Origin of the sequence: Terribacillus aidingensis (genome assembly GCF_040703035.1) — a bacterium.
Classification (GTDB): domain Bacteria; phylum Bacillota; class Bacilli; order Bacillales; family Amphibacillaceae; genus Terribacillus.
The window spans coordinates 746,424-803,111 of record NZ_CP159996.1; the positions used below are offsets into that span (position 1 = coordinate 746,424).

The window sequence follows — 56,688 nt, forward strand, 5'->3', positions numbered from 1 at the left end:
AGGAAGGTATCGCTAAGCAAAATGTCAAAATTAATGGAAAGTGGCAGGATCATCAAACTCTTGCTATCATTAACCCTCGGGACCTCATGTAAAGAGGAGGGGAAATAGGATGAACAAATGGCTGCTTATAGCTGGAGTATTGATGGAAATCGTCGGTATTCTATTGATTTTGTTCTGGCGAGTTGATGATATTCTTGCGATTAGTACTGGTATAGTAATCATCGTCATAGGAGTGGTTCTTTTCCAGATAGGATATTGGCGTATCATAAAAGCTCGTAAAAGAGGAATGAAAAGAAGATAAAGAAGCTGGCTGATGAGGAAGCTCATTCAGCTGGCTTTTTTGTGTAAATTTACACTAAGGCTGCCGATTGTTCTGCTATGCTAACGGTATCCGGCGTAAAGGGGTGTCATCAATGAAGGTCAAGTCTCTTTCTATTACGATATATCTTATATGTTGCTGTATCTTCCTCTCTTGGCATCCAGTTGAAGCCTCATCAGACTCTAATTCAACCGTTTCTATGAAAAAAAAGAACTTTGTTATTTTTATTTGCAGTTCGGATCCTGTGTATCAAGAAACAATTGGAAAGTATACTACAGAAGATTTCCGAAACGCAATACCAGCTGAGATGCCAATAGCAGAAGAATCTTGGCTGGAGAGTTTGCTGAATAATTTTTCAAATAAAGACATGCAAGAAATAATCTCTTCTAATACTGATCAAACAAGTCCACAAATGATTAAGCAAAAGCCAATAAACCTTTATACCCAAAACACCTACATTCATTGTTTGCTGTCTGCCAATATGAACACAGACCTGAATGCTGATCACCTCTTCTATTGAGATAGGCCATAAAGTCTATTAAACACTTAATTTTATCCATTTTATTACTTGCATAGTGAATAATGCCTTGTGGATATTTGGCTATCCATATACCATTTTTACCAATATACTTTACAAATCTGGAACATTGTCGATATATAGTAATAGAGTGAAATTTTATAAATAGGAGCATGATGTCATGAGTATGCAAGCACATGAGCAAACGGAACAGGCATTGCATCCAATGTTGGACGCCTTCGTGAAAATAGGGCCGTTCTTGCAGGATTTAATCAATGAAGATGTCACGATTGGTATATATAACACAGAGAAGCTGGTTATCAATTTCCCAGCTAAGACCTTTTCATTGAATGTTACACCCGGAGATCCATTGATGGATGGGGATATCGTAACAGCGGCAATCCGGCAGAATAAGAATCAATATGCAGTCGTTCCGGAAGAGCTTTTTGGCGTCAGTATCATCGCCCGGGCTATCCCGCTTCACGATGAAGCAGGGAATGTAATCGGCGGTGTTGGAGTCGGATTGAGTATTGAAAGTGCAAATCAACTGTCCTCGATTGCTTCAAACCTTTCTAACGTTATTGGCGATGTGACAGCAACAATTCAGGATATGGCGCAATCTATCTCTGGTTTGGCAGAAGGTATGAATTACATATCTAAAAAGGCTTCAGAGGTAACAGAAAGCGTGGATACAATCGAGGAAGTATCCAACGTCGTGAAGGGTATTGCGGATCAGAGCAACTTGCTTGGTCTCAATGCTGCTATTGAAGCTGCGCGAGCTGGAGAACAAGGACGCGGATTCAGTGTGGTTGCAGATGAAATACGCAAAATGGCAACTGGGTCCAAGGATCAGGTTACCGAGATCCATCAGATTACCGAGAAAATTAAAACTGTCATCGGCAAGTTGAGCAATTCCATTCAAGAAGCAAATGCAGAGTCAGATACACAATCAGCTGCTATTGAAGAGCTGACAGCAACGATGGAAGAAATCAATGCAAATGTGAAAACTCTGGCAAATCTAGCAAAAGAAAATATCTCAATCAAAGAATAATAGAGGTGACCCAACGTGGAAAATTTCAAGCATTTGAACAGTCAGTATATTGACGGAGACTGGCGTGAAGGCCAGAGCAGCGTGAAAATGGAGAACCGCAATCCATATAACGGTGAGCTTATCGCAACTTATCAAGCTGCCAGCTTGGATGATTTGAATGAGGCGTACGAAGCTTCTGCCCGGGTTCAGAAAGAATGGGCGAAAACGAACCCGGTAGCACAGCGTGCTGTCTTTGAAAAGGCAGTTGCTTATCTTGAAGCGAATCATGAGGCGTTTGTTGAGACTATCATTGAGGAAATTGGCGGTACAAGACTGAAAGCCGAATTCGAAATCGGCCTCGTTACAAATATCATCAAGGAAGCATCTACATTCCCATTCCGCATGAACGGCCAAATTCTTCCGTCACCGATTGATGGCAAGGAAAACCGTGTGTATCGTGTGCCGGTTGGAGTCGTGGGGGTAATCAGCCCATTCAACTTCCCATTCTTTCTATCAATGAAGTCTGTTGCAACTGCTTTGGCAGCAGGCAATGGTGTTGTGCTGAAGCCGCATGAACACACAGCCATCACTGGCGGTACGATGATTGCGAAGCTTTTCGAGGAAGCTGGTCTTCCGAAGGGCTTGCTGAATGTCATTGTGACAGAAATCAGTGAAATCGGTGATAACTTCGTAGAGCATCCGATTCCACGTGCTGTTTCCTTCACAGGCTCTACTAAAGTTGGTAAACATATCGGAATGGTAGCAGGTAAGAATTTGAAAGAGGCGCATTTGGAGCTTGGAGGTAACAGTGCATTGGTGGTTTTAGAGGATGCAGATATGGAACTTGCAGTCAGTGCAGCTGTATTCAGCCGTTTCACGCACCAGGGTCAAATCTGTATGTCTGCCAATCGCCTGATTGTGCATGAAGATGTGTATGATGAATTCGTTGAAAAGTATTTGGCGAAGGTTTCCACGCTTACTTGCGGTGATCCGAAAGATCCAAGCACAATCATCGGACCTCTTATCAACGAACAGCAAGTGAAAACGACGGTAGCATTGATTGAGAAGGGTATCGAAGAAGGTGCAACACCTTTAATCAAGGGTAAAGTAGAAGGAAACATTGTTGAGCCAGTAGTATTCGGCGATGTGACACCAGATATGACACTTGCAAACGAAGAACTGTTTGCCCCGGTCGTTAGCATCTTGAAAGTGAAAAGTGATGAAGAAGTGTTAGCTTATGCAAATAACAGTGACTATGGCTTGAGTGGTGCAATTCATACAAGAGATGTAGAGCGCGGCGCTGAGCTTGCGAAACAAATGGATACTGGTATGATCCACATCAATGACGGTACAATCAATGATGAACCGACAGTCGCATTTGGCGGCGTGAAGAACTCCGGACTTGGCCGCCTGAATGGCGAGTGGAGCCTCGATGCATTCACAACGACAAAATGGATCAGCATTCAGCACGATCGCAGACAATATCCGTATAGCTAATAAAAAAAGACCCACAGCTGTGGGTCTTTTTTAATGCTATTCTGCGGCCATGGCTTCCTGTTTGGTTCGGTGGATTGTGCCGTAGGGATGCTCAGGCGGAGCGTAAATTGAGTACAGCTTCAAAGGGGCTTGACTGGTATTTGTAACGTTGTGCCATGTGCCAGCTGGGACAAAGATGGCAAAATCATCTTCGACATATTGCCGATAGTTTAAGTTGTCTCTCCTAGGACCCATTTGGACTAGTCCTCGCCCAGATTCAATGCGAAGGAATTGATCAACATTCGGATGCCTCTCCAAGCCGATATCTTCTCCTGGACGGATACTCATCAATGTCACTTGAAGATGTTTTCCAGTCCAGATAGCTGTCCGGAAGAAGCGATTATGCTCTGCAGCTTGTTCGATGTCGACAACATATGGTGAATTTCCGTGATCATGTATCGGCTGCTGCCGCTGATAATTGCGCCAATCGTTTGGACTTGGGTACCCGTAAAAGTGGGACGGATTTCTATAATACATTTTTTCTTCTCCTTCGATGCATTTATATCTTATCCTATGCTGTTGCCTACTCCGTGTTCTTACCAGAAAAGGCAAATGAAAGAGTACAGGAGGTTTCCTGTACTCTAAACAGCAATCATTTAGCTTTTGTTACTTCAATTCTCGGCATCTCCGGCTGTTTCATATCATTTCCCAAGAAATAACTTGTGTGCGGCGGCTGGTTATAGGCAACATTCTGCCAAGCCACGCCTAAGCGGTAAACAGGGTCATGCATCAAGGTAGGGAGTTTTTCTTCGGTCATGTCTGTTGTCGTGTAAAGGACGAGAGCGCTGCTGTCCTCAGTACGCCAGATGGCCTCCTCACGCCAGTCACCGATTAAATCAGCCTGGAGCGCAGGGTTTCCTTTTGTTCCATTGTTGGAGTAAGTTCCTTCTGCATCAAGTAAAGTATCCAATTTTTCTGTTTCCGGGTTCCATTTTCCGATCAAGCCAGTGCCAGTTTGGATGCTTTCATCGAAAGTATGATCAAGAATCTCACGAGTCAAGTCGCCGTCCCACCAGATAGCAAAGTTGGCAGGAGGGATGTTCGTTGATATTTTCTCCCCTGAAGCAGCGTAAAGTCCTCCTGTCGGACTGTTCCATGCCCCGTTAATTGCCCACATTTCGGCTCCAGGATAGCGAGGGTCGATGTCAGATGCAAGCCCGCGACCAACATCTATGTTTGTCGGGATGCCCCAGATTAGTTCTCCTGTCCGAGCGTCGCGGAACTCTATACCTGCTTCATTCGGATACGATTCATGGACTTGGAATACTTCAAGCCCTGGTCGGCTTGGATCTAAATCGCTAAGATGCATGGCATCTCCGTGACCAAGACCGGTTGAATAGAGACCAGTTCCATCATCGTCCAGCGCCATTGCGCCATAGATGATTTCATCTTTTCCGTCTTCGTCCACGTCTCCGATACTCAAATTATGATTACCCTGCTGTGCATATGCTTCGTTTCCAGGCGTTTCACTATTGAACATCCATTGCTTTTTCAATTTGCCATCTTTATAGGTATATGCTGTAATGACTGTCTTTTCATAGTAGCCTCTGGCTTCAATGATACTTGGCGTTTTACCATCCAGATACGCGACTCCGGCAAGGAAGCGATCGCCTCGGTTTCCGTAGCAGTCACCCCAATCGCAAATATCACCGCGGGCTGGCTCGTAGTCGATTGTTTGTTTGATTTTGCCCGTGTTACCTTCGAAGACGGTCAAATATTCTGGTCCTTCGAGTATATAGCCTGATGCATTGCGATGATCAGCGTCAGGGTCTCCGATGACTTTACCCTGCGCATCTTTTGTACCGTCAGCTGTTTTGACGACGAGCTCGGATTTTCCGTTACCATCAAAATCATAGACGAGCATTTGTGTGTAATGAGCACCTGCACGTATATTCTTGCCAAGATCAATTCTCCATTTATGTGTTCCATCCATTTCATAAGCATCGATGAAGACATTGCCAGTGTAGCCAGAGCGGGAATTATCCTGCGCATTGGAAGGATCCCATTTCAAAATGATTTCCCATTCTCCGTCGCCATCCAGATCACCGACACTGGCATCATTGGCATTGTAAGTATAAGATTTTCCATCCGGTGTTTTGCCATCCGCTGGCTTCTGGAGGGGAATATGCAGCTGATTGTCTTGCCATACTTTGATATTATCCTGGTCCACACCTTTCCCGATTGCTTCTACACGATAGACGCTTTTCGCAGTGCCATCTTTGTCCAGGAAATTGGTGCTGTGTTTTACAGGTTTCCGAGTGATTTTCTTACCGTCACGATATACATGAAAAGAGGTTTTTTTCATGTCGTTCCCGAGAAATCTCCAGTTTAGGTAAACACCATCCTCTGTCTGGACAGCAACAGCTCCCCGTTCCAAATATTCCATTTGCCTTTTAGGCAGTTTCTTGGCATCGGCAGAGAAGGGGATTGCGAATGTCAGAAGCAGGACGAGCAGCAATAACAGACATTTTTTCAATATAACCATTCCTCTCCTTTTTATTAAAGCGCTTTCATTTTAATGCAGGAGATAGGTTAATTCTTATTAGACAAGGCAGTTGATTCTCAAATATGGTTGTAAATATTTTAAAAGCCATGCCTGAGCAGGCATGGCTTTATTGCTACTTAGAAGTCCCCAGTGTATGGATCACGTGAGCTGTACAATTGATGCCGCTCAGGAAATAATCCACATCTAGATTCTCGTTCGGCGAATGGTTATGCTGGTCAAAGTTCGCATATGGCACGATAATAGATGGCAGACCGAGAATCCCCGTCCACACATAATCCGGAAGGGAGCCGCCCATACTCGGCTGGATGAGCGGGTCAGTTTGGTAAGCATTCTCGACAGCGCTGATAACTTTTTGCACAATCGGCAGCTCTGCTCTTGTGCGAGATGGCTGCATGCTGCCCAAATATGTAACCTCTACATCAGGCGCATAGGTTTGAACATGTTTTTGAATCTTTTCAAAGATATCGTTTGGATCCTGATCCACTACAAGCCTGATGTCCATTTTGAGCCGGGCTGTAGAAGGGATGATCGTTTTCGTTCCTTCTCCTGTATAGCCGCTTTCCATACCGAAGATATTGAAAGTGGGCTCGCCAGTCATCTTCTGGTAGTAGGATGGACCGTCCATGGCCAGTTCGGGATAGCCGATTTTCTCACCTAAGGACTTTTTGTCATAAGGCAGCTTTGTGAGCAGCTGTTCCTCATAAGCAGTAAACGGGCGGATCGCATCATAGAAACCTTCAATTTTGACGTGACCGTCAGCATCACGCATGGTATGCATCAGTTCAATCAATTTCCAAGCAGGGTTGGGAACGATATTCCCGGTGTTGCCTGAATGATTATCACGATCTGCTCCTTTGGCATCGAATTGAATGGACAGCATCCCGCGTACCCCAAGCAGTACGAGCGGGGAAGAGCTGTTATGGGATGGACCATCAGAAGTGTAGACAAGATCCGCTTGCAGCAATTCCTTATGCTCTTCCACGAAGGCTGCTAGATTTGTACTACCTTTTTCTTCTTCTCCTTCAAAGACAAATTTAATATTGATGGGAAGCTCGCCGACTGTAGCCAAGTAGCTTTTGACACCGAACAGCTGGGCCATCAGCTGTCCCTTGTTATCGCCCACACCGCGGGCATAAATTTTGCCGTTGCGGATCTGGGGTTCGAATGGCGGGGAATCCCACGCATCGTAAGGTTCGGGTGGTTGAACATCGTAGTGGCCATAAATAAGCAAAGTGAAAGCTTCCGGATCCTTGATCAATTCTCCGTAGACGACAGGATGGCCGGCTGTAGGGATGATTCTGGTATGGATCCCGAGTTCCTCCATCATCCCTTTCAATAGTTCAGCGCATTCTTCGATTCCGTCATTCTGTGTACTGATGCTCCGCTGGCGCAGCAAGGTGAACAGCTGGTCCAAGAAGTCTTGTTTGTTTGTTTCTATATAATCTTTTAATGCAGATGCGTTCATATAATTCTCCTTTATTTCTTAGTTCAGAGTTCCGATCAAAACAGTGGCAATGAGGATTGAACAAGTTGTAACTGTCGTAAACCCACCCATAAGCATCGGCGTCACAATCTCGTTCATGATGGCTTCCCGTTCTTCTTCGGTGTCTCCGACTTCGCGGCTGATTTCTTCACAAAGGATGTAGTCCGCAGGGAATCCGAAAAGTGCTGTCAGTGCAACAGGCATGCCAAGATATTTACCTACTCCAAGCAGCTTGGAAGCTAATAATCCCCCAATCGTTACGCCAGTTGTACCGAGCACACAAATCAATAAGATTTCCGGAATATAGCTGGCCAATGCTGCTGGTGTCACATCATCCATGGAAGAAATAACGATGAAGATAACTGCAATCATAGCGATGCCGGTTGCGTTTGCTTTTTCCATCGTTTTTGCGGGATAGAAGCCGATATAGGCACCGATAACCCCGATGATCAGACAGAAGATGGTGTAGTTGACGCCTGTGACAGCTTCAAGGATAACAGCGATGCCACTTCCTAAATATAGCTGCAGGATGAAAATAAGGGATGTCTGGTACTTTTCCGGCAAAAGTAATTTGCGTTCGTTCTGTGCTTTGACTACTTTATTCGGCCGTTCTTCTGTCACTTCGCCTTTTTCCAAAGCTGCTCCGCTATGCAGGCGAGCCTGTACTTGCTGTTTCACAATGATTGCATGTCTTTTTAAGAAGAAGGAAGCAAGCGGGATACCGAATAGCTTATGAATGCTCAATACCAGTGCTGGGATGATAACAAGACTGGATAATCCTAATTCGGTCAGTTTTTCACTCGTAACAAGATATGCTACAATTCCGCCGACAACCGGACCTGCACCAGCTACTGCAGTTTCATAATCAAAGAACAATGGAACAATCGCCAAGACAAGTGCTACCGCAGTAAGAGAGCCAATGAGTGCGATCAGGATAGGCTTCAGCTGTCCTTTGATTAAGGAGAAAGGAACAAGTGTACCAAGGTGCACAATGAATGGTGCAACAATCAGGGATCCGAATGCGGTGATAACGGATTCCGACATAAGTCCATTTGGAATAATTCCAGCCCACAAGAGACCAACATAGAGCAGCAAAGCTGCCAGCAGCATTGGAATGCGTGCTTTCGTCCAGATGGAGATGAGTTCTCCTAAACCTAGTACAGCAATCAATAATAGGGTGATCATGACAGGGTTGCTACTGATCTCACTCCACATGTACATCTGCCTCCAATTTTATGTAAGAATATTAATAAAAACTAAACTAAATTCAGAAAATTGTCAACATACTAATTAATTAAGTTGAAAATCTGCTGGGTTAAAAGTCTTATTTTCTGTATAATAAGCTCATTCAATGGAGAAACGAGGAGAAGGATGGGTATAAAACATGCCTTTACACTGCCGTCTGTTCCTAAGGAAAACAAACAGAAGCTTAAGGAAACTGTCTTAGAGGAAAATTGGAAAAGGACGAAACTGTTCGCTATCATCATTTTAATCTTTGAAGCTATCTTGCTTGTGCGGCAGCTTCCAGGAGGAATTGATTTATATGTAGGGCTGTATCTTGGACTATTCAGTGCAGCAGCAATCTACTTGCTTTGTATATACATAATGGGGAAAAGAAGATCCCGACTGGCTACAGAATGATTATCGTACATTTCTTTGTATTTTTATTCCTGGCATGGGGGACGATGGTTACCCTGCTGGATCAGCTGCATTACGGTCATGTTATGGCATTTGTAGTCAATTATATGTGTGTATCGACGTTGTTTTTGGCAAACGGTAAGCATTATCTCTTGCTTGCTCTTCCGAACGTTATTTTCCTGTATGTTGGCTTACCTATTTACCAGCAGTCGGACAATATACTGTCTGGTCATTATACGAATCTTACAGTATTCATCTTTTTTTGCTGGATGGCGTCACAGCTGCTGTATAAGGGGTTCGCTGCAAACTTTTACAATAAGCTTTTGCTGACTGAGATGAATGAGGAATTGGAAGCACAGATCGCCCAAAACGAAGTGATGAACGAGCAGCTGAAGAAACAAGCGATGCTGGATGAACTGACTGGTGTACCGAATAGACGGGGCTTCCAGGATTATATCAATACTGCGCTGGCGGATGAGCGAGAGCGGCAGCTTTCTCTATTCCTGCTTGATGTGGATGCCTTTAAAAGCTATAACGATCATTATGGGCATCTCCGGGGAGATGAGGTATTGCGTCTTGTGGCGCAAAGCGTCTATCAGACAATAGATATTCCGACAGCAGGCTGGGCCAGATATGGCGGAGAGGAATTTGTACTTGCTGTTTTCGATCAGCCGTCAGAGACATTGGACGAGCTGGCTGAAGCAATTCGGCAGGCGGTCCAGGAGCTTCGTATTGACCATGCCTTTTCGCCTGTAGCAGATAAGGTGACCGTAAGTATCGGTATATATAGTGCTGCTATTTCATACGGTATTCAGCTATCCTATTTCATCGGTCAAGCGGATGAAGCTCTTTACGAGGCAAAACGTTCCGGCAGAGATACTTTTATTAAAAGAGAAGAGCTAAGCGGATCACTCGCTTAGCTCTTTTTCCTTGTACATGACTTGGACGTATTGTCTCAATTCCTTTGTCAATCCGCTGATCGGCTCCTGGAATCGGCAATTTTCCCGATATTCAACTGCTACTGAAGCCGTATGATTCAGATCGTCTATTGGCAGAATGACAATATTGGGCATTCGCTGCTCGCTTATATGATACAAGATGGATCGCGGCAGTGCCGTAAATCCATGCCCGCTTTCTACAAAAGCAAGCATGTTCTGAACATCATCGACCATCTGATAGTCTTTTGCCTGCACTAATCCTAAAAGAAAACTGATTTTATCCAGATTATTAGTCAATGCTGCGTGCTCGAAGACGATCAATTTCTTATCGAGCTTGTTTGAATTTGAGAGCTTCCCGTCTAAAATTGGTACATCATCCTTATGACAAACGAAGACTAATTCGTCTTGGAGCAATGGCTCACAAAGGAACGGAGTCCTAGCTCTGTTTTCGTAATGGATGGAAAACTGGATGCTGCCATATTCCAAAAGCTTCTTCAAGACATTCGTCGGTCTTGTAATGAATTTAAATGGAATGTGCGGGAAGTGTTCCTGCATGTAGGGGATGATAATGTGGTTGAATACCGGTGCAAGCCAGATGTTGATTCCAATCCGCAATTCATCTTTGCCAGCTGTAATACTGCTCAGCAGCTGATAGCTGATCTTGTTATCACTGGTGAGCGCAAATGATGCACCCTGCAGTTCCTCAAGAAGCTCAACTGCATAGGGAAGGAAAAAATATCCTTCTTCTGTCAGTTCAATTCCGTCCCAGCTGCGTTTCAATAACACGAAATCGAGTTCTTGCTCCAGTTTCCGTATTCGCGTACTCAATGTAGGCTGTGTAATATGTAAGGCTTTTGATGCTTTGGATATACTTTTATTGGAGACAACTGCAAGAAACGACTCCAATCCATCAATATTCATGATCTCACTCCTGCTGTTCTATACTGTTCATCTTATATTTTTTTGGACAAAATGTATAGGAATCTGTATAAAATTCCTTTATCTTCAAGAGCAGTGCTTGTATTTCCAATCCAGAACAATTAAGATGAAGAGATGCACCAATGACGCCATAACGAATGGCATAGAAAGGATTTAATTATGAAAAATAAACGTCCGCGCTCTCGTGGGTTCCAGCCAGCGAAGCCTAAAGTATATAACGTAACAGAAGAAGCAGAACTATTACCTTTCCTGTTAAAGGTTGTAGGCAAAAGCCGTAATTCAGTGAAATCTATCTTGGCCCGCGGTCAGGTTTCCATTGATGGTCGTGTTTCCACGCAATTCAATGACAAATTGCGACCGGGTCAGGAAGTGACGATCCGTACAGATACAGTAACAGAAGCAGCACCGCTGCAGGGCATTACAATTATGTATGAAGATGATACCCTCATTGTTATCGAGAAAGCCTCTGGACTTTTGTCAATCGCTTCCAATAATGAAAAAGAAAATACCGCTTACCGTCAGCTATCTGATTATGTCAAAGCGCAGCACAGTGATAATAAGATATTTGTCGTTCACCGTCTTGACCGCGATACATCCGGTGTAATGGTATTCGCTAGATCAGAGAAAATTAAAAAGATAATGCAGGAATCGTGGCAAACAACGAAGGAGCGAGCTTATGTTGCACTCGTTGAAGGCGACGTCTCTAAGTCAGAAGGAACCATTACCTCCTGGCTGAAGGAAACAAGTACACATAAAATGTATTCCAGTAAGTACGAGAACGACGGATTGAAGGCAGTGACGCATTATCAGGTACTTCAAGGGAATAAGGATTTTACGTTGATGGAAATCAGCCTGGAGACAGGGCGGAAAAACCAGATTCGTGTCCATATGCAAGATATCGGACATCCGATTGCAGGGGACAAAAAGTATGGTGCGGAGGATCGGTCGATCAAACGCCTTTGCCTGCATGCACGCAAGCTGAACTTTAAACACCCTGTCAATGGCATGCCGTTGAGGTTTGTATCGGATATTCCGAAGCTATTTACATCTAAATCCAGATAACATGAAAAGCAGAGCAGATATGCTCTGCTTTTTTTTTTATAAAAAATATTTATACCTATTGCCAACTGTTTCCAAATGCAATATTAGTGGAGCCCAGACATGGGTATGCCATTATGCAGTACGTAGAAGTAGAAACAGATGGGGCGTTTAAGATAGGGCCTGCAACGTTGTATACCATCATTAAGAAATTGCTGGATGCTGGCTTGATTGAAGCTGAACCTGAAAGCGAGCCGAGGCGCAAAACCTATGTTACGACTGCTGCTGGTATTTCCAAGTTGGAAGAGGAAGTTGAAAGACGGAGAAGGATGCTCGGCCTGGCGACAATTGTATTGCAGATGAAGGGGAGGAAGGGACAATGAGACAACGAAAGTATATATCTTCAGGCGGACTGGCTTTTTCGGAAAAAGAGGATATGCAGAAGCTTGCCAAACAGGCAGCCAAAGGCTGGCATCTCCAGGATTTTGCCTTCATGGGCTACCGACTTGTCCGCGGGGAACCGAAACAGGTACAATACATGATCGATTACCGCACATTGGATGAAGCAGAGGAACAGGAGTATCTGGATATGTTCAAGCATGCAGGCTGGACACTTGTGTGCAGTTCTTATGGAATGTATATCTTTGAAGCTCCAAGAGATGCTGCACCAATTTACACGGATGTGGAAACGAAGCAGGATAAACTGAAGCGTGCTTCTTCATTTATCCCTAAGATGGCTTTGGTGACCACTATTCTGACTTTTATTAGCTTTTGGATTTATCTTGTTACGGACAGCTTGGCTGCAGCAATCATTTGCTACCTGTTATTCATAATTGCTGTGTTAAGTATTTGGATGACAGCATCCTTTTACTATCGTTCGTTTAAGCTGATGAGAAAGGGCGAAGACTGATTATCTATTATGGGCTGTTTCTGGACTGACGTATGCTAGCAGATGCCTTATACGGCACGTTGGATGTAGTATCTACTTTTAGCGATGGTACTTATAGTCGAATGCAAGCGATGGTGATTTAATCAAGGCGGGATGAAGGAATTGCTTTTTAGATAAAAAATAAGGCTCCCAATCGGGAGCCTTTCGGTAGTTACGGCAGAATGGATTCGAATGTATAGCTGCCTGACTCTGCATCGAAGGAAATCTTTCCATTCTTATGCTCCTTGAAGGTGACACCAGTTGCCTTATGGATCGGTTTTCCATTAACTCGAACTGACTTCGTATCTTTTGCCGGGATTGTGATTGTTGCTGTCGTATTCGACGGAATGACAGCATCGTAGCTGAAGGCTTGATTGTCTGCTTTCCAGCTGCTTTCGATACGGCCATACATGGAATCAACATGTCCCTTTGCCCATGTCATCACCTGATCCGGATCTGGTGTAGGCTCGAGCAGGAAGTGCTTGAAGCCTGGGTGATCAGGATCTCGTTTGATTCCTAATGATTCTTTGTACATCCACGCTCCAACGGCACCGAATGAATAGTGATTGAAGGAATTCATGCTGTTATTGCCGCCAAAACCGTCTTCTTCTGTATAAGAGTTAAGTCGTTCCCAAATTGTCGTTGCACCGTTTTCCACTGAATACAGCCAGGATGGATAGGATTTCTGCTGCAGCAAACGATAAGCGATATCATCGTGGCTATAATCAGAAAGTGCTTGGCTGATTGCTGCTGTTCCAATGAAACCTGTCATGAGAGAGTACTCTGGACGCTCCTTACCTAAGTCATCCGTATTCTTTCTCTGGACTGTGGCTGCTAGATGATCAGCAGCAGCGTCTGCATTGGTCTCATCCAATACGTTGAGAGCCAAAGGTACAGCATAGGAAGCTTGACTATCTGAAATGGCACCGTTAGATTTCAATGTCTTTTTCGTTTCCGGATCAATGAACTTTTGATTGAAGAAATGCTTCCGTTCTTCGTAGCGTTCCCAATAATGTGCAGCATCGTCATCATTACCAAGAATCTCAGCTGTCTTCGCCATGATCTCCAAATCATACACATGATACGCCGCCCAGAGGAAAACATTTTCTGTCTTACTGTTTTCAGGGCTGAGCCAGTCACCTAATGGACCTTCGTTTATCAATCCTGTCGTTGCATTCACTTTTGTATCCAGATAATCGACATATTGTTTCATGCTGTCGTAATGTTCCTGCAGAACAGTTTCATCTCCATATTGCTGGTAAGACTGCCACGGGACAGTTAGACCGGCGCTTCCCCACAGGATACCGCCAAAGCCAGGGCCGATTGGTGTTACGTCGGAATAACGCCCGTCAGCGCGCTGCAGATCACGGTTAGCCAGATTGTGCCTGCGGAGGAATTGGTTCACGTTATCCATATAGGTGGCTGTTTCCGAGAAAACGGATATATCGCCATTCCAGCCCATGCGTTCATTCCGCGCTGGTGTGTCTGTCGGGATAGAGAGGAAGTTTCCTCGCATGCTCCAAGTTATGTTTTCCCAAAGCTTATTAACAGTTGAATTGGATGTCTCATAGCTCGAATCAATATCATGAATGGAGCTGATCACCAATCCTTTCACATCCTTGAGAGCAGGTGGCTTATCTACACCAGTAATCTCGATATAGCGATAACCATGGAAAGTGAAACGAGGCTGGATCGTCTGGTTACCCTTTTTCGTTACATACGTATCTTGAACCAAAGCCGCGCGCAGATTTTCCAGCATGAGCATACCGGTATTCTCACCAGAGTCTTCGCTGTCCGGGTAAAGCATTTCGGCATAGCGCAAGGTAATCTTCTCATCAGCTTTCTGTTTCTTCAGATTGATTTGCGGTACACCGACCATATTTTGGCCCATATCATATACATATACGCCTGGTCGCACTTCTTCCATGCTTTTTGCTGTCAATGTATCGACAATCCGGGCGTTTTCTCCGACCTGTCCCGTAATCTGCATATCACTATAATTCAGATTCCCGGCGGTTGTTGTTTCATCTAACGGGACTTCTACAGCCTGTTTCCAATTCTTTGGCTTAAAGCCAGCTTTGCTCCAATTCTTCATTTCTTTATTTGCATCGTACACTTCCCCTTGGAAGAAGCTGCCGTAAACGAGCGGTCCATCTGTCGTGTACTCCCAGTCAGGGTTCGTTGTGATGGTTTTTGTCGTGCCATCTTCATAGGTGATAACGAGCTTTGCTAAAAGGGAATTGCGATCGCCGAAATAGTTCCAGTTTTCGGTCGTGAATGTGCTGGCACCACTCCACCATCCTTCTCCCAGCATGGCTCCGAAAGCATTGACCTTACCGGACTTAAGCTGATCTGTCACATCATAGGTTTGGTACATCTGTGTTTTGTTGTATTGTGTCAAACCCGGGTTGAAGTAATCTTCTCCAACACGTTCTCCGTTGAGATAGATTTCATATATTCCACGGGCTGTTGCATACAGTCTGGCATCTTCGATTTTCTTTTTATCTGTTTTGAACTCGGTTCTCAACAGCGGCGTGGAATGACCACTCGGATCAGCAACAGCAAAGACGCCTTTGTTGCCCCCAGCAACGTTGTAAGCACCAGATGTAACAGTTACGCCTTTCGCTTTGGCAAAAATGCCTTTATAGTTTTTCGCCTCTGTATTTTCTTCAAAAAGGGTGTTGGATGGCTTGCGGTAGTTCGTCACTTTCAGATTGCGGAAGCTTGCCTGCTGCTTCTTATCCACTGAAAATCCGATTTCGGACAGCATTGGGAAAGCGATATAATTACCGCCTGATCCGACAGGGTTCACATTGAACCCATTCGCAGGTGTGATTCGATTTTCCCCATCTATGAATATATGGAAGACACCTGAATTTCCCCAGATTGATATGTCATGGGCCTTATGCTTATTTTTGCTATCGATCAAGTCTCTGGAAATATCCAGTACTGTGATTGGACTAGCAGGATCGTCTCCCGGTTCATAGCCCGCCCGATAGATTAGCAGCTTGGCATTCCCAGAATCTTTCTTTACATCCGAGACATCCAGCTCGAATTCCACATAGCTTTCATTCACATCATTCTCGAGATTGTACATGTTCTTATTCTTATCCATCAGTCTTGGATCATTAGCGCCGAGTATGAAGCTGGCTTTTTCTGTATTTGTATTCTTATCCAGCTGTAAGCTGTAATGTACTTTATACACATTAAAATAATGCGCTTGGAGCACCATATCTTCTGCTTCGGTACCAATCCACTCGGCACCGTCCCAAGCAGAAATATCTGTATCCAATAGTCCTGTTTCGAACCAGCTGGCGGCTGTTGCCTTTTTACCATTTTCGTTCCAAACGGACACTTCCCATTCATAACGAGTAGCTGGTTTCAGTTCTTTTCCTTCATATTGAATAGCGACAGACTCATCAGAATGCTGTTTCTTAGTATTCCAGACAGTTTTCCCTTCTGGATCCTTTACAACAAGTTGATAAGCTTTTTGTTTGGCTCCTTGGTGGTCGGCTTGCATTTGCCAGCTGAAGGTAGGGTTTGGATTGTCCAAACCAAGCGGTGTTGAACTGAAATCAGTTAAAAGATTAATAACTTCGGCTTTCTGTTTTTTGGCATCTACTGGGCTGGAAACAAAGGGTAGAAACGAGGTTAGGACTAGGAGCAGTGAGGTAACCCACACAATACGACGATAAAACCGGGTCTGCATACGATTCCTCCTTCATAATGGTTAATGAAATTGCTGTAAGGCAGTCCAATCGGTACATACGTGGAGGCAGCTTCAACTTTTGCACGTCGATTGTGAGCGCTTACATATTTAAATTCTACCGTAATTTTGCTCATATTTAGAGGGGGCATTTCTTGGTTAAGGGGGAGAATCATAAGGTGTTATAAAGAAAAAATTGGAAATAATCCCGGGCATCTGTACTCGATCCTTTGTCTCTTGAAGCTGCCCTTTATAATTCATACAATTGAATAATTCATTTATATAAAATATATAAGGGAGCTAGTCTCGAGGAGGATCATTGTGGAACGAAACGAAATAGTATTAGAAGCTAATGACTTGCACAAACAACATCTATTGAATTGGAGAAGGCACTTACATGCGAACCCCGAGCTTTCTTTTCAGGAGGAGCGTACTTCACAATTCGTTTACGATACATTAGCAAGTTTTGGGAATCTAGAGCTGAGCAGACCAACAAAGACAAGTGTCATGGCAAAGCTGAAGGGAGCGAAACCGGGTAAAGTAATTGGTTTCCGAGCAGACATGGATGCCTTGCCAATACAGGAAGAAACGAATCTTCCTTTCGCTTCAAAGGTCGATGGTGTGATGCACGCATGCGGTCATGATGCGCACACTAGCATCTTGCTCACAGCAGCAGAAATTTTAAGTGCCAAGCAGGAAGAGATGAGTGGGGAAATCCGCTTCTTCTTCCAGCACGCAGAAGAGCTGTTTCCTGGCGGTGCTAAAGAAATGGTAGAAGCAGGTGTTACCGAAGGATTGGATATGGTGTTTGGACTGCACGTTGCTTCTCAATTGCCGCGCGGTAAGGTTGGTGTCATTTATGGACCAGCAACATCCAATTCCGATCAGTTCCATTTGACTGTAAAGGGAAAAGGCGGGCATTCTTCACAGCCCGATAAAACGGTGGATCCAATTGTTATCAGTGCCCAGATTATCACGAATTTGCAATCAGTAGTATCACGGATGACTAGCCCAAAAGAAGAACTGGTCGTTTCACTCACCACTCTGCAAGCTGGAGATGCAGTAAATGTTATTCCGAATGAAGTGCATATAGGAGCATCATTGCGTTCGCTTAAGCAAGATGTGCGGAAGAATGCGATAACTGCCATTGAGCGTATGGTGAAGGGTATAACGGAAGCAAATGGTGCCGCATATGACTTGGAAGTTACGTATGGATATGATTCTGTCATCAACGAAGAGGAAGCAACCGCAATAGCAGAGCGAGCACTCAAGCGAAAACTTGGGGAAGGTGCAGTACTTCATGGCAGTGCGATCATGGGAGGAGAGGACTTTGCTGCTTTTGCAAATGCCGTTCCTGGCTGCTTTGTATTTGTCGGTGCTAAGGAGGAAGCTAATCCAACCCCTGCACCTCACCACCATCCACAATTTCGAATAGAGGAAGAAGCAATGCAGGATGGTGTGCAATATTTCCTTGGTATTGCAGAGGATCTTGTTTTTTAAGGAGGAGTCTTTGTACTCCTCTTTTTTCAATGTTTCTCACTTAACGTTAACAATCGCTGACATAAAAACTTTTTTATAGGTAATATCAAACTGATTTTTATCAGGAAAATTGAATGGATATTCATCTAGGGTCTTTAATACGAGACTAGGGAGTGCTATGATAGTGAACATATAAATTTTCTGAAATATTTCATTATTGTAATTATTGAAGGGGAGATCTTATGCTAACGAAACAGACCGAAATTGAATTGTCCAATGAACAAGTAGAAGAGATTGTCAGCTGGAGAAGATATTTGCATCAGCATCCGGAGCTGTCTTTTCAGGAGTATAAGACGTCAGCTTTCCTTTATGAAACATTAAGCACTTTTCCTAATCTGGAAGTGACAAGACCTACTGAAACAAGTGTATTGGCGGTACTGAAGGGGGCTCATCCTGGTAAAACGATCGGCTTCCGGGCTGACATGGATGCCTTGCCGATACAAGAAGAAACAGGTCTTCCTTATGCATCAAAAAACGATGGTGTCATGCATGCTTGCGGACATGACGGTCATACTGCCATTTTGCTTGGAGTCGCGAAAGCACTAAGTGCAAAGCAGGATAAAATCCACGGTGAAATTCGTTTCTTCTTCCAGCACGCAGAAGAATTGCTTCCAGGAGGCGCTAGAGAAATGGTTGAAGCCGGCGTGACCGAAGGTGTGGATTATGTGTTCGGTTTGCATCTTTCCTCTCTTACGCCATTAGGTCAGCTGACAATTACACCGGGAGCGGCTACGTCCAATTCAGACATGTTCCATGCCACGATCAAAGGGAAAGGAGGACACTCTTCTCAGCCGGAGAACACAATTGATCCAGTCGTTACAAGTGCTCAGATCATCACCAGCCTGCAGACGGTCGTTTCCCGCATCACGAGCCCTAAGGATGAATTGGTTGTGTCTGTCACGACATTACAAGCCGGAGACGCTGTCAATGTCATTCCGGAACAAGTGAAAATCGGGGCTTCCGTTCGCTCCTTTAGTCAGGACGTCCGTAAACGGGCAGTCGAGGCGATTGAACAAATTATCAAGGGTGTATCCGAAGCGAATGGCTGCCAGTATGAATTTAATTATACGTACGGCTACGATTCAGTCGTCAATGATGCGGATGCAACTGCTATTACGTTTGAAGCAATCCGACGCAAGCTGGGCGAAGGGGTAGCAGTCGAAGGAGAAGCAATTATGGGAGGCGAGGATTTTTCAGCTTTCTCAAACGTTGTTCCTGGCTGCTTCGTATTCGTAGGCGCTTGTTCTCCGGATAACCAGACACCAGCTCCCCATCACCATCCGAAATTCCTTATTGACGAAGCGGCATTGGCGGATGGGGCGAATATGTTCCTTGCTATTGCTGAAGACTTGTTGCTGGAATAAGAAAACTGTAACAGCGAAACTGGTGACTTTGGCTATCATCGTCGCTGCAGGAGACGTATTTTAAATTATTTCCCGGGCAAAGACTCCATTCGGAATTACATGAAAGGACTAGAGTTATGCTGACCGAGTTGTGCTACTTAGGTTACTTAATAAGTAACCATTAGTGTCAGCATCAAGGTGAAGGCAATGGTTTAAGTCAGCTGCGGCTGCTTTTCAAGGGCGGCTTCGCTTCTTTTTTCCAGCCAGATCAGTAGTCGCCAGTACATTTTGTACATACATTTAAGGAGGCTGTAAAATGGACAAGCTTATTCGCAATGGTATCGTAATTAATGGAACAGGAGAGGTAATAGAGGATGCTGTGATTGCCATTAAAGAAGATCGTATCGCTGCTATGGGGCCATCGGCTGACTTTATCGGTATTGATGCCAAAGAAGTCGTTGACGCACAGGGCGGTTATATACTGCCAGGTTTGATCGATACACATGTGCATATGATGATGGAAATTAAAGACGTACGGGAATCACTTATCACTCCTTTTTCGATGCGTTTCTATGAAGCGTTGACGTACATGAAACGAACACTGGATGCAGGCATCACGACAGTAAGAGATGCTGGTTATGCCGACCTTGGCGTAAAACAGGCCATCGAACATGGCTTGATTAGCGGACCGCGTATGCAAATAAGCATTAATCCGCTTACGATCACAGGTGGTCATGGTGATAATTGGATGGTGTCCGATATGGATTTGACTAATAAAGCTTATCCAGGGTTTCCATCTGGTATTTGCGATGGACCGGAGCAGGTACGTCAGAAGGTCCGGGAGATGCTTCGGGCAGGTGCGGATATTATTAAAGTACATGCGACCGGAGGTGTCATGAGTCCGACCGATCATCCGGAATTCACACAATTCTCCATGGAAGAGCTGCGCATCATCGTAGAAGAAGCAACTTATCGGAAAGGGCGTAAAGTGATGGCACATGCCCAGGGAGCAGAAGGTGTAAAACAAGCTGTCCGAGCAGGCATCCATTCTATCGAGCATGGTATCTTCCTTGACGATGAAGCAATCGAGCTCATGCTGGAGCATGGTACGTACCTTGTTCCAACGTTGCTCGCCCCTGTCAGTGTCGTGGAAGCAAGTGAAGCGAATGAAAGCATGCCTGCTTATGCGGTTGATAAAGCGAAGGAAGTAATGGAAATTCATCAGCAGAGCGTAGCAAGAGCATATGAAGCAGGTGTCAAAATTGCGATGGGAACCGATGCAGGTGTTATGGCGCATGGCATGAACTTGCGTGAGCTGGCACTGATGTGCGACATTGGCATGAGTCCGATGGAAGCAATTATTGCGACAACTAAAGTAGCTGCAGAGTGCTTAGGCTGGGAAGATAAAATCGGGACAATAGCTGAAGGTAAATTAGCAGACATAGTCATCGTGCAGGAAAACCCATTGGAAAATATCGCTTCCATGGCTGACACAAATAATATAAAGACGGTAATACAGGGAGGAAAGCTGAAGAAACAGCTTTCCATCCAGTCAGGTATTCCAAGTTGACAATAAAACAGCGGGCAAATGCCCGCTGTTTTATTGTACAAATATTTGACAGAACAACCAGGAGTCTAATAGGCTTAACATGTAATTTTATTTAGTTGCTTACACTATTATGTAAGCGCTTAAATTTGAAGGAGGCGATTGAATGAAGTCCAGTATGCTATCGTTATGGGAAGGGCTATGGCATGCGCATGAAAGAACCAAGCAGTTGCTGCTTTTCGCTGTACCAACCTCAAAGAAAAAAGTGTCAGATCAATCATCGAACCAATCAGGCACCTCCAACAAGGCACCTCGTACGTACAAACGTCCCCAATTAATTGGATTGTTGTTAGGTCCTCTACTGTTTTTCTCTGTCATTTTGTTTTATTACCCCGAGGGATTGAGCTATGAAGGGCGTATGGTATTGGCTACGACATTGTGGGTTGCGACATGGTGGATCACAGAAGCCATTCCAATACCAGCTACTTCCTTACTACCGCTAATTCTCCTGCCAATAACACAAGGTCTTGATGGAGACACAGCGGCTTCAAGCTATGGAGATCCGATTGTATTCCTTTTCCTTGGCGGTTTCTTGATTGCTATGGCAATGGAGAAATGGAATTTGCATAAACGCATTGCATTAAATATCATCAGTGTAGTCGGAACGAGTACCTCACGTATCGTACTTGGATTTATGATTGCAACTGGTTTCCTCTCGATGTGGGTATCTAATACGGCAGCGGTCATGATGATGCTGCCGATCGGGACAGCTATTATTTATCAAGCCAGTCAAGCGGCAAAAGCCAGCAAGCAAGACATCGGTGAAGATAATCGGAAGTTCGAAAAATCGCTTGTATTCGCGATTGGGTATGCAGGAACGATTGGCGGTCTCGGAACGCTGATCGGAACGCCTCCGAATATTATCCTGGCGGCAATGGCAAGCAGTTTGTTTGGCGTAGAGATTTCCTTTGGCGGCTGGATGCTGATAGCCGTACCGATTGTTATTGTCCTTTTGTTTTCGACATGGTTTTATCTGACGAAATTCGTTTTCCGAATCAAGATGAAGGAATTACCTGGTGGAAAAGAGCTGATCCTTAAGCAAAAACAGGATTTGGGCAAAATGTCGTTCGAAGAAAAAGTCGTGCTTGCCGTATTTACATTTGCTGCATTCATGTGGGTCAGCCGCACCTTTCTTTGGCAAGAGGATGCTGTGTTGGAGATACTAGCTATCCCGGGTATCAGTGATACGACAATAGCAGTCTTGGCAGGTGTAATATTATTCTTGATTCCTAGTTTAAGTAAAAAAGGGGAAAGGATTCTTGATTGGGACGTTTCGAAAGAATTGCCGTGGGGAGTTCTGCTTCTATTCGGAGGTGGGCTTGCAATCGCAGCTGGCTTCACTAGCTCCGGGCTTTCCCAATGGATCGGTGATCAGCTTACAGTCTTGGAAGGATTAAATATTTTTGTAATCATCGTTATTTCGACAACACTCGTATTGTTCTTGACCGAAATTACATCCAATACAGCGACTGCTACTATGATCCTGCCTGTAATGGCATCATTGGCTTTAGCTTTGGACGTTCATCCATATGCTATCATGGTTCCTGCTGCGATGGCTGCCAACTGTGCATTCATGCTTCCGGTTGGAACGCCGCCGAACGCTATCATATTTGCAACAGGTAAAATTACAATAGCAGAAATGGTCAGGATAGGCTTTGTGCTTAACATCTTTACCCTGGTTCTGCTCATTCTAGGAGTTTTTGCACTTGTCGGTTCGCTATGGGGACTTGATTTAAACATGTACCCTGAATCGTGGAAATGAATTTGATAGGAGTCTGCCATTGGCAGACTCTGTTCACTAAAGGAGACCACCATGAAACATTATCTAGTAATCGGAGGAACTGGTATGCTCCAAGCAGCTGTCCTTGACTGGAATCAGGAGGGTCATAAGGTGACAGTCGTTGCTCGAACGGAAGAAAAACTCCGGCGTTTATCTGAAGGTGCTGCCCATCCAGAGCGCCTTCGAACGATACAAGCAGATTACCATCAGCTTGAAAGTTTTCAAAAAAAGCTGGAGGATGTTCCGCCGCCAGATATTATTGTAAGCTGGATTCATAGCAGCGGAAACAGTGCAATCCAAGCTCTTTGCAACATATATGGCAATGTGTCAAAGAGGATAGAACTTTTTCATATAAAAGGAAGCAGTGCCCATGATCCGCTACAAAACTATGTACCTCATTATCCTGATACTATTGATTATCATGAGGTCATCTTAGGTTTTCAGCTGACCGGAAGCACTTCCAGATGGCTAACAAATGAAGAAATAGCAAAAGGAGTAGGAGAAGCAGTCAAACAGAGGCATCCTCGCTATATCGTCGGAACAATCGAGCCATGGAATGCCAGGCCGTAATCATTACTCTCCCTTCGTTGAGGAAATTAAATTATTTTCTTCTGAATTGTTCATAACTTAAGGATTCTACCGATAATAGAAATGTGCAACTAGGAAAATAGGTCTAGTTATGCCCAAGGATTAAGCGGAGGGTTCCCGATGAAGGAAGCAAAAGATCAAGGTTGGGCGTTGGTGGCTAAGCTGATGAAGGAAGAAGAGAACCTTGCTGTTGATAGTGGAGAGATTGGATATACCGGGCTTAACGGTAAATTCCTGGCATTGCTCAGTATAGCTGTTTTCGTTACAAACGGAGATGAGCGTGCACTTCGGCAGCAATTCGAAGCTGCTCTCCTGTCCGGCATATCTGTCCAAGAGATGATGGAAGCAATCCAACATTGTGCATTGTTGAATGGGTTCCCGCCTTCGCTGAAAGCTATGTCATTATTAAAAGAAGTAGTGGACGACCAATGACAAAATGCGTGCAGATGATTCTGCACGCATTTTGTCATTTAAAGATATTGAACCAGCCTTTTCGTTTGAAGCGCCACAGCATTACTACGGCAATGACAGCCATCAGCAGCAAGGCCACCGGATAGCCGTATTTCCAGTGCAGCTCCGGCATATAGGCGAAGTTCATGCCGTATACACCGGCAATAAAGGTTAAAGGAATAAAAATGGTGGAGACAATCGTCAAAGTCATCATGATTGCATTCATTCGATTGCTATTGATCGACTCGTAGCTGTCCCGCATATCCGAAGTGAGCTCCCTGTTGGAATCAACGATTTCCGTAAGTTTCAGCAAATGATCGTAAATATCATTGAAGTAGGCCTTTTGATTTTGGACAAAATCGAATTTCTGGATGCTGAGAAGCCGGTAGATCAGATCTCTCATTGGTGCAATCGTACGCCGGGTTCTAAGCAGATCACTGCGGATATCGAATACTTCATTAATTAAAGTTTGAGGTGATTTGTGGCTGTCTTCATCCTCAATCTCGTTCAGCCGATCCTCCATTTTATACAATGGAGGGAAGTAATCATCAACCAATTTATCTATTAGATGATAGACGATTTTTGATGGAGAGTGCTCCTTTGGACCTTCGTTCAAGACTCGCTGCCAAACGTGGTCCGCAGCCATTGATTCTTCAAGATGAAAAGTGACTACATAACGTTCAGAGAGAAAGATATCCAATTCATCTGACATGAACGACTCGTGATTCAGTTCATGAAGAACGAGGAAATGGTACCCGTCATATTCATCGAGCTTTGGTCTCTGAAGGAAATGGAAGCAGTCCTCAATTGCCAGTGGGTGGAAATGGAAGATCTCGCCGAGTTTTTCTGATTCGGCCTCTGTCGGTACGCTAAAATCAACCCAGTACCAGAGAATGTCGGGACTGTTTAGTTCCTGATACGGCAGATCTTTGAGTATTTTTTTGTCACGTGTTATCGCTATGCTGCGTATCATGGTACAACCTCCTGCAATATATAGTCACATTATAGCGCATTCGGAGGCAGAGAGAAAACGACAAGCAGTGTGATTAAAGAAAAGGGCTATGGGGTATAAAATGAATATACAGCCAAGCATTGTAACTGTTGTTAAATTGCTGAAATACTATTTGTCTGAATATTTTAAAATTTTATATGCAAAAGTATTGCGCTTTTTGTATGAATCTTTTATAGTATTCAACAACCTACAACAATCACCATTGCTTAGCCAGCCGGTTAAGCTGAAGGAGGACAACGATATGTCTGATAATCAAAGCTTTGTAACTGTTGGTGACTGGGTAACAGGACATTCGATAAATGATGAATTATTTACCGGGTTCATAGAAGCAGTGAATGCGAAACTGAACACGGTGAAAGTATACGTAACAGAAAGTGACCATAAAAATACGATCGGTAAAACGATCGAAACATTTCAAAGCAAGATCAAGTATTTTCCGCCAAGCGTAGAGCCAAGCAGGGCGCATCTATTGAATCTTATTGATTTATCTCTTATTTCTGGCGATAAGGACTGGTTTTTGCAGCTGACAGAAGAATTGAAGATACTAGACGAAATGGAATCTGAGTCTAATACAGAATATATCCCGAATTAACTGGACCGAGCAGATATTGCTCGGTTTTTTATGTGGTTAAAATATTTATGCCCCAACCTTTATTCAATACCGCTTCGAACTGAATTTAAACGTATAACGATCACTGCGATAATACAATTTTGTGTATTCGAACGGTATATCATTATCTAAATAAGCCCACAGATGCATGGATAAAATAGGGGCTGATTCTTTTATTTCGAGAAGCTTCATAAGGTCGGCTGATGGCAATGCTGGAATGATCTCTCCCAGCCGTTCTTTAATAAGAAACCCTTTGTTTTCTAGATAAGCATATTTAGAGTTCATCATAATTTCTTCTGTCAGGTCAGGGAACATGGCAATCGGCATGAAAGTTTCCTCTAGAATAATAGGCACATCATCCGCACATCGCAACCTTTTTATATAAAAGACTTGGGCCTCCGGTGGTAACTGTAAACGATCTCTGATTTCTTCTTCAGGCTGCATGATTGTAAAAGTCAATAATTTATTTGAAGGTACCTTACCTAATTTGATTATCTCTTCTGTGAAGCTCTGAAGTCGGTAGATGTCATGCTCGATTTTCTGCTGCTTCACATAGGTGCCGCTTCCATGTACTTTATACAGCAGGTTCTCGTCTACTAACAACTGTATTGCTTGTCTTACTGTTACTCTGCTTGCCTGGAATGCAGCAGCCAGTTCCTTTTCAGTAGGTATGGCTTCATCCTTTTTAATATTTCCTCTGGCAATATCTTTTTTTATTTCATTTGCTATCTGACGATAGAGGGGCGTACTTTTCATGATCCCAACATCACCTCTCGTTTTATATCTCTGTGTTGTATTGTAATGAATCATAAAAAAACATACAACTATAATACATTGTATTGAATATATTTCAAATTTGTATTATAGTTGTATTAATTAAGGAGGGAGATAAGTGAAGAGAAAACTGAAAATTGCGATTGTTGGCGGAGGAAGCACGTATACGCTTGGGTTGATTAAAAGTTTGATTGCTGAGAAAGAATCTTTTCCTTTAAGAGAGCTCGTTCTATTTGATCAAGACGAACAAAGACAGAGGATTATTGCGGATGCAGCCGCTATTTTACTTAAAGAGCAATATGGCGGAAACCTCACTTTCAGAAGTACAACTAATCTGGAATCAGCTTGTAAAGATGCAGACTCTATATTCGTGCAAATACGCACCGGCGGTTTGGAGATGCGGGAATTGGATGAGAAAATCCCCTTATCTCATGGTGTGGTCGGTCAAGAAACTTGCGGACCAGGAGGTATGGCTTATGGCATCCGTTCTATAAAGGATATGACAGACTTGGTCAGAGATATCCGGGCTATATCAAAAGATGCATGGATATTGAATTATACGAATCCGGCAGCCATTGTAGCTTATGCACTAAAACGGGAGTTTCCCGACGACAGCAGAATTTTGAACATTTGTGATATGCCGATTGCCATTATGGTGAGTTATGCGAAATTACTAGGAGTAGATATCTGGGACTTGACAGCGGATTATTTTGGTTTGAACCATTTCGGCTGGTTCACCAAAATAGAGCATAAGGATGGAACTGATTATACAGAACGTCTAAAAGAACTAATTATTGAAGAAGGATTTAGGCCTGAAGATGAGGAAATAGCCAATGATGTTTCCTGGCAGGAGACGTTTGCGCAAGCTCGCCAGACTTTACTGGATTTCCCGGAATATTTACCAAATACTTATTTACAGTACTACCTTTACCCAGACAAGATAGTGGAAAAGTCAAATCCGACTTCTACGAGGGCCCAACAGGTCATAGAAGGAAGACAAAAGCGGGTGCATGATATGTGCAGACGGATAGTCACTGCTGGTTCTGCTTCAGCAGAGGATTTGAAAGCAGACATTCATGGCATATTCATCATCAGAGCTGCTGCGTCTCTTGCATATAATCTAAAAAATCGATACATCGTGATGGTGGAGAATAACGGAATTATTCCAAACCTGCCCTCCGATGCCATCGTGGAAGTACCTGCATTACTCACTGCCAATGGGATACATGCGTTCGCTGTAGGGGAGATTCCAGTCTTTCATAAAGGATTGATAGAAGGTCAATATGCGTATGAGCGTCTTGTCTGTGAGGCCTATTTTGAAAAGGATTATAGGAAATTGTTACAAGCGATGACATTGAATCGTACGGTGGTGGATGCAGATAAAGCAAAACGTATACTGGATGATTTACAAAAAGCGAATGAAGAATATTGGCCATCTTTTCAATAGGGGGAAATCAAATGAAAAAGCTCATTATCAATGCAGACGATTTCGGTTACTCTAGAGCAATAAATTATGGGATTATTGATTGCTTTCAACATGGTGTTCTTAGTTCGGCGACATTTATGGCAAATATGCCAGGAGCGGAACATGCTGCTGATTTAGCAAAGCAAAATCCAGGATTAGGAGTAGGGGTACATCTTGTTTTGACATGTGGGGAACCCATTTTGAAAGGTCATCAGACAATTGTAGATGTACACGGAAGATTTAGAAAGCTATCATTTTATGAAAGCGCTTTTATTATTGAGTTGGCTGAAGTATATGATGAATGGAAAGCACAGATTGAACGCTTTTTGTCATTTGGTATCAAGCCGACGCATCTTGACAGTCATCACCATATCAACACGTATAAAGGAATAAAGGATGTTTTTTGCCGGCTTGCAGAGGAGTATCAGCTGCCTGTGAGAAACAATATGGATTTGCCAAGTCACCTGCGGCATCCGAATCGGTTCGAGTATTACGTAGAAAAAGTATTGAAGGATGAAGTGAGTATTGCAAATGCGTTCAAAGATGCGGATACAGTGGAAGTGATGTGTCATCCAGGCTATTTGGATAATGCTGTGATGGAAGGGTCTTCTTATACGTATCCGAGACTGGACGAATTGGAATTGTTAACATCGAATGTAGTCAAAGAAGTATTAAATAACTGTAAAGATGTGGAGCTTGCAACTTTCAAAAGTCTATAATACCGGGAGATGAGAAAGTATGCGCAATTTCTTGCAGAGATTAGGGAAATCATTACTCATTCCAATTGTAGCTTTACCGATTGCTGGTATCCTTTACAGGCTCACTGCTGAAGATTTACTGGATGTACCCTTATTCCAAGCAGCTGGTGTCATACTGACACAGATGGATGCACTGATTGCCATCGGTATTGCAATGGGACTTGCGAAAACAAAAGATAAAGGGATACCGGCACTGACCGGATTTCTTGCTATCATCGTATTAAAAGAAGGTCTTGCGTTAATGAATCCTGACCTGAATATGAGTGTGTTCGGAGGGGTTCTTGCTGGTCTGATAGCTGCTTTTGTCTATAATAGATTTAAAGACACAAAACTGCCGAATATGTTTGCTTTCTTCAGCGGGGAAAAGTTCCCGATTACGGTCATCATTTTCACCATGGTACTAGTTGCCGGGTTGATGAGTTGGTTGTGGCCGTATGCTCAAATGGGAATCGATGCGTTTAGTAAGACGCTGATGGACTTAGGCGCAATCGGTGTCTTTATATTCGGTTTCCTGAATCGTTTCCTGCTGCCATTCGGTTTGCATCACGTATTAAACACATATGTCTATTTTGGACTTGATGAGTATACGACAGCTTCAGGTGAAGTGGTCAACGGTGAAATCACCAGATTCTTAAGCGGAGATCCGATGGCGGGATTCTTCATTGGCGGATTTTATATCACCATGCTTTTCGGTGTACCGGCAATTGCCCTGGCAATTGCGCGAGCAGCTCGATACAAAAAGCAGGAAACAAAAACATTGATGTCATCGGGTGCTGCTACATCAGTGATAACAGGGATTACAGAGCCTGTAGAATTCACCTTCTTATTTACCTCACCGTTGCTTTATTTCGTCCATTCAGTCTATACCGGATTGGCTGGTGCTACACTGTACATCCTGCATATACGTCATGGTTTTTCTTGGGGAGCCGGATTGATCGATTATATTGTGAACTTAGGGTTGAGCGATGGAGGACTTCTTATCCTCCCGGTAGGTATTGTTTTCTTCTTGTTGTATTATTTCACTTTCTATTTTGTCATCAAAAAACGTCGAGTGGCGGTAATTGGACAAATTGAAGATAAATTGTATGAAGCAGCCGCAGGCGAAGAGGAAAAAAATCTGGAGTTAACTCATAACAATTACAGATATATGGCACAGAAGCTGGTTGAGAACTTGGGAGGAAAGCAGAACATTCTTATAAACGACAATTGTATGACACGACTGCGGCTGGAAGTGAAGGATATGAATGAAGTGAATCAACAAAAGATCAAGCAAATGGGGGTTCATGGTATTGTGGAGGTTGATAAACACAACCTGCAAATCATCATCGGGTCACAGGCTACTATTGTAAAAAAGGAAATTGACGATATTTTGGAAAGCTGAGGAGCATTCAACGCTCCCTCACTTGAATTCCAAAAAGGTCCTCAATCTTCTCATTCATGAACTGATAGGATGCTTCGATACCAGCATTATAAAAAATAGGACCTAGTTCTTTGATGATGAAGTCGAGCAGCAGACCTGCGGCCAGGTCGCCTAGCTGCTCGTCTTTTTCTTGTTCAAAATAAGTCTGCAGGGAACTTATCATTTCATTGCGCTGTATATCATTCAATCGGATTGGATTTTGCATTTGTTTTTCCTCCCTAAGCTCATTTTCGTTTCATTATATCAAAAAGTTCTGCTAGACTTTAGAAAAGGGAAAAGGTGGGAGTAATGATGGCGGAATTATCTTATGAGATAGTGAAAGAACTCGGTGTGCTATCCGTTTCACCTAAAGGATGGCAGAAGGAACTCAATTTGATCAGCTGGAACGGGCGGGAGCCGAAGTATGATATACGGGACTGGGCTCCGGATCATGAGAAGATGGGTAAAGGTATCACATTATCAGCTGAAGAAATCGGTGCCTTAATTCGCTTGCTGCAGGAGCAGGATTGACATGCTGCCGGAAGAGTTGGTTCAGTTAGCCAAAGAAAGGATGGCTCCTTATCCTTGTGAAGGTTTCCTGCCCGGGAGAGGGCCGAAGCATCCGCTTCTCTTCTTTATAGGAGAAGCCCCAGGAGAGACGGAGATACATAGCCTGATGCCATTCAGTGGACGAGCAGGCAAGGAGCTGGATCTGTTTCTGGAGCGAGCAGCTGTGGATAGATCGGAAGTTTTTATTTCAAGCGCGGTCAGAAGCAGACCCTATCAATATAAAACAAAACAAATACGCGGTGAGACTGTCACGAAAAAATATAATCGAACACCGACCAAGGCTGAAGTGCTTGCACATGCGCCTGTGCTTGATTATGAAATTGCCCAGACGGAACCAGAAATTCTCGTGACACTGGGGCGAATAGGCTGGGAGCGGATAACCGGTTCGAAGGAAAAAATCACGGAAGTCGCTGGAAAGTTGATAGAACAGCCGATACAGCAACTGAAAAGCATAGAGGAGGATTCCTTCGTGCTTTCCGAGAAGATATATCGTATCTTCCCGACCTACCATCCAGCGTCTGTATTCTACAATCCAGGTCTGCGGCCGGTAATTGAAGAGCATGCATATAGTATTCGCGAACTTCTGAACAGAAAGGGAAGGTGTAATGGAGAAAATCAGCGGTAAAGTGATAGGGTTTGAGCTGAATAGCCAAGACCCGGATAAGGCAGCTAGCTTCTACGCTAATGTTTTTGGCTGGAATATTGGTGCTCCGAATTGGGGTTATCAAAATGTGGAGACAGCCGGAGGAATTGATGGCGGAATAAGTAAAGGACCGCATGATTTTCCGCATGGAACAAGAATCCAGATTGAAGTGGAAGACTTGGATAAAGCAATCCTAGCAGCCAAGCAAGAAGGGGCAGTTGTTGTCAGAGAAAAGATGGAGTTTGATTCTTTCTATCTCGCTTATTTGGTTGATCCAGTCGGAATCGGAATCGGATTGGTACAGTCTAGCACCAAAGGCCAGTAACTGCGACTTAAGCGATAAAGCCATGCGGGAGGAAAAAGCTCCTCACGCAAGACTCTCACTTACTCCTACGATTCTGAGCGATTCTTTCCGCTTTTCCATGTCTAGCTCCAAGAACAAAAATCTGCGGCTTAAGCGATAAATCCTTGCGTGAGGAAAAGCGCCTCACTCCAGGCTTTCTCGCTTATTCCTTCGTTTCTAAACGGTCTTTTTCGCCTTTCTGTAAAAAAACAGGCGTATCAGCTGACTGATACGCCTGTTTTTTATTTTGCTGCTTTTTGCAGTTTTGTGATCATCTGCAGGGCACGGCCTGTACCGATTGCTACGGATTCCAGTGGATTCGGAGCCAAATGAACAGGGACGCTGATTTCAGATGCAAGCCATTGCTGCATGCCTTTAAGCAATGCGCCTCCGCCAGTCAAGATGACACCATGGTCAACGATATCTCCGCTTAGTTCAGGCGGGCAGTCTTCCAATGTCATGCGAATTGTTTCAAGGATCTGTTCCAAAGATTCCTTAAGAGCTACTTGTACTTCCTTAGAAGAAATACCCACAGTCTTAGGTAGTCCTGTTACCATATCACGGCCGCGGACATCCATCATCAATTCATCATGGTCAATCAAGGCATAGCCGATTTCCATTTTGATCTGTTCAGCAGTTCTTTCTCCAATGAGGATATTGTACTGCTTGCGGATATATTGGATGATCTCTTCATCCATTGAATCTCCGCCGATGCGGACAGAACGGCAAGATACAACGCCGCCGAATGATATAATACCTACTTCACTTGTACCACCGCCGATATCGACAATTACATTCGCAACTGGCTCATCTACTGGCAGGTCAGCACCAATTGCTGCCGCAATTGGTTCTTCAATCAAGTGGACTTGTTTTGCACCATACGATTTGACCGCATTATGTATAGCGCGTCTTTCAACGGATGTGCTGCCAGACGGTGTGCAGACAACGATAGTTGGTTTGCGAAGGGAAGAGCCCATCACCTTGCTCACTTTTTTCAGGATTTCTTTCAATAATTGAGCTGTTACATCATAGTCGGCGATTACACCATCTTTTAATGGACGAATCGGTACGATATTCTGTGGTGTTTTACCAACCATTTCTTTCGCTTCTGCTCCAACTGCCACAACGTTTTTTGTTTCCATATCAATTGCAACCACAGATGGTTCATTCAATACGATTCCTTTTTGTTTCGTATACACAAGTATATTTGCAGTGCCAAGGTCTATTCCAATTTCGGGATTAGCAAACATTATATTTCCTCCAATAATGACATATTTCTACTATATTCATTCTCCCCCGTATAAAGCTTTATGGGGGTAGATCTGTCAAAGAGCCAAAAAGGCGCTTAAATTCGACATAATTCATTCTATCACCTGGTATAGAGGTGTTAAAGAGATACCTTTATCCTAATTTGGCAGATTAAACTAAATAGATTAGGAGTAAAGGATTATATGCAAGGATTAAGCGTAAGTCAATTTACAGATAGATTACAAATACTGAGCTATTGTTACAAAAACTAGGAATGAAAAAGGTGTCAATCCTAATTTACATCCAATAAATAGTAAAGCGTCTGTTTATTACTAGTTTCATAGTCGGCTAAACGGGTACGATTTCGCATAAGAATCGGACTTTTCGCAGTGCTGTACAGATTTGAGTGCCTATTGGAAATTCTAGGCTGCAATATTACACAAAAACCCATGCTATGATGTTGCTGCAACAGGAAAACATACATCTCGAAAGGAGCAACATCATGTTTAAGAAAGTATTAGTAACAACACTATCTACAGCTATTCTAGCGGGAGGCGCATTGGCAGGAACAGCAAATGCTGCACCAGCTCAACCAACGAAAGAAGAAGCTCAAGTGCACGTAGCACAAGTAGTGAAAAGCGGATCTTTCTCTTCTATCGAAGATTTGAATAAATGGGTGAATGAATATCTATCAGCTTATAACATTCACATTAATACTGATAGCTTGCTAGCGAAATACAATGTTCAGCAGCCAGCTCAGCAAGAAAAAGCACAGACTCCTGCTCAAGCAGCACCTCAGCAAGAGCAAGCAAAAGCGCCAGCTGCTCAGAAAGAAGAGCAAAAAGCTGCTGCTCCGAAAAAGGAAGAAAAAGCTGAAGAGCAAGCAACTGAACAAAAAGCTCCAGCACAAAAACAAGAAACTGCTTCTGATAACAAGCAAACAGAAGAAAAGCAAGCTGCTGAAGGCCTGAGTGCATTCGAACAGCAAGTAGTAGACTTAACTAACAAAGAGCGTGAAAAAGCTGGTCTTAAAGCTTTGAAAGCTGATACTGAACTAAGCAAAGTAGCACGTGCGAAATCCAAAGATATGGCTGACAATGGTTACTTCGATCACAACAGCCCGACTTACGGTTCTCCGTTCGATATGATGAAATCTTTCGGTATTTCTTATAAAACTGCAGGTGAAAACATCGCTCAAGGACAAAAGACTCCTGAAGAAGTCGTTGAAGCGTGGATGAACAGCCAAGGTCACCGTGAGAATATCCTTAACCCTGATTACACTAACATCGGTGTAGGTTATGTAGAAAACGGTAACTACTGGACACAGCAATTCATTGGTAAATAATTCAGATTATTGTATAATGAAAAGCAACCGATCATGATCGGTTGCTTTTCTTGTATGCAGGGAGTGATTATATGGATCTGATTTCGCTGCTTGCGGAGGAGCGTATCAAGCAGGCTGAAGCAAATGGAGAGTTCCGTAATCTTCCTGGTGCTGGAAAACCTTTGGAGCTGGAGGATCTATCCGGTGTACCGGAGGATATGCGTATGAGCTATAAGATCCTGAAGAATGCTGGCTACATTCCACCAGAGATGGAGCTGCAGAAAGAGATTGTAGCACTGCGTGATCTGGTGCGTGTTTGTACAGACGACACAGAGCGGGCAGCTTTCCGGAAGCGCATTAGTGAGAAAGAGATTCAATACGAAGCGCTGCTTCAAAAGCTTAAGCGAAATTCGCCAGGCACACTCAGTCAATATCGGGAACAAATTGAAAACAAACTAACATAATCAAATAGTATTTTCTTATCACGAGAGGTGGAGGGACTGGCCCTTTGAAGCCTCGGCAACAGGCAGTAATGCACTGTGCCAATTCCAGCAGACGAGAAGTCTGACAGATAAGAGGAGCATTTTACCTTGGATAAGGAGCCTCTTCTGTAAAACGGAAGAGGCTTTTTTTACATAAATAGAGGAGTGGAAGCAATGACCAAACAAATTATCCTGCAAGCATTTGATATGACAGCCGCCAATCATAACGCCCATGGCTTATGGAAGCACCCGGAGAACAGAAGACATCGGGAGTATAAGTCGCTGGAATACTGGATGGAGCTTGCGCGCCTTTTGGAAAAAGGAAAGTTCGATGCGGTGTTCTTCGCTGATGTGCTTGGCGTCTATGATGTTTACGGAGGAGATGAAAAGGCAGCCTTGCGGGATGGCGTGCAAGTACCGCTTAATGATCCAGCCTTCGCTATCCCGGCCATGGCAGCTGTGACGAAGCATTTGTCCTTCGCTGTCACAGTCAGTACGTCTTACGAACAGCCTTTTCATAATGCACGTAAATTTTCGACGCTCGATCACCTGACCAATGGGCGAGTGGCTTGGAATATCGTTACTTCCTATTTGCCGAATGCAGCCCAGAATTTTGGACTGGAGAAGATGGTAAAGCATGATGAGCGTTACAGAATAGCTGATGAATTCCTGGAGATTTCTTATAAGCTGCTTGAGGACAGCTGGGAAGAAGATGCTGTTATTTCGGACCCGGAAAGAGGGGTTCTAGTGGAAGCAGAAAAGGTGCACCGCATCAAGCACAAGGGTACATATTTCTCAGTGGAAGGACCACATGTAAGTGAGCCATCCCCACAGCGCACACCGGTGCTCTACCAAGCAGGTACTTCCGAGAAAGGCAGGGATTTTGCCGCAAAACATGCAGAATGTGTGTTTGTCGGCGGACCGACACCAGAAAAAATCAACTATTATATAGAGGATATCAAAGCGCGTGCGGAGGCTTATGGCAGAAGCCGCGATGAAATCAAAGCTTTTACCTTCCTGCACGTCGTTGTAGCTGAAACAGAAGAGAAGGCTCATGCTAAATATGACGAGATCAAGCAATACTGGAGCGCAGATGCTGCCAAAGCCCAGTATGGCGGGTCCACTGGCTATGATTTAGCTTCCTATGAAAATGAAGAAGAACTGTTCACGTACAAGCATACGGAACAAGGTCAATCGCGAGCTGCTTATCTGACAAAGGATGCTGCCAAACCATTTACGGTAAAAGAGATACAGGAGAAATTCAGTCAGCCAGCTGAAACGGATATCATCATCGGCAGTCCTGAGCAAGTTGCGGACAAGATGGAGGATTTCTTTGTGCGAAGCGGAGTGGATGGCTTCAATCTGACACATTACATTACACCAAAAGACCTGCAAGACTTTGTAGAATTGGTTGTACCTATCTTGCAGGAGCGAGGATTATATAAAAAGGATTATGCAGAAGGAACTTTTAGGGAGAAATTATACGGACATCCGCATCTCGCTGCGGCACATCCGGCAAAACAAGGAAAGAGGAGCTGAGCGTCAGCTCCTCTTTCCTATTCCAAATAAGTTAGAATTCCCTTGCCGTCCTTATATGATACATTTGCCAACGCACCATTGATCATCGTGAACTGCGGAGGCATGTGTCCAATATCGGCGTCGTAGATTATCGGCAATCCAATTTCATCTGCGAATTCATGAATCATCTGTTCGTCTGTATAATCCTCTGAAGGAGTGCTTCGAGATGGCCTGCCAAATAGTAATCCGCTCGCACCGTTGAACCAGCCGTGTTCCTTCAAATGCCAAAGATTCCGGTAAGTTTCAGCAGTACTCCAATCCAACCATTCCAAGTAGACGATCGTGTCTTCTTTAAAAGATTCCCGCCAAGTTTGAATAGGAGCATATTTCGTTCCGGCGATAGCGGTCAGGGTATTCAAGCAGCCACCGATTAAGCGGCCAGTAAAGGAAACGGCTTCACCTGTCGTGGTTTTCCATTCTGTTTTGCTGTCCAAGTCGAAGCCCTCAGGATTGTCTTGATCAAATAGCGCATCCCATGATGATTGATACATAGGGGATGAGTGCTGCACCATGTGCTTGCGGGACGGTGCAGATAATATCTTATGCCATTGCTTCGCCGTTTCATCGAGTGCTTCCATATTCAAATCAAAAAAGTTAGTCGTATGGGCAGATGCAAAATTTGTTTGGAGTGTATAGCTGCATAGAAGTGTGCTTGTGTCAGAATAACCAATCAGCCATGTGGGCTTGCTCTTGGTTAGCTTGTCCCAATCAAGCATAGGCAATACTTGTACAAGCAGTTCTCCTCCCCATGGCGGCATGATTGCATCGATTTCAGGATCACTCAGATAAGCCATCAGCTCGTTAGCTCTAGTTTCAGCAGAGCTGCTTCTAGCGGCTTGCTGTGTCCAGACGGTTTCTCCAATGATCACATGAGCACCGAGTTTCTCGAGCTGCATTTTAGCTTTATGTATTTTGGAATGCAGAGGAGCAGGAACTCCGCTTGACGGAGCAGTAATTGCGAAGGTGGAGTTGGGAGTTAAAGCGCTTGGATACATGGTCGTCATCATTATCACCCTTTCCTTTTCCATATTATAGCATTATCACTAGGTCGTTTGATTCGTTGTTTCATGGGGAATGGAATACCAGACATTCGCACATTTTCACATTTATAAAACGAGGGAGTTGAGTGAATGATAAATGTGTTGTTTATTTCTTTAGGCAACATCTGCCGCTCGCCGATGGCTGAGGTGATTTTACGCAAGCGTATAGAGGAACAAGGTCTATCTGCATTTGTAACAGTTGACTCAGCTGGTATCGGCCACTGGCATGAAGGGAAGGAGATGCACCCTTCGGCTCGTGAGCTTCTCGGCCATAAGGGAATTTTGATTGTAAATCATGTGGCTAAGCAAGTCCAGTCAGAAATTTTAGGAGCATACGATTATATCTTCGTAATGGATCAGCTTAATTTGCGGGATTTGTCAGCTATAGCTCCTGCTCATACGTCACATTATCGGCTTTTCTCAGATCTTATTCCAGAGCGTGCTGGAGAGGATATCGATGATCCATTCTTCACTGGTGAATTTGAAGCTGTGTATGAGATGCTCGAGGCTGGGTGTGCGGAATTGTGCGAGATAATAAAACAACAGACACAATGGAAGGAGCCGGTTTGATGAAAAGTAAATTCACGTTAGGTTTAACGATTGGTGCTACTGTCGGCGGCTTGATTTCGTTATGTGATGCACAGACAAGGAATCATGTACGCGGTAACTTGATGCGTGCAGGATCTGAAGCGGTGTTCTACCTCCGCAATCCTGGCGTCTTAATGGATGATGTAAAAACATCCTATGCTCGAGTAGCGACTAGTTTATCCAATACGGCTGATAAAGGCTTGAGAGGACTAGAGGAAGTACAGACTGCTCTTCAGAAAGTGAGCAAGCTGGACGATCAGATCGAATTACCGGCTGGACAGCGTCCGAAACAATTGGCAAGCGGTGGTAATACAGCAGCCAGATAGAGAAAAGGCGGCTTTAGAGAGAGAAGGAGGAGAAACCATGGGGAGCTTTCTGAAACAGCTTGGGCAGCGGGTCAGCAATGACGAAGTGACTGGCTTGTCTGCCCAGCTGGCTTATTTTTTACTGCTATCACTATTTCCATTTATCATCTTTCTTGTGTCCTTGATCGCATTCTTGCCGGTCAGCCAACAAGATATCATGAATACTTTATCAACATTCGCACCAGAATCAACCATGGATTTGCTTGAGCAAAATATTACGGGTCTTGTTAATGAGCGTAACGGTGGACTATTATCCATTGGTATTCTAGCAACACTATGGTCCGCATCAAATGGTGTTAATGCCATCATCCGTGCATTGAATAAGGCTTACAATGTCAATGAAGATCGTTCATTCATCGTAGCTAGAGGAGTAGCCGTAGTATTGACAATCGCCATGGTGCTCGTTATTGCAGTCGCATTCCTGCTGCCAATATTCGGAAAAACAATTGGGCTTTACATTTTTTCCATTTTCGGATTGGATGAAGGATTCCTGACTGTATGGGGAGCATTGCGCTGGGTCATTTCTTTTGTAATATTTTTCATTGTACTACTCGCATTGTATGTCCTGGCACCTAGTAAGAAAATCTCAATCAAAGAATCAATGGTCGGTGCAGCCTTCGCGGCTATCGGCTGGATGATTGCATCCCTGTTATTCTCCTTTTATGTTGATAACTTTGGTAACTATTCCGCAACATATGGATCTCTTGGGGCTGTCATTGTCCTGATGATCTGGTTCTATCTTTCCGGCATCATCATCATCACTGGCGGTGAGATCAATGCCATGCTGGATGAGCGGAAGAAAAATAAAGCGGCAGCCTGATAAGGGCGCCGCTTTTTTTTATCTCAAGAGCCGGAGACCGTTCAATATGACCAAAATAGTACTTCCCTCGTGCCCGACCACACCTAGCGGCAACCCAAGATATTGGCTGATATTTGCCAGTATGAGCAGCAGAATGACAGCGACTGAGAAAATGATATTTTGTTTGATGATTCTACGCATACGCTTCGATAGCTTAACGGCATCGGCTAGTTTACGCAGATCATTCTTAATGAGAACCATATCGGCAGTCTCGAGTGCGGCGTCAGTTCCATTTCCCATGGCAATTCCGACTTGAGCAGTAGCGAGGGCAGGTGCGTCATTAATCCCATCACCAACCATGGCTATCGTTCCGTAGCTGCTTTCCAGCTCTTTGATTTCTTCAACCTTCTCATCAGGCAGGCAGTTGGCACGGTACGTTGTGATGCCTGCTTCTTTGGCGATGGCTTTTGCAGTCTGGTCGTTATCACCAGTTAGCATGATAGTGGAAATACCGAGCTTGGATAAGGAACGAATTGCAGCTTTTGCTTCCGGTCTGATTGTATCCTGCAGAGCGAATACGCCGGCTACTCCTTGTTCGTTCTCTATATAAACAAGGGATTTCCCGGCAGCGGCCAATGCATCAGCTTGATTAGTTAATTCTTGATCAGCCGGGTTCTGCATATAGGAAGCTTTTCCGATCCGCCATTTCTGTCCCTTCCACACCCCTTTCATACCTTGCCCAGCGGCATCTGTTACTTGCTCGGCTTGCTTGATGCTATCAGCATGAGCATATGCTGCAACTGCTTTAGCAAGAGGATGAGAGGATTGGGATTGGATAGCATAAGCTGCCTCTAGCACAATACTGGCTTCAGCATTTTTACTGACAAGGAAATCTGTGACAGATGGTTTCCCGACTGTCAAACTGCCTGTCTTGTCGAATGCGACAGCTTTTACTTGCCCAAGTGTTTCCAGATGAGAACCACCTTTGACCAAGATCCCGTTTCTTGCTCCTTTTGAGATAGCGGATAAGGTGGCTGGCATGACCGAAGCAACCAGCGCGCACGGAGAAGCAACAACAAGCAAGATCATAGCTCGATAAAAGGACTCGGTAAACGACCAATTTATTATAAAAGGAGGAATGAGGATAAGGAGCAGAACCAGCATCAGAACCGTTTTGACATAGGGACCTTCGAAGCGCTCGATAAAATGCTGAGCAGGTGATTTTTGTTCCTGGGCTGTTTGCACCATTGTGATGATTCGCTGGAACAATGTTTCTTGCGCAGGCTTCGTGACACAGATTTCCAATACAGCGCTGCTATTGACGGTGCTGGCGAAGACTTCGTTTCCCTCTGCTTTTGTCACCGGTATACTCTCCCCAGTAATGGCACTTTCGTCAATGCTTGTAACTCCTTTTAGGATGATTCCATCAGCGGGAATACGTTCCCCGGGCAGCACGATTACAAGATCGTCGACTTGAAGCTGATCGACAGGAACACTCTCTTTCCCAGCGGCGGTCATTCTGGTCGCTTCATCTGGCTGAAGGGATAGCAATGCTCGTAATTCCTGACTGCTTCTATTCTCTGTATATGTTTCCAAAGCTCCGGAAAGGGCGAAGATGAAGATGAGCAATGCACCTTCCAGCCAATGACCGATAATAGCAGCTCCTATAGCGGCAAAAATCATCAGCATTTCCACATTCAGCTTTCGTTCCGTAATAGTTTCTGTAATACCTTCTTTCGCTTTAAAGAATCCACCGATGAGATATGCTGCACTATAAAGGAAAGGTGCAGCTTCCGAGTCATGAAAATCGAAATAGGTGATGAGAATCAAGGCACCGCTCAATAATGCGGCAATCAGTTCAGCGTGTTTTTTCATGTGGTAAATAACCCTCCCTATAGATTATAGTTTATTTATAATTATTATAATGTAATAGTAATTCTACTATAATTGACCGCTAGTTTAAAATCAATATAAAAAATAATAAATTTTATATTGTATATAACAGTTTGATATTTAAAATGAAACAGTTCAGAAAAATATTGAAATAGAAGTGATTACCTGTTATCTTTTAGGATATATGAAAATATAACAAGGGGAGAGTGTGTGACTTCATGGGTAAAAGATTAGGTATTATATGTAGCTTATTTGTAATTATGCTTCTTCTGGGAGCTTGCGGAAGCAATGATGACGGCAAATCTGAAAGCGCTGGCAATGATAAGGTATGGGAAAAGATTCAGGAGTCAGGTAAGCTAGTAGTTGGTACATCCGGTACTTTATTTGCTGCTTCTTACTACCCGGAGGGTTCTGATGAGCTTTCGGGATATGATGTAGAAGTGATCAAAGAAATTGCGAAGCGTCTGGATTTGGAAGTGGAATTCAAGACATCCGATTTTAACAACATGCTTGCTTCTGTACAAAACGGCAGAATAGACGTTGCGGCAAATGATATAGAGATAACGGACGAAAGAAAAGAGCAATTCGCTTTCACAGAGCCGTATAAGTATTCCTATACATCCATGATCGTACGGAAAGATGATTTGTCTGGTATTCACAGCTTAGCGGATTTAAAAGGAAAACGTGCTGGAGGAGAAGCTTCAACAAACCACAGCAAGGTTGCAGAGCAGCTTGGAGCAGAGGTTGTAACTTACAGCAATGCAACAAATGATGTGTACTTACGCGATGTCGATAATGGCCGGACGGACTTAATCATTAATGACTTTTATTTGCAATCTTTGGCATTGCAGGCTTTTCCTGATTTCAACATCATGATTCATCCGGATTTCAAATTTGACCAAATTGAACAAGGCGCGATTCTTTCAAAGGATGCTCCGGAACTTAAAAAACAAATGGACAAGGCTCTTGACGAAATGCGGGAAGATGGCACATTGTCTAAGCTGTCAGAGGAATTTTATGGCGGAGCGGATGTTTCCGAAAAGCCAGATGAAGAACTGCCGACAGTTGATGAATTGTTGAAACAAGAAGCTAATAAGTAAATCGATAAAGGAGAAACATCATAATGAAGAAACGATTACTTGTATTTTGCAGCTTACTGCTCGTCCTTGTTTTGAGTGCTTGTGGTTCTTCTGCCAATGATAGTTCTGATCAAGCTTCTGAAGATAAAGTATGGGAAGCTATTCAGGATTCCGGAAAGATAACCGTTGGAACTTCAGGTACTTTGTATCCAGCTAGTTATTATCCGGAAGGATCGGATGATATTACTGGATATGATGTAGAGGTAATCAAGGAAATCGCGAAACGTCTGGACTTGGAAGTGGAATTCAAGACATCTGATTTCAATAACATGCTTGCTTCGGTCCAGAACGGACGAGTGGATCTCGCAGCGAATGATATTGGCGTGACAGATGAGCGGAAAGAAAAGTTCGCGTACAGCGAACCGTATAAATACTCCTACACAACAATGATTGTGCGTAAAGATGATCTCTCCGGTATAAATTCATTAGAGGATCTGCAAAAGAAAAAGGCTGGTGGTGAGGCAACGACTGGCTACAGTGAAATCGCTGAGGAATTAGGTGCCGAGGTAGTAGCGTATGGTAATACAACAAATGATGTTTATTTACGTGATGTCGATAATGGACGGACAGATCTGATCATCAATGATTATTATCTGCAGTCATTGGCGCTGCAAGCTTTCCCGGATTTCAATATCACAATCCATCCTGAATTTAAATTCGATGAAACAGCCAATGCTGCCATCATGCCGAAGGATGCAACAGAATTGAAGAAACAGGTGGACAAGGTCTTGAGTGAGATGAGAGAAGACGGTACATTGACGAAGCTTTCTGAGGAATTCTTCGGCGGTGCAGACGTTTCGAAGCAGCCGGATGAAGATATTCCGACAATAGATGAAGTATTGGAGAAGCAGCAGGAAGAAGCGGAATGATACCATTCGAGCTAGTGGATATCGGCAAATTCTTTGATGCAGAATTAGCGTGGGAGAACCTTCCCTTTATACTCGAAGGACTGCCAATGACGATAGCAGTTGCTTTCGCCGGTATGGGTATGGGTTTGATTCTCGGCTTTTTCCTGGCGATTGGCCGCAGCTCCCGATTCTTTGTCCTTCGATGGCCTGCAAGGTTTTATATCTCGTTTATGCGCGGGACACCGATACTGGTGTTTTTATTCATCTTGTATCAAGGGTTGCCTGTCGTACAAATCAGGCTTGATGCTTTCACCTGTGCTGTTCTCGCTTTCGGCTTGAATAGTGCAGCTTATATCGCCGAGGTAAACCGGGGGGCGCTGAACAGCATTGCTTATGGCCAATGGGAATCCTCCTATGCACTTGGTCTTAACTATTGGCAGACATTGACGCGGGTCATTGTCCCGCAAGCGGCACGAGTTGCGATGCCGCCGCTTACAAATGTATTTCTTGATTTGGTGAAAGCGACGAGTCTGGCAGCGGTTATTACGGTGCCGGAAATGTTTCAGAAGGCGCAGATTGTAGCTGGCCGTACATTTGATTCCATGACGATGTACATTACGGTGGCACTTGTGTATTGGCCGCTTTGTATCATCATTTCTTATTTCCAGGAACGGCTGGAGAAGCGATTCTCCCGATATATCAATTAAAAAGGGATGTGCCCAGACGGGCGCATTCCTTTTACTATTGTTCTGCTACGACAGCGCGTTTTGTAAAAATCGCATGAACTAGCAATGTTGTAAAGATTCCGGCGAAAATGACTGTCATAATAACGAAGAAACTGAGATCGGGCAATTTTTCGATAAACACGCCACTGATATAAGGACCACCAAGACTACCGATACTAAAGGTTATACTGCAAAGCAGATTACCTGTCGGCAGCAAATGTCTTGGAGTCAGATCGGTCATATAGCTTATGCCGAGGGAGAAGGTCGAACCTAAGACCATGCCGGCTGCAAATAAACAGATGAACAGGGCAATATAATGTTGTTCTGTAAATACAGCAGCCCCGAAAAAGATTGTTCCAAGCAATATTACGGTCAACAGCGTGTACTTACGGCCGAACTTATCGCTAAGCATACCAAGTGGTATCTGAAACACAATCCCGCCAATGGCGAATCCGGTAAGCAATATAGATACTTCTGATACACCGATGTCCTGACGTAAGCCATAGATAGGAAAACTTCCGTTCAAAGAAGATTCCAAAAATCCATAGCCGAGCGGCGGCAGGAAAGCGACCCATGCATATTTCAAGGTGGAACCAAAGCGCTGCAGAAGCCCTTGCTGCTGTGATGATTGCGTATTTTCTTCCGTTGGAAACTCATTGCGCAGTTGAAAAAGGGTGAACCAAGCGACCAAGCAAAGCGCGCCAGATAATATAAATGGCAAAGATTCTGAAACCTTAACTAGTGAAGTCATAAGCGGACCGACAGCGAAGCCAATTCCAAAGAAAAGTCCATAAATCGAAATATTCCGCCCGCGTACCTTTTCAGGAGATGAAGATGTAATCCATGTCTGGGTTCCAAAATGAAGGGCATTGTCGCCAATTCCAATCAACAGACGAAGTACAAACCAGAACCAAAATGACTTCCATAATGGAAAAGCGAGCAGTGCTGCCACGACAATTAGTCCACCTGCCATAATGACTGGCCGATAACCGAATTTGCGCAGCGGCGCTTCCATAAAAGGAGATACGAGCAGGATACCGATGTAGATGGCAACTGCATTTAATCCATTCATGGAGGAAGAAAGACCGTCTTGTTCAAATATGATGGCGATCAGCGGAAGCAGCAGCCCTTGACTGAAACCGGAGACTGCGACAATACTGACTAAAATCCAAAAACTGTACGCATTTCTCATATGTCTATTACCCCTGTATGTAAGATGATTTCCCAATCCTACTGTATAGTTTTTCCTGGATTTGGTCAATCGTACGTATGTAGGTTAGAAAATCATACAAGAGGGAATATAACGCATAAAGAATTCGCAAGGAGATGAGGAAATTGAAGCTGACAATGAAACAGCATGGATTCCGTATCGAACTACCACATCAAACTTTGGATATAGACGGGAATGAGCAATTCGGTATCCGGCCTTATCAGCTAATGGTTTCCTCGATAGCAGGCTGCAGTGCGTCAGTATTCCGGAAGATCATGGAGAAACAGCGGCTGGAAATTGACGATATGGAAGTGTCAGCAGAGGTGGAACGGGATGAACTGGCAGCAAACCGTATTACTAAGATCACGCTGACTTTCGTTATACGTGGTTTTCATTTGGACAAAGGGCAACTGGAGAAAAATCTCCAGCTCGCGCACAACAATTGTTCCATGGTGCAATCAGTCAAGGATAGTATCGAGATCGAGGAAAGATTGGAAGTCATTCACTTGAACCATTATTAAATGTATAGGATAGCTCTTGTCTTCAGATACTAGGTAAAAATCTGAAAGGCAGGGGCTTTTCATTATGAAATTCGCTAGAATCATCATAGCAATCATGGCATTGACTTTGCTTACTCTTCCTTTCTCCATAGCAGGGAAAGCTGAGAATGTACAAAAGAAGGACACTGAAATACCAAATCACGTATTAAATATTTCAAAGGAAAATACTTATCCGAACTCAAATAAGGATCAAATTGTTCTGGAACCAAGTGAGCTTGTCAGAGAACTGACGGAAGAAAGTGATATTGTCATCCAAAATCCAGAATTGATTCGCATTCTTAATGAATCGACTCTGAAACCATCTCCGTTGGCAATCGGGTATCGAGGGATGATCTATATGGGGCATTGGCCGCTTGAATACCAGTCTGCAGAAACAAACATCAACTGGCAATATCAAAAAGTGAATACGAACCAGCTGAGCAATGCTGGTGGAGAATCGGCGAAGCAAATGAATTACGAGCAGCAGGAAGAACGATATGTGAAGGGTGGACTGACAGCTGAAATAGATAACCCTAGAGATATTAAATTAATGATGCTGCAGCAAGCCCAGAAGAATACAAAGCTTCCGCTTTCCTTCCAAACGGTAATAGGAAGAGGTACCAATAAGGAAAATGCTTACGGTGTTCCTTTGAATAAGTCTGGAATTCTCACGGCTTATGCACCGGCAGTGAATGAAAAGGGTACGATTACTTTTGGGGAAGTCTACCTGGAGTTAAAGGGATCAAGAAAGCAGATTGTTGTTAAAAATGTTACCAAACAGGGGATTGGTGCCTGGATTCCGATTCAAGATCATCTGTCTTTCACCTTCAACGTACAATAACGAACAGCGCTGTGGTATACTGAAGCCAGATAATGCGGTAAAGGGGTTTTATCTTTGGCAACGAGTAAAGTGGATGACTTGAAGCAGCGTCTGTCTGCATTCATGGATTATTTGGATAGTATCGAACCGGAGGAGACTTCCTTGGAGGAAATCGATGAAATGCTTCGGATGCTCGATGAAATGGAAAATAAATTAAAGTAAGACCGTGCTGATGCACGGTCTTTTCTAATTTTTGCATCGCATAGGGGACGTGAATATGGCGCAATCTATCCGTAAGGAGAGTGTGCCATATGCGATGGAAATCATTTATGCTGCTGTTATGTCTGCTGCTTGTCTCACCATCATTTGTATCGGCAGAAAGCCCGGTCAGCTATGGCTGGGGATTTGTTAAGAGCAAGGATGGCAGTGTACCAGAAGTAGGCAAATACCAGCAGCTTTTGGATGAATATCATAGTTATTATTTGGATGGTTCTGGTGAGAAAACGGTATATATCACATTTGATAACGGCTATGAACAGGGATATACAGGAGATATTCTGGATGTATTAAAGAAGCACGAAGTACCGGCTGCTTTCTTTATTACAGGTCATTATGTATCATCAGCCCCTGATTTGGTGAAAAGGATGGTCGACGAAGGTCATATTGTCGGCAATCATTCATATCATCATCCAGATTTGACAAAGGTTTCTAAAGAAAAGATGCAGCAAGAGCTTGAAATGCTGGAGGATGCTGTAGCTGATTTGACAGATCAAGACGACATGCACTATTTAAGGGCGCCACGAGGTACCTTTAGTGCCCGTTCGCTGAAATGGTCTGAAGAACTTGGCTACACGAATGTATTCTGGTCCCTTGCTTATGCTGATTGGAAAACAGGCGAACAAAAAGGCTGGCAGTACGCGTATGATCAAGTGATGGCCCAAATGCATCCGGGTGCAGTCGTCTTGCTGCACTCTGTATCTGAAGATAATGCCGTTGCTTTGGAAAAATTGATCATTGAACTGAAGAAGCAAGGATATACCTTCCGTACATTGGATGACCTGGTCAAACAGGATATCCTGCCGAAAGCCATTACGCAATTTTAAGCTGATCCGAATTGGGTCAGCTCTTTTATTTGGTTTGGATGATAGCATGGACGATTTCCATGAAGTAGTCCCGCCAAGTTTTTTTAGAAGTGTCCTTCATTGTTTTCTCTCCTTTCAGCAATTAAGTCAATCTTAAGAGGAGCTACTCCAAGCCAGCTGGCGTAAACATTTTCCAATATTTATATAAAAGTGTATACTGCATTCATGTCTAGGAAAAGCTGAATAATTTGATTATTATAATCGGAAAAAGCGATTTAGGGAGTGTAAATATGCACATCAACCATTTGAAGACTTTTACTGTAGCGGCTGAAACACTTAATTTCACAAAGACTGCTCAGCTGCTGGATTACGCACAATCTAGCGTTACCGCACAAATAAAAGCGCTGGAAAAGGAATATGGAGTTGATTTGTTCCAGCGTTTGGGAAAGAGGATTTATCTTACCGAAGCGGGAATTAAAATGCTGAGCTATGCTAAAAGAATCTTGGCATTGCATGATGAAATGCGACTTGTATTTGCGGATGAGCCAGAGAATAAAGGCACAATTCTGATAGGTGCCTGCGAGAGTCAATGCATCTACCGGTTGCCTGAACTCCTTCGCTTTATACGAAATCAGTATCCACAGGTGCAGGTTATTCTGAAACCCGTACCGTCTAGTAAAACTGCGGAGAAAATGCTCCAGGAAGGCGAGTTGGATTTAGCATTTATTATGGAGCGAAATCGGCACAATGCTTTACTGGAGTCAGTCTCTCTATTTCAAGAGGAGATCGTTTTGATAAGCTCCCCGAACCATCAGCTGGCAGTTTACCCCTCCGCTAGCTTGGCTGAGGTGATGCAGCATCCTTTGATCTTGACGGAGAAAGACTGTTCTTATCGAACGGAATTAGAGCAAGCATTACAAAAACAGAATTTGCAACCGGAAAATGTCATTGAATTCGGCAGTATAGAAGCAATCAAGCAATGCGTAATGGCTGGTTTGGGTTTATCTTACTTACCGCTCATGACAGTGGAAAAAGAATTGCAATCAGGCGAGTTAAGCACTGTAGATCTTGATGAACCAATCAATCAGCCCACAACGAAGCTCCTTTGGCATAAAAATAAGCGTTTAACGAAAGTGATGCATGATGTAATTGATTTTGCGATAAAACAAATAGGATAGGAGATGCTACTGATGTGGGAAAAGCAGCTTACATACATACGATTATCATTATTTAATGAAAAGATGGAGTATGGATCAGCTGAATATTGTTGATGTAAAAGGGCATGAGCTGAAGCTTCCTGTTGTATTGGGAGATGAATCGCGGCATATCGTCGTGCTCCAGTTCAACGGAACAATTACATCACCGATTGTCAAAGTGTCTTCTGCAGATTCTTCGAGACAGGAGGACATACTTGCTTGGGTGGAGAACTGGCTCCAATGGGATATTGACCTTGCAGAAGTAGCTGCTCATTTTATCGGTTCGGATTTGGAGCGGCTTTTTTATGCACACGCAGGAACACCTATCGTAAAAGATACAGACTTATACTACTGTTTGATGAAAACAATTATCCACCAGCAGCTTAATTTGAAGTTCGCCTACACACTGACAAATCGGTTTGTCGAAGCATTCGGGACAAAACAGGAAGATATCTGGTTTTATCCAACACCGCAAAACGTTGCTTCCTTGGAATATGACGACTTGCGGAAGCTGCAGTTTTCGCAAAGGAAAGCTGAATATGTAATTGATACAAGTCGTCTTATTATAGAAGGGAAGCTGGATCTCGCACAGCTTGCTGCTGCTTCTAATGAAGAAATTGCTTCAGAGCTTACGAAGATCAGGGGGCTTGGAAGCTGGTCCGCGCAAAACTGGATGCTGTTCGGGTTAGGGCGTTCCGACTTATTACCAGCTGCTGATATCGGGGTACAAAACGCCTTGAAATCATATGACAATCTCACTGAAAAACCGACTCCAGCAACAATACATACGCGAGGAGAAAGCTGGGCTCCTTACCGCAGTTATGCGACTATGACGCTTTGGAGAAGTATTGAGACCTGATACTAATATCAAGTTTTATAATTTGGTAACAATTATTACTGGGAAGTCGTGCTTTGGTCTGCTATAATAAGTGCATTAGTTAAAACAGGCAGCCATTTAGGAGGCGTAAGTATGGAAAGAAAAGATTTGATTGCACCAGAGCAATACAACATCGTTGATGAAATGGAGCGATTCGTTACAGATGAAGATCGTCAGGCGCTCATTTGGATGGACGAGGCGGGTAATAAGATGGAAGTAACGTATAAAACGTTATTCCAGGATGTAAACCGCACAGGTAATGTTCTGAAAGAATTGGGCTTGAAAAAAGGGGATGCGATACTGGTTATGGTACCGCGTGTCGTTGAGGCGTATCATATTTATGCAGCAGCCTTGAAGCTCGGACTTGTGATCATCCCTAGCTCCGAAATGCTGAAGACGAAGGATTTGCAATACCGTATCGATCATGGAAAAGTGAAGAGCATCATCAGTTATCATGCCTTTACTGCGCAATTTGAAGACATCGAGAATCAAGATAGCTTAATCAAACTTGCAGTCGGTGGAGCAGTCGATGGCTGGAAGGATCTTGGGAAGCTCAAAACAACAGCTTCAGAAGAACTGGAAACGGTAGAGACTTCTAGAGAAGATATTGCATTGATGTCCTACACAAGTGGTACGACAGGTAATCCCAAAGGTGTAGTCCATACACATGGCTGGGGATATGCACACTTGCGGACAGCTGCAGAAAACTGGCTGTCGGCTTCCAAAGGAGACATCGTATGGGCAACAGCTGCACCAGGCTGGCAGAAATGGGTTTGGAGTCCATTCCTTTCTGTTTTAGGTACTGGAGCAACAGGCTTTGTCTACATGGGACGATTCGATGCTAAAACTTACCTTTCCCTACTCGAGGATTACAAAATCAATGTACTTTGCTGTACACCAACGGAATATCGTCTGATGGCCAAAGTAACTGATCTTGGCAGCTATAATTTGAGTGCCCTGCATAGTGCGGTATCAGCAGGTGAACCATTGAACCGGGAAGTAATTGATGTCTTCCAGAAACATTTCAACATCATTGTACGTGATGGATATGGCCAAACAGAGAGCACATTGCTGCTTGGTATTATGAAAGGTATGGAACCAAGACCAGGTTCCATGGGTAAACCGACACCAGGAAATGAAGTTGTTGTAATCGATGAGGACGGAAATCGCGTTAAAACGGGTGAAGTTGGTGACATCGCCTTGAAACTCGACAGTCCTGCATTGTTTAAAACATATTTCCGTGAGCCTGAACGCCGTCAACAAGCGGAACGCAACGGCTATTTCGTCACAGGTGACCAAGCTTCTGTAGATGAAGATGGCTACTTCTGGTTCGAAGGCCGCAGCGATGATATCATCATCAGCTCTGGCTATACAATTGGACCATTTGAAGTAGAGGATGCTTTGGTGAAACATCCGGCTGTAGCAGAATGCGCGGTTGTAGCAAGCCCGGATGAAATCCGCGGTAATGTAGTTAAAGCATTCGTCATCCTACGTGAAGGTGTAGATGAGAACGACCCAAACCTTGTGAAGGAATTGCAGACACATGTAAAGAATACGACTGCACCTTACAAGTACCCACGTAAAATTGAGTTCGTTAAAGAACTTCCAAAAACTTCGTCTGGTAAAATTAGACGTGTGGAACTGCGTAATCAAGAAAAACAAAATACAAAGTAATTGAGAGCATCGCCTAATAAAGGCGATGCTTTTTTATTTCTTCATTAATTATTCACTAAATACCTTTTCTGAAAAAAATAAAAAATATAAAGCATAACACTTGAAAGTCAAAGAAGGTCAGACTATAATAAAGTCACAAGATCAAAGATAGTCAAAGTCAAAGTAAGACACTTGACCAAATAAATTAAACTAACCTAATCGGGGAGGTAATTGTATTATGAAATGCCAACATTGTGGTGAACGAGAAGCTAACGTGAACTTGTTAATGCAATTCAACAATCAGAAACAACAATTACAGCTCTGTCATACTTGCTATAATGAAATGAAAAATATGTCTAAAAATCCTGCCGGTTTCGCATCCAATGGTGGAACAATGGATGATTTCTTTAAAAATATGTTCGGCGGAGCACAATCCGGCTTCCAGGCTGGTGCAAACAGCCAAGCACAAGCTGGCGGCAATGGCCGTGGCCGCGGAGGATTGCTAGACTCACTTGGTAAGAACCTTACTGACGGAGCGCGCGCTGGTCTGATAGATCCAGTCATCGGCCGTGAGCAAGAGGTCAAACGTGTCATTGAGACGCTAAACCGACGCAATAAGAACAACCCAGTACTAATCGGGGAACCAGGGGTAGGTAAAACAGCAATAGCAGAGGGGTTGGCTTTACAGATTGTTGAAGGCAATGTGCCTGTGAAGCTGCAAAATAAAGAAATTTACTTGCTTGATGTTGCTTCACTAGTTGCGAACACAGGTGTGCGCGGTCAATTCGAGGAAAAGATGAAACAGCTTATTTCCGAATTGCAGCAACGTAAGAATGTCATTCTCTTTGTGGATGAGATTCATCTATTAGTGGGTGCTGGAACTGCTGAAGGTTCCCAAATGGATGCGGGTAATATTCTGAAACCAGCACTTGCTCGCGGTGAGCTGCAGCTGATCGGAGCAACAACATTGAAAGAGTACCGTCAAATCGAAAAAGATGCAGCGCTTGAACGCCGTTTCCAGCCGGTCATCGTAAAAGAACCGACAGCAGAACAGGCAATCGAGATATTGAAAGGACTACAGGAGAGATACGAAGCGTATCATCAAGTGTCCTACACAGAAGAAGCAGTCAAAGCGAGCGTGAGCTTGTCTCAGCGTTACATCCAGGACCGCTTCTTGCCGGATAAAGCGATCGACTTACTTGATGAAGCAGGATCCCGTATCAACCTGCTTACAGTGACGACTGACGAAGATGCCATTCAGACTCGTCTTGCACAAATTGCGAAAGAGAAAGAAGAAGCTGCAGGTCGCGAGGATTATGAACGTGCTGCGTATCTTCGCCAGGAAGAAATTCAGCTTGAACAGAAGCTTGAGCAACCACAGAATGAAGACAAAGCTGAAGTAACAGTTGAGGTAATCCAGCAGATTGTGGAAGAGAAAACAGGTATCCCTGTGACGAAAATCCAGTCTGAAGAACAGAACAAAATGAAGAACCTAGCTGCTAACCTGTCCAGCAAGGTTATCGGTCAACAACAGGCAGTTGATCGAGTTGCTAAAGCGATACGCCGCAGCCGAGCTGGATTGAAATCCAAGCAGCGCCCAATCGGTTCTTTCCTATTCGTCGGACCGACTGGTGTAGGTAAAACAGAACTTACTCGTGCACTGGCGGAAGAGATGTTCGGTACACGAGAATCCTTCATCCGTCTGGATATGAGTGAGTACATGGAACGTCACTCCGTTGCGAAACTGATTGGTTCTCCTCCAGGATACGTTGGACATGAAGAAGCAGGTCAGCTTACAGAGCGCGTACGCCGTAATCCTTATACGATCGTCCTTTTGGATGAAATCGAGAAAGCACATCCGGATGTACAGCATATGTTCCTGCAAATCATGGAAGACGGTCATTTGACTGATAGCCAAGGCCGTAAAGTGAGCTTTAAGGAGACCGTCATTATTATGACGAGCAACGCCGGAACAGGAGACAAACAGATTTCTGTCGGCTTTACGAAATCTGCAAATGAAGCTGTTTCTGTGATTGAGAAGCTAGGAGCTTACTTCAAACCAGAATTCTTGAACCGTTTTGATTCCATCATCAGCTTTGAAGAGCTGAAAGAGGAAGATTTGGTGCAAATCGTTGAGCTTATGCTTTCTGATTTGACGAAGAACATGGAAGAAGAAGGCTACCAGCTTGAGGTGACAGAAGCTGCAAAACACTTCCTTGCGAAAAAAGGCTATGATCCTCGTTTTGGTGCACGTCCATTGCGCCGTGTGATCCAAGACCAAGTAGAGGATAAAATTACTGACTATATCCTTGAGGAAGAGAACGTGAGCAGTATGGTAGTGGATTTGGTTGATGAACAAATTACTGTAGTAAGCAAATAATAGAAAAGAGACTCATGCCCAGGCATGAGTCTCTTTTTTTATGAGGTAGGCTGGGAGTTGCTCGTGCGGATAAAGATCCAACTTATTACATAGCATACAAGCGCAACTGCAAAAACCAGTCCGAATGCTGGAAGTACAGCTAAATCTAGTATCCAAGTAATGACGTCAGTTAATCCCTGGATAGTCAGAGACACGGTTATACCAATTAAGGCAATGCCTCCGAGTACCGCACCCCCAAGAAAGCCAAATTTATAGGCGATGATACCAAGTAAAAGTCCGGCAGCAAAGAAAGATAACAGGAGAGCATAATCAAGCGGCAAGCTATAAAAAATACTTTTCAGCTCGGTGCTCGCTCCAATCGGACGGATAATATGGATGTTCGTTACATTAGCTACCTGAAACACAGCATTCAATATTAATTGTACTCCAGCAAGAAAAGCGAGCATTACAAGATTGATCAGCAAAATGAAAATACCGACGGCTGTATGGTAACTTTTCCTGGTGATACCCCTTTTAATAGCAAATGGGAGACTCTCTGGAATTGTTCTGAAACCGAAGATGATCATAAAGATATATGCTGGTGCTGAGATGGCGATGTACATGATGTCCGCAACAGTAACGCCAAGAACAGTTAATGCTGTAATGCACAACAGCAGAATAGAGCAAAAGATAGTAACTGTACGTTTGCTGTCGACAGCAAAGAAATAGAGTAAAGCTTGTATTTGTTTCTTCATGATCGAGCACCTCTTTTTTCTGTTAAATGAACCATCATATCCTGCAATGGCACCCCTGTAACCTTCAGATCACCAGTTAATGCAGGAGCTTCCTTGGATAGAAGGTATGCCTGTGATGTTCCGGCGAAACTTTTTTCTTGAATGACTTGTTTGCCTTCAGTAAAGGCTTTCACCTGTGCTGCTGGTCCTGAGATGCAAAAGCTTTGTGCTCTGAGTTCTTCTGCACTTTTATGCAGGAGTATGCTGCCTTTGTCGAATATAATCACTTCTTCAAACAAATTGCTGACCTCATCAATTAAGTGGGTAGACAGAATGATGATTCGGGGAGTGCTTTGGAATTCTTCAAGCAGTACTTCGTAGAAATAAGCACGCGATGCAGCATCCAATCCGATGTAAGGCTCATCCAGCATGGTAACGGGTGCTTTACTAGCCAAGCCAACTATAATGCCAAGAGCTGATTCCATGCCTTTGGAAAGATTTTTTACTCGGAGTCTTTTGTCTAAGTCGAATCCTTCTAAAAGTTCAGCAGCCAGATTCTTATCCCAGTTTGAATAGAGCATCGAAGCAATTTTCAATACTTGATGAACAGTAAGATCTTTTTTGAAATTACCAGCTTCCTTGATCAAGCAAATATTTTCGGTGACAGCTCGGTTATCGAAAGGCTTCATGCCGTTGATGTGTAATTCCCCGCTTGACGGTTTATCGTAGCCCGCCAGCAGCTGCATAAAGGTAGTTTTACCAGCGCCGTTTCTACCTAACAGACCGTAGATTTTCGGTTCTGTGATTTGAAGATTGATTCCTTTTAGGGCTGTCGCAGTTTTGTATTCTTTAATCAATTTATCAGCAACAATCGTCATGTTCACTCTTCCTCCTTGAGCATCCGGATGATTTCTTCATTGGGGATTTGAAGCTTGCCAGCTTCCCGTTTCATTGGAACGATATAAGCATCAAAAAACTGCTGTTTACGCTTTTCAAGAAGAATATCCTGAGCTGTATCTGTTACAAACATACCTACGCCTCTTCTCTTGAATAATATACCTTCGTCTACTAGCTGGTTGATCCCTTTTCCTGCAGTGGCTGGATTTATCTTGTGGTATTGAGCAAATTCATTGGTTGAGGGCACTCTTTCTCCAATTTTTATGGAGCCGTTGAGGATGGCGTCTTCTAGTTGTTCTTTAATCTGGATAAAGATTGGCTTTGAATCATCAAGCATACTTTTGCTCCTTTAATAGTCTGGGATAATTGGTTCATTACTTATGTAACTAACTATATAACCAAGAGTGAGAGGAGTCAACCATAATTTGGAGAAAATAAAAAAACAGTGCAAATGCCTGCACTGTTCGTCAGCTCAACTTATTTAATTGGTTAATCCCATTTGAGGAAATGGATAGTAGCGGAACTTCACTTCTCCGATGACTGAGCTTTGTGAAATCAAGCCGAACATCCTGCTGTCTTTGCTGTTTCTGCGATTATCTCCCATGACGAACAGGTAACCATCAGGAATTGTGTCTTCTCCGATGACATCACGAAGCTTGAAGTTATTCGTAAATAACGCATCTTCCTGCATCATTTCCTTCATTTCTTTCAGGTAAGGCTCTGCATGCTTTTTGCCATTCACAAAAAGCACATCATCTTTATATTCAATCTTGTCTCCGGGAATCCCGATCACCCGTTTTACATAGCTTGCATCCTGATCTGGTGCATGGAAAACAACTTCATCAAAACGATCAATGTTGCCAACGCGGCTAATGAGAATTTTGTTTTGGTCTTCCAAAGTCGGAGCCATTGATTCACCATATACGGTACTAGGGAAATAAAAATAAGAGCGAAAAATGAATAGGGCGATTATGGCGATACCAATCGGCAGCAGCACAGCATAAAGCGTGCGTCTAGCTTTCAGAAAAAGCACCCCCTTTTGTACTAGTGTAACATATGCGAAGAACGCATAGAAAAAACCGGAGTTATCTTAACTCCGGTTTTACAATCAGTTTATACAGATAAGGGATTTTCAGATTTAGCGGCAGTTTTAAATGCTGTTTTTGCTAAATATTCATAGTAGCCATCTGTATAAGGATGTATGGATCCTTCCTGCCAAGGTTTCTCTTCTCCGCAGAAATGGACAATTGATGGTGTTTCTCTTACTGTCCGAAGCACGCGTTCTTCCTTGAGTGACTTCGCTTTATACTCTTTCAAGATAACGTGTGTTTGAGCATTCCATTTCGGATGGAGCATGAGCCAGTCATTCCATAGGATGGCGTTAAGGGCATCCTGATCATGCCAAGCCAGCTTATCCGGATTTTCGTTGATGAATGTCAGCACCTTGTTTGTAATATCATTGTCGCGCCAAGCCTTCATGTCAATTAGGATCAGACCGGAGTTGAAATAACGATCTTCTTTTGTGATTCCCATTTTCTCCAGACGGCGGTGTTCCCCATAGTCTCCTACGGCTGCAACGATATTGTCTTCCATATCGATTTCGAATAGTTTTTTGACATCATCTAGTACCAGCATATCGCAATCAACATACAGCGTCCGTTCAATAGCTGGATTCATCATTTCAGGGATGGAAATGCGATAGTAAGCCGCTTTTGAAATGTGGCGACTGGCGATTGCGCCTCCGTATGCATCCAAATCTACATTCAAGAAATCCAGTGGTGTATTGTAGGCGGCGGCTGTTTCTTTCAAGAGCTGTTTCTTCTGCTGACTGATT

57 protein-coding genes, 1 pseudogene and 1 riboswitch (2 of these 59 running past the window's edge) are annotated in these 56,688 nt (G+C 43.7%); of the genes and pseudogenes, 40 read left to right on the top strand and 18 right to left on the bottom strand.

Going from position 1 to position 56,688, the window contains the following annotated elements; translation table 11 throughout:
• The 5 genes and pseudogenes from ABXS78_RS04055 to ABXS78_RS04075 form a co-directional block, all read left to right on the top strand.
• Positions 1-71, top strand: a pseudogene (locus tag ABXS78_RS04055) (GNAT family protein) (its annotated part extends 500 nt beyond the left edge of the window); the annotation flags it as partial.
• Between the two features lie 38 nt (positions 72-109).
• Positions 110-301, top strand: coding sequence for a hypothetical protein (locus ABXS78_RS04060; RefSeq protein WP_366249039.1), 192 nt, complete (start codon positions 110-112; stop codon positions 299-301).
• Positions 302-413: 112 nt separating this feature from the next.
• Positions 414-839, top strand: coding sequence for a hypothetical protein (locus ABXS78_RS04065; RefSeq protein ID WP_366249040.1), 426 nt, complete (start codon positions 414-416; stop codon positions 837-839).
• A 178-nt stretch (positions 840-1,017) separates the two neighbouring features.
• Complete coding sequence (locus ABXS78_RS04070) at positions 1,018-1,887, top strand: methyl-accepting chemotaxis protein (protein WP_366249041.1); 870 nt, start codon at positions 1,018-1,020, stop codon at positions 1,885-1,887.
• A 15-nt stretch (positions 1,888-1,902) separates the two neighbouring features.
• The gene (locus ABXS78_RS04075; RefSeq protein WP_366249042.1) at positions 1,903-3,363 is read left to right on the top strand and encodes an aldehyde dehydrogenase family protein; all 1,461 of its coding nucleotides are present in this window, start codon (positions 1,903-1,905) and stop codon (positions 3,361-3,363) included.
• Positions 3,364-3,399: 36 nt separating this feature from the next.
• Here ABXS78_RS04075 and ABXS78_RS04080 read toward each other — a convergent pair whose 3' ends face one another.
• From ABXS78_RS04080 to ABXS78_RS04095, 4 genes are all read right to left on the bottom strand, one after another.
• Positions 3,400-3,879, bottom strand: coding sequence for a cupin domain-containing protein (locus ABXS78_RS04080; protein ID WP_366249043.1), 480 nt, complete (start codon positions 3,877-3,879; stop codon positions 3,400-3,402).
• A 115-nt stretch (positions 3,880-3,994) separates the two neighbouring features.
• On the bottom strand, positions 3,995-5,788 hold the full coding sequence (locus tag ABXS78_RS04085; protein WP_366249871.1) for a rhamnogalacturonan lyase: 1,794 nt from the start codon (positions 5,786-5,788) through the stop codon (positions 3,995-3,997).
• Positions 5,789-6,020: 232 nt separating this feature from the next.
• The gene (locus ABXS78_RS04090) at positions 6,021-7,373 is read right to left on the bottom strand and encodes a M20/M25/M40 family metallo-hydrolase (RefSeq protein WP_366249044.1); all 1,353 of its coding nucleotides are present in this window, start codon (positions 7,371-7,373) and stop codon (positions 6,021-6,023) included.
• Between the two features lie 18 nt (positions 7,374-7,391).
• Positions 7,392-8,606: a hypothetical protein gene (locus tag ABXS78_RS04095; protein WP_366249045.1), complete on the bottom strand. Its 1,215-nt coding sequence runs from the start codon at positions 8,604-8,606 to the stop codon at positions 7,392-7,394.
• Positions 8,607-8,762: 156 nt separating this feature from the next.
• Between ABXS78_RS04095 and ABXS78_RS04100 the strand changes: the two genes are divergently transcribed.
• A complete protein-coding gene (locus ABXS78_RS04100; RefSeq protein ID WP_366249046.1) occupies positions 8,763-9,032 on the top strand; it encodes a hypothetical protein in 270 nt (89 codons plus the stop codon).
• Complete coding sequence (locus ABXS78_RS04105) at positions 9,029-9,949, top strand: diguanylate cyclase (protein WP_366249047.1); 921 nt, start codon at positions 9,029-9,031, stop codon at positions 9,947-9,949. The genes ABXS78_RS04100 and ABXS78_RS04105 overlap by 4 nt, the downstream gene beginning before the upstream one ends.
• Here ABXS78_RS04105 and ABXS78_RS04110 read toward each other — a convergent pair.
• The gene (locus ABXS78_RS04110; protein ID WP_366249048.1) at positions 9,938-10,888 is read right to left on the bottom strand and encodes a LysR family transcriptional regulator; all 951 of its coding nucleotides are present in this window, start codon (positions 10,886-10,888) and stop codon (positions 9,938-9,940) included. The two genes, ABXS78_RS04105 and ABXS78_RS04110, sit on opposite strands and share 12 nt — an antisense overlap.
• 177 nt (positions 10,889-11,065) lie before the next feature.
• Here ABXS78_RS04110 and ABXS78_RS04115 point away from each other — a divergent pair, with 177 nt between their 5' ends.
• The 3 genes from ABXS78_RS04115 (at position 11,066) to ABXS78_RS04125 (ending at position 12,854) form a co-directional block, all read left to right on the top strand.
• Positions 11,066-11,968, top strand: coding sequence for an RluA family pseudouridine synthase (locus tag ABXS78_RS04115; protein WP_095223518.1), 903 nt, complete (start codon positions 11,066-11,068; stop codon positions 11,966-11,968).
• A gap of 86 nt (positions 11,969-12,054) precedes the next feature.
• Positions 12,055-12,327, top strand: a complete 273-nt coding sequence (locus ABXS78_RS04120; RefSeq protein WP_366249049.1) for a PadR family transcriptional regulator — start codon at positions 12,055-12,057, stop codon at positions 12,325-12,327.
• The gene (locus ABXS78_RS04125; RefSeq protein ID WP_366249050.1) at positions 12,324-12,854 is read left to right on the top strand and encodes a DUF2812 domain-containing protein; all 531 of its coding nucleotides are present in this window, start codon (positions 12,324-12,326) and stop codon (positions 12,852-12,854) included. The genes ABXS78_RS04120 and ABXS78_RS04125 overlap by 4 nt, the downstream gene beginning before the upstream one ends.
• A gap of 190 nt (positions 12,855-13,044) precedes the next feature.
• Here ABXS78_RS04125 and ABXS78_RS04130 read toward each other — a convergent pair whose 3' ends face one another.
• Positions 13,045-16,581 (bottom strand): family 78 glycoside hydrolase catalytic domain, encoded by a 3,537-nt coding sequence (locus tag ABXS78_RS04130; RefSeq protein ID WP_366249051.1) that lies wholly within the window; start codon positions 16,579-16,581, stop codon positions 13,045-13,047.
• 318 nt (positions 16,582-16,899) lie between these two features.
• On the opposite strand from ABXS78_RS04130, the gene ABXS78_RS04135 reads away from it, so the two are divergent.
• From ABXS78_RS04135 to ABXS78_RS04160, 6 genes are all read left to right on the top strand, one after another.
• On the top strand, positions 16,900-18,078 hold the full coding sequence (locus tag ABXS78_RS04135; protein WP_366249052.1) for an amidohydrolase: 1,179 nt from the start codon (positions 16,900-16,902) through the stop codon (positions 18,076-18,078).
• Between the two features lie 221 nt (positions 18,079-18,299).
• Positions 18,300-19,481: an amidohydrolase gene (locus ABXS78_RS04140; protein WP_366249053.1), complete on the top strand. Its 1,182-nt coding sequence runs from the start codon at positions 18,300-18,302 to the stop codon at positions 19,479-19,481.
• 295 nt (positions 19,482-19,776) lie between these two features.
• Positions 19,777-21,030, top strand: a complete 1,254-nt coding sequence (locus ABXS78_RS04145; RefSeq protein ID WP_366249054.1) for an amidohydrolase family protein — start codon at positions 19,777-19,779, stop codon at positions 21,028-21,030.
• 142 nt (positions 21,031-21,172) lie between these two features.
• Complete coding sequence (locus ABXS78_RS04150; RefSeq protein ID WP_366249055.1) at positions 21,173-22,828, top strand: DASS family sodium-coupled anion symporter; 1,656 nt, start codon at positions 21,173-21,175, stop codon at positions 22,826-22,828.
• 51 nt (positions 22,829-22,879) lie between these two features.
• Complete coding sequence (locus ABXS78_RS04155) at positions 22,880-23,416, top strand: hypothetical protein (RefSeq protein WP_366249056.1); 537 nt, start codon at positions 22,880-22,882, stop codon at positions 23,414-23,416.
• A gap of 138 nt (positions 23,417-23,554) precedes the next feature.
• Entirely contained in the window at positions 23,555-23,866 is a 312-nt protein-coding gene (locus tag ABXS78_RS04160; protein ID WP_095223527.1) for a carboxymuconolactone decarboxylase family protein, read from the top strand.
• A 34-nt stretch (positions 23,867-23,900) separates the two neighbouring features.
• Here ABXS78_RS04160 and corA read toward each other — a convergent pair whose 3' ends face one another.
• Positions 23,901-24,857 carry a magnesium/cobalt transporter CorA gene (corA, locus tag ABXS78_RS04165; RefSeq protein ID WP_366249057.1) on the bottom strand — a complete coding sequence of 319 codons (957 nt, stop codon included), beginning with the start codon at positions 24,855-24,857 and terminating at the stop codon, positions 23,901-23,903.
• Positions 24,858-25,137: 280 nt separating this feature from the next.
• Here corA and ABXS78_RS04170 point away from each other — a divergent pair, with 280 nt between their 5' ends.
• The gene (locus tag ABXS78_RS04170) at positions 25,138-25,488 is read left to right on the top strand and encodes an IDEAL domain-containing protein (protein ID WP_366249058.1); all 351 of its coding nucleotides are present in this window, start codon (positions 25,138-25,140) and stop codon (positions 25,486-25,488) included.
• A gap of 63 nt (positions 25,489-25,551) precedes the next feature.
• Here the strand turns inward: ABXS78_RS04170 and ABXS78_RS04175 are convergent, their stop codons facing one another.
• Positions 25,552-26,262, bottom strand: a complete 711-nt coding sequence (locus tag ABXS78_RS04175) for a GntR family transcriptional regulator (RefSeq protein WP_366249059.1) — start codon at positions 26,260-26,262, stop codon at positions 25,552-25,554.
• A gap of 136 nt (positions 26,263-26,398) precedes the next feature.
• Between ABXS78_RS04175 and ABXS78_RS04180 the strand changes: the two genes are divergently transcribed.
• Genes ABXS78_RS04180 through ABXS78_RS04190 form a run of 3 tightly spaced genes read left to right on the top strand, consistent with a single transcriptional unit; the run spans position 26,399 to position 29,884 of the window.
• On the top strand, positions 26,399-27,727 hold the full coding sequence (locus ABXS78_RS04180; protein ID WP_366249060.1) for a 6-phospho-alpha-glucosidase: 1,329 nt from the start codon (positions 26,399-26,401) through the stop codon (positions 27,725-27,727).
• An 11-nt stretch (positions 27,728-27,738) separates the two neighbouring features.
• On the top strand, positions 27,739-28,464 hold the full coding sequence (gene chbG / locus ABXS78_RS04185) for a chitin disaccharide deacetylase (RefSeq protein ID WP_366249061.1): 726 nt from the start codon (positions 27,739-27,741) through the stop codon (positions 28,462-28,464).
• A 19-nt stretch (positions 28,465-28,483) separates the two neighbouring features.
• Complete coding sequence (locus tag ABXS78_RS04190; RefSeq protein ID WP_366249062.1) at positions 28,484-29,884, top strand: PTS transporter subunit EIIC; 1,401 nt, start codon at positions 28,484-28,486, stop codon at positions 29,882-29,884.
• A 7-nt stretch (positions 29,885-29,891) separates the two neighbouring features.
• Here the strand turns inward: ABXS78_RS04190 and ABXS78_RS04195 are convergent, their stop codons facing one another.
• A complete protein-coding gene (locus ABXS78_RS04195) occupies positions 29,892-30,128 on the bottom strand; it encodes a DUF2164 family protein (protein WP_366249063.1) in 237 nt (78 codons plus the stop codon).
• Positions 30,129-30,214: 86 nt separating this feature from the next.
• Between ABXS78_RS04195 and ABXS78_RS04200 the strand changes: the two genes are divergently transcribed.
• Genes ABXS78_RS04200 through ABXS78_RS04210 form a run of 3 tightly spaced genes read left to right on the top strand, consistent with a single transcriptional unit; the run spans position 30,215 to position 31,440 of the window.
• Positions 30,215-30,433: a YdbC family protein gene (locus ABXS78_RS04200; protein WP_366249872.1), complete on the top strand. Its 219-nt coding sequence runs from the start codon at positions 30,215-30,217 to the stop codon at positions 30,431-30,433.
• Between the two features lies 1 nt (position 30,434).
• Complete coding sequence (locus tag ABXS78_RS04205; protein WP_366249064.1) at positions 30,435-31,097, top strand: uracil-DNA glycosylase; 663 nt, start codon at positions 30,435-30,437, stop codon at positions 31,095-31,097.
• Positions 31,078-31,440: a VOC family protein gene (locus ABXS78_RS04210; RefSeq protein WP_366249065.1), complete on the top strand. Its 363-nt coding sequence runs from the start codon at positions 31,078-31,080 to the stop codon at positions 31,438-31,440. The genes ABXS78_RS04205 and ABXS78_RS04210 overlap by 20 nt, the downstream gene beginning before the upstream one ends.
• Before the next feature lie 260 nt (positions 31,441-31,700).
• Here ABXS78_RS04210 and mreBH read toward each other — a convergent pair whose 3' ends face one another.
• Positions 31,701-32,708 (bottom strand): rod-share determining protein MreBH, encoded by a 1,008-nt coding sequence (gene mreBH / locus ABXS78_RS04215; RefSeq protein ID WP_366249066.1) that lies wholly within the window; start codon positions 32,706-32,708, stop codon positions 31,701-31,703.
• Positions 32,709-33,208: 500 nt separating this feature from the next.
• Between mreBH and ABXS78_RS04220 the strand changes: the two genes are divergently transcribed.
• The 3 genes from ABXS78_RS04220 to ABXS78_RS04230 all read left to right on the top strand — a co-directional run bounded on the left by ABXS78_RS04220 (position 33,209) and on the right by ABXS78_RS04230 (position 36,051).
• Entirely contained in the window at positions 33,209-34,051 is an 843-nt protein-coding gene (locus ABXS78_RS04220) for a CAP domain-containing protein (protein ID WP_366249067.1), read from the top strand.
• 71 nt (positions 34,052-34,122) lie between these two features.
• A complete protein-coding gene (locus tag ABXS78_RS04225) occupies positions 34,123-34,494 on the top strand; it encodes a DUF1992 domain-containing protein (protein WP_095223538.1) in 372 nt (123 codons plus the stop codon).
• A 12-nt stretch (positions 34,495-34,506) separates the two neighbouring features.
• Positions 34,507-34,608, top strand: a riboswitch (SAM riboswitch).
• Between the two features lie 78 nt (positions 34,609-34,686).
• Positions 34,687-36,051, top strand: a complete 1,365-nt coding sequence (locus ABXS78_RS04230; protein ID WP_366249068.1) for an LLM class flavin-dependent oxidoreductase — start codon at positions 34,687-34,689, stop codon at positions 36,049-36,051.
• Positions 36,052-36,068: 17 nt separating this feature from the next.
• Here ABXS78_RS04230 and ABXS78_RS04235 read toward each other — a convergent pair whose 3' ends face one another.
• The gene (locus ABXS78_RS04235; protein ID WP_366249069.1) at positions 36,069-37,097 is read right to left on the bottom strand and encodes a S66 peptidase family protein; all 1,029 of its coding nucleotides are present in this window, start codon (positions 37,095-37,097) and stop codon (positions 36,069-36,071) included.
• Between the two features lie 123 nt (positions 37,098-37,220).
• On the opposite strand from ABXS78_RS04235, the gene ABXS78_RS04240 reads away from it, so the two are divergent.
• From ABXS78_RS04240 to ABXS78_RS04250, 3 genes are read left to right on the top strand one after another with little or no spacing between them, the layout of a single operon-like run.
• Positions 37,221-37,700: a low molecular weight protein-tyrosine-phosphatase gene (locus ABXS78_RS04240; RefSeq protein WP_366249070.1), complete on the top strand. Its 480-nt coding sequence runs from the start codon at positions 37,221-37,223 to the stop codon at positions 37,698-37,700.
• Entirely contained in the window at positions 37,700-38,044 is a 345-nt protein-coding gene (locus ABXS78_RS04245; protein ID WP_366249071.1) for a hypothetical protein, read from the top strand. Before ABXS78_RS04240 ends, ABXS78_RS04245 begins: the two co-directional genes overlap by 1 nt.
• A 37-nt stretch (positions 38,045-38,081) precedes the next feature.
• Complete coding sequence (locus ABXS78_RS04250; RefSeq protein ID WP_366249072.1) at positions 38,082-38,903, top strand: YihY/virulence factor BrkB family protein; 822 nt, start codon at positions 38,082-38,084, stop codon at positions 38,901-38,903.
• Positions 38,904-38,921: 18 nt separating this feature from the next.
• Here the strand turns inward: ABXS78_RS04250 and ABXS78_RS04255 are convergent, their stop codons facing one another.
• Positions 38,922-40,757 carry a heavy metal translocating P-type ATPase gene (locus ABXS78_RS04255; protein ID WP_366249073.1) on the bottom strand — a complete coding sequence of 612 codons (1,836 nt, stop codon included), beginning with the start codon at positions 40,755-40,757 and terminating at the stop codon, positions 38,922-38,924.
• A gap of 236 nt (positions 40,758-40,993) precedes the next feature.
• On the opposite strand from ABXS78_RS04255, the gene ABXS78_RS04260 reads away from it, so the two are divergent.
• From ABXS78_RS04260 to ABXS78_RS04270, 3 genes are read left to right on the top strand one after another with little or no spacing between them, the layout of a single operon-like run.
• Positions 40,994-41,875 (top strand): transporter substrate-binding domain-containing protein, encoded by an 882-nt coding sequence (locus tag ABXS78_RS04260; protein ID WP_366249074.1) that lies wholly within the window; start codon positions 40,994-40,996, stop codon positions 41,873-41,875.
• Between the two features lie 23 nt (positions 41,876-41,898).
• Positions 41,899-42,783 carry a transporter substrate-binding domain-containing protein gene (locus ABXS78_RS04265; RefSeq protein WP_366249075.1) on the top strand — a complete coding sequence of 295 codons (885 nt, stop codon included), beginning with the start codon at positions 41,899-41,901 and terminating at the stop codon, positions 42,781-42,783.
• The gene (locus ABXS78_RS04270) at positions 42,780-43,469 is read left to right on the top strand and encodes an amino acid ABC transporter permease (RefSeq protein WP_366249076.1); all 690 of its coding nucleotides are present in this window, start codon (positions 42,780-42,782) and stop codon (positions 43,467-43,469) included. Before ABXS78_RS04265 ends, ABXS78_RS04270 begins: the two co-directional genes overlap by 4 nt.
• Positions 43,470-43,503: 34 nt before the next feature.
• Here the strand turns inward: ABXS78_RS04270 and ABXS78_RS04275 are convergent, their stop codons facing one another.
• On the bottom strand, positions 43,504-44,679 hold the full coding sequence (locus ABXS78_RS04275) for an MFS transporter (protein ID WP_366249077.1): 1,176 nt from the start codon (positions 44,677-44,679) through the stop codon (positions 43,504-43,506).
• Positions 44,680-44,822: 143 nt separating this feature from the next.
• Between ABXS78_RS04275 and ABXS78_RS04280 the strand changes: the two genes are divergently transcribed.
• The 8 genes from ABXS78_RS04280 to ABXS78_RS04315 all read left to right on the top strand — a co-directional run bounded on the left by ABXS78_RS04280 (position 44,823) and on the right by ABXS78_RS04315 (position 53,244).
• A complete protein-coding gene (locus ABXS78_RS04280) occupies positions 44,823-45,218 on the top strand; it encodes an OsmC family protein (protein WP_095223549.1) in 396 nt (131 codons plus the stop codon).
• A gap of 64 nt (positions 45,219-45,282) precedes the next feature.
• Positions 45,283-46,077 carry a YfkD family protein gene (locus ABXS78_RS04285; protein ID WP_366249078.1) on the top strand — a complete coding sequence of 265 codons (795 nt, stop codon included), beginning with the start codon at positions 45,283-45,285 and terminating at the stop codon, positions 46,075-46,077.
• Between the two features lie 54 nt (positions 46,078-46,131).
• On the top strand, positions 46,132-46,278 hold the full coding sequence (locus tag ABXS78_RS04290) for an SE1561 family protein (protein WP_164072015.1): 147 nt from the start codon (positions 46,132-46,134) through the stop codon (positions 46,276-46,278).
• A gap of 89 nt (positions 46,279-46,367) precedes the next feature.
• On the top strand, positions 46,368-47,159 hold the full coding sequence (pdaA, locus tag ABXS78_RS04295; protein ID WP_366249079.1) for a delta-lactam-biosynthetic de-N-acetylase: 792 nt from the start codon (positions 46,368-46,370) through the stop codon (positions 47,157-47,159).
• A 269-nt stretch (positions 47,160-47,428) separates the two neighbouring features.
• Entirely contained in the window at positions 47,429-48,316 is an 888-nt protein-coding gene (locus tag ABXS78_RS04300) for a LysR family transcriptional regulator (RefSeq protein ID WP_366249080.1), read from the top strand.
• A 70-nt stretch (positions 48,317-48,386) separates the two neighbouring features.
• Positions 48,387-49,193: a DNA-3-methyladenine glycosylase gene (locus ABXS78_RS04305; RefSeq protein ID WP_366249081.1), complete on the top strand. Its 807-nt coding sequence runs from the start codon at positions 48,387-48,389 to the stop codon at positions 49,191-49,193.
• A 111-nt stretch (positions 49,194-49,304) separates the two neighbouring features.
• Complete coding sequence (locus ABXS78_RS04310) at positions 49,305-50,885, top strand: acyl--CoA ligase (RefSeq protein ID WP_366249082.1); 1,581 nt, start codon at positions 49,305-49,307, stop codon at positions 50,883-50,885.
• A gap of 217 nt (positions 50,886-51,102) precedes the next feature.
• The gene (locus ABXS78_RS04315; protein ID WP_366249083.1) at positions 51,103-53,244 is read left to right on the top strand and encodes an ATP-dependent Clp protease ATP-binding subunit; all 2,142 of its coding nucleotides are present in this window, start codon (positions 51,103-51,105) and stop codon (positions 53,242-53,244) included.
• A 38-nt stretch (positions 53,245-53,282) separates the two neighbouring features.
• On the opposite strand, the gene ABXS78_RS04320 is transcribed toward ABXS78_RS04315, so the two are convergent.
• The 5 genes from ABXS78_RS04320 to ABXS78_RS04340 all read right to left on the bottom strand — a co-directional run.
• Positions 53,283-53,978, bottom strand: coding sequence for a hypothetical protein (locus ABXS78_RS04320; protein WP_366249084.1), 696 nt, complete (start codon positions 53,976-53,978; stop codon positions 53,283-53,285).
• A complete protein-coding gene (locus tag ABXS78_RS04325) occupies positions 53,975-54,835 on the bottom strand; it encodes an ABC transporter ATP-binding protein (RefSeq protein WP_366249085.1) in 861 nt (286 codons plus the stop codon). The genes ABXS78_RS04320 and ABXS78_RS04325 overlap by 4 nt, the downstream gene beginning before the upstream one ends.
• Before the next feature lie 2 nt (positions 54,836-54,837).
• The gene (locus tag ABXS78_RS04330; RefSeq protein ID WP_366249086.1) at positions 54,838-55,191 is read right to left on the bottom strand and encodes a GntR family transcriptional regulator; all 354 of its coding nucleotides are present in this window, start codon (positions 55,189-55,191) and stop codon (positions 54,838-54,840) included.
• A gap of 144 nt (positions 55,192-55,335) precedes the next feature.
• Entirely contained in the window at positions 55,336-55,887 is a 552-nt protein-coding gene (lepB, locus tag ABXS78_RS04335) for a signal peptidase I (protein ID WP_366249087.1), read from the bottom strand.
• An 80-nt stretch (positions 55,888-55,967) separates the two neighbouring features.
• Positions 55,968-56,688, bottom strand: the 3' portion of a protein-coding gene (locus ABXS78_RS04340) for a glycosyltransferase family 8 protein (protein ID WP_366249088.1). Its footprint extends 131 nt past the window's final position; the window shows 721 of its 852 coding nt (coding positions 132-852); its start codon lies off the right edge, out of view; its stop codon occupies positions 55,968-55,970.

Bases quoted from the DNA above. Each gene is read 5' to 3' on its own strand.
- ABXS78_RS04060 (WP_366249039.1), top strand. From the start codon at position 110: ATGAACAAATGGCTGCTTATAGCTGGAGTATTGATGGAAATCGTCGGT.
- ABXS78_RS04065 (WP_366249040.1), top strand. From the start codon at position 414: ATGAAGGTCAAGTCTCTTTCTATTACGATATATCTTATATGTTGCTGT.
- ABXS78_RS04070 (WP_366249041.1), top strand. From the start codon at position 1,018: ATGAGTATGCAAGCACATGAGCAAACGGAACAGGCATTGCATCCAATG.
- ABXS78_RS04080 (WP_366249043.1), bottom strand. From the start codon at position 3,879: ATGTATTATAGAAATCCGTCCCACTTTTACGGGTACCCAAGTCCAAAC.
- ABXS78_RS04085 (WP_366249871.1), bottom strand. From the start codon at position 5,788: ATGGAATATTTGGAACGGGGAGCTGTTGCTGTCCAGACAGAGGATGGT.
- ABXS78_RS04090 (WP_366249044.1), bottom strand. From the start codon at position 7,373: ATGAACGCATCTGCATTAAAAGATTATATAGAAACAAACAAACAAGAC.
- ABXS78_RS04095 (WP_366249045.1), bottom strand. From the start codon at position 8,606: ATGTGGAGTGAGATCAGTAGCAACCCTGTCATGATCACCCTATTATTG.
- ABXS78_RS04100 (WP_366249046.1), top strand. From the start codon at position 8,763: ATGGGTATAAAACATGCCTTTACACTGCCGTCTGTTCCTAAGGAAAAC.
- ABXS78_RS04105 (WP_366249047.1), top strand. From the start codon at position 9,029: ATGATTATCGTACATTTCTTTGTATTTTTATTCCTGGCATGGGGGACG.
- ABXS78_RS04110 (WP_366249048.1), bottom strand. From the start codon at position 10,888: ATGAATATTGATGGATTGGAGTCGTTTCTTGCAGTTGTCTCCAATAAA.
- ABXS78_RS04115 (WP_095223518.1), top strand. From the start codon at position 11,066: ATGAAAAATAAACGTCCGCGCTCTCGTGGGTTCCAGCCAGCGAAGCCT.
- ABXS78_RS04125 (WP_366249050.1), top strand. From the start codon at position 12,324: ATGAGACAACGAAAGTATATATCTTCAGGCGGACTGGCTTTTTCGGAA.
- ABXS78_RS04130 (WP_366249051.1), bottom strand. From the start codon at position 16,581: ATGCAGACCCGGTTTTATCGTCGTATTGTGTGGGTTACCTCACTGCTC.
- ABXS78_RS04140 (WP_366249053.1), top strand. From the start codon at position 18,300: ATGCTAACGAAACAGACCGAAATTGAATTGTCCAATGAACAAGTAGAA.
- ABXS78_RS04145 (WP_366249054.1), top strand. From the start codon at position 19,777: ATGGACAAGCTTATTCGCAATGGTATCGTAATTAATGGAACAGGAGAG.
- ABXS78_RS04150 (WP_366249055.1), top strand. From the start codon at position 21,173: ATGAAGTCCAGTATGCTATCGTTATGGGAAGGGCTATGGCATGCGCAT.
- ABXS78_RS04155 (WP_366249056.1), top strand. From the start codon at position 22,880: ATGAAACATTATCTAGTAATCGGAGGAACTGGTATGCTCCAAGCAGCT.
- ABXS78_RS04160 (WP_095223527.1), top strand. From the start codon at position 23,555: ATGAAGGAAGCAAAAGATCAAGGTTGGGCGTTGGTGGCTAAGCTGATG.
- corA (WP_366249057.1), bottom strand. From the start codon at position 24,857: ATGATACGCAGCATAGCGATAACACGTGACAAAAAAATACTCAAAGAT.
- ABXS78_RS04170 (WP_366249058.1), top strand. From the start codon at position 25,138: ATGTCTGATAATCAAAGCTTTGTAACTGTTGGTGACTGGGTAACAGGA.
- ABXS78_RS04175 (WP_366249059.1), bottom strand. From the start codon at position 26,262: ATGAAAAGTACGCCCCTCTATCGTCAGATAGCAAATGAAATAAAAAAA.
- chbG (WP_366249061.1), top strand. From the start codon at position 27,739: ATGAAAAAGCTCATTATCAATGCAGACGATTTCGGTTACTCTAGAGCA.
- ABXS78_RS04190 (WP_366249062.1), top strand. From the start codon at position 28,484: ATGCGCAATTTCTTGCAGAGATTAGGGAAATCATTACTCATTCCAATT.
- ABXS78_RS04195 (WP_366249063.1), bottom strand. From the start codon at position 30,128: ATGCAAAATCCAATCCGATTGAATGATATACAGCGCAATGAAATGATA.
- ABXS78_RS04200 (WP_366249872.1), top strand. From the start codon at position 30,215: ATGGCGGAATTATCTTATGAGATAGTGAAAGAACTCGGTGTGCTATCC.
- ABXS78_RS04205 (WP_366249064.1), top strand. From the start codon at position 30,435: ATGCTGCCGGAAGAGTTGGTTCAGTTAGCCAAAGAAAGGATGGCTCCT.
- ABXS78_RS04210 (WP_366249065.1), top strand. From the start codon at position 31,078: ATGGAGAAAATCAGCGGTAAAGTGATAGGGTTTGAGCTGAATAGCCAA.
- mreBH (WP_366249066.1), bottom strand. From the start codon at position 32,708: ATGTTTGCTAATCCCGAAATTGGAATAGACCTTGGCACTGCAAATATA.
- ABXS78_RS04220 (WP_366249067.1), top strand. From the start codon at position 33,209: ATGTTTAAGAAAGTATTAGTAACAACACTATCTACAGCTATTCTAGCG.
- ABXS78_RS04225 (WP_095223538.1), top strand. From the start codon at position 34,123: ATGGATCTGATTTCGCTGCTTGCGGAGGAGCGTATCAAGCAGGCTGAA.
- ABXS78_RS04230 (WP_366249068.1), top strand. From the start codon at position 34,687: ATGACCAAACAAATTATCCTGCAAGCATTTGATATGACAGCCGCCAAT.
- ABXS78_RS04235 (WP_366249069.1), bottom strand. From the start codon at position 37,097: ATGATGACGACCATGTATCCAAGCGCTTTAACTCCCAACTCCACCTTC.
- ABXS78_RS04240 (WP_366249070.1), top strand. From the start codon at position 37,221: ATGATAAATGTGTTGTTTATTTCTTTAGGCAACATCTGCCGCTCGCCG.
- ABXS78_RS04245 (WP_366249071.1), top strand. From the start codon at position 37,700: ATGAAAAGTAAATTCACGTTAGGTTTAACGATTGGTGCTACTGTCGGC.
- ABXS78_RS04250 (WP_366249072.1), top strand. From the start codon at position 38,082: ATGGGGAGCTTTCTGAAACAGCTTGGGCAGCGGGTCAGCAATGACGAA.
- ABXS78_RS04255 (WP_366249073.1), bottom strand. From the start codon at position 40,757: ATGAAAAAACACGCTGAACTGATTGCCGCATTATTGAGCGGTGCCTTG.
- ABXS78_RS04260 (WP_366249074.1), top strand. From the start codon at position 40,994: ATGGGTAAAAGATTAGGTATTATATGTAGCTTATTTGTAATTATGCTT.
- ABXS78_RS04265 (WP_366249075.1), top strand. From the start codon at position 41,899: ATGAAGAAACGATTACTTGTATTTTGCAGCTTACTGCTCGTCCTTGTT.
- ABXS78_RS04270 (WP_366249076.1), top strand. From the start codon at position 42,780: ATGATACCATTCGAGCTAGTGGATATCGGCAAATTCTTTGATGCAGAA.
- ABXS78_RS04275 (WP_366249077.1), bottom strand. From the start codon at position 44,679: ATGAGAAATGCGTACAGTTTTTGGATTTTAGTCAGTATTGTCGCAGTC.
- ABXS78_RS04285 (WP_366249078.1), top strand. From the start codon at position 45,283: ATGAAATTCGCTAGAATCATCATAGCAATCATGGCATTGACTTTGCTT.
- pdaA (WP_366249079.1), top strand. From the start codon at position 46,368: ATGCGATGGAAATCATTTATGCTGCTGTTATGTCTGCTGCTTGTCTCA.
- ABXS78_RS04300 (WP_366249080.1), top strand. From the start codon at position 47,429: ATGCACATCAACCATTTGAAGACTTTTACTGTAGCGGCTGAAACACTT.
- ABXS78_RS04305 (WP_366249081.1), top strand. From the start codon at position 48,387: ATGGATCAGCTGAATATTGTTGATGTAAAAGGGCATGAGCTGAAGCTT.
- ABXS78_RS04310 (WP_366249082.1), top strand. From the start codon at position 49,305: ATGGAAAGAAAAGATTTGATTGCACCAGAGCAATACAACATCGTTGAT.
- ABXS78_RS04315 (WP_366249083.1), top strand. From the start codon at position 51,103: ATGAAATGCCAACATTGTGGTGAACGAGAAGCTAACGTGAACTTGTTA.
- ABXS78_RS04320 (WP_366249084.1), bottom strand. From the start codon at position 53,978: ATGAAGAAACAAATACAAGCTTTACTCTATTTCTTTGCTGTCGACAGC.
- ABXS78_RS04325 (WP_366249085.1), bottom strand. From the start codon at position 54,835: ATGACGATTGTTGCTGATAAATTGATTAAAGAATACAAAACTGCGACA.
- ABXS78_RS04330 (WP_366249086.1), bottom strand. From the start codon at position 55,191: ATGCTTGATGATTCAAAGCCAATCTTTATCCAGATTAAAGAACAACTA.